The sequence below is a fragment of the Sulfuricella sp. genome (assembly GCA_041651995.1).
GTDB lineage: Bacteria > Pseudomonadota > Gammaproteobacteria > Burkholderiales > Sulfuricellaceae > Sulfurimicrobium.
The window spans coordinates 1-57315 of record JBAZID010000006.1; the positions used below are offsets into that span (position 1 = coordinate 1).

The window sequence follows — 57315 nt, forward strand, 5'->3', positions numbered from 1 at the left end:
TGATACCCAATGCCAGATACACGGCCTTGACCCGCACCGCGCCGCTATCGCGCGCCTTGACGTGAATGCAGTCGAGATAGACGATGGGATAGAGCGCGTCCAGCGCTCTGGACTGCCAAGCCTTGGCATCATCAATGACTGCGTCCGTAACCGAGGAAATCAGCGATGGCGAGACTTCAGTGCCATACATCTCTTCCAGGTGGCCTTGAATCTCGCGCACCGTCATGCCTCGAGCATAGAGCGACAGAATCTTGTCGTCGAAGCCTGTCCAGCGGGTCTGGTGCTTGGGAATCAGTTGAGGCTCGAAACTGCCGTGGCGGTCGCGGGGGATTTCAATCGGCAATTCTCCGAATTCGCCCTTGAGCGTCTTCTTGCTCTTGCCGTTGCGGGTGTTGCCGGCAGGGTTGACGACCGGCTCGTGTTTGGCGTGGCCCAGATGTTCGGCCATCTCGGCCTCAAGTGCCCGCTCCACCAACTTCTTGGTGAGCTGCTTAAGCAGCCCGTCTTCCCCAATCAGGTCTTCGGGTTTCTTGTAATCAGCCAGTAGGCTGTCCAGCAGTTCGTTGCTTACGGTCATTACAGCTCCTTTCTCCAGGACGGCAGTTTCCTGCCAAATGACCGTTTACACAAAAATTCTTACACCCCTGCATGAACGAGATTTTTGCTGCCAACGGGTTGACCTGAAGGCGGCAACTGCTTAGAATGCTGGCTTGTCAATTCCCTGATAGCTCAGTCGGTAGAGCGACGGACTGTTAATCCGCAGGTCCCTGGTTCGAGTCCAGGTCGGGGAGCCAGATACATAAGGCCTCGCAGCGATGCGGGGCTTTTTTATTTCTAGAGCTAGTAGGCTTAGCTACTAAAGCAATGTCAGCCTTAGGATTACGGTTAGCGCCATTTCGCTATTTCTCGCATGAAGGTACGCATTAAGGCAGCTAAACTCCGCAGACAACTAGAACCATCGTGCCAATCCAACATTGAAGTTAGGTATTCCGGGTAGCCAGAGCGGCCTTGACTCGTGATAAAAGCAGGGGCGTCACCTTGTCTTGGCGCTCGACCTTGCTGATATAGGCTTGGGTAACACCAAGTCGTTCAGCTAGTTCTTTTTGTGTCATGTGCGCCGACATTCGAGCCAAGGCAACCGGATTATCAATGTAGTCTTCCAGCACGAAAGGCACGTATTCTTCACCCTTCTTCGCCGCAGCTTCCAATCCGGACACTTCGTCCTCGATTTCATCTTTCAGCGCCTTGTAGACGGCGACGGGCAACAAGACGTATTCATCTTTTCCGTCGATAGATTTAATGGTTTGCAGTCTCATTTGTAAGCGTCTCCGCGTGGCTTGACTTTTTCAATTGCGATCACCTTAACCGCGTCTTGCCGGTCGAAGATCACACGCCAGTTGCCTACCCGCATGCGGTAGAAAGTCTCTCCTTCCAGCTTTTTAATATCCAGTTCGGTATTGTCTGGGTTATCACCGAGCAATTCAATTTTTTCGGCAAGCCTGAATCGCTCCGGCCTTGACAGGCTTTGCAGTTTTTTCCGGGCCTGCTGCTTGATTATGAGCATATAAGGCATGGTTATATTCTATGGTTGTATTTGGTTATGTTCAAGCGGTTTTATAGATAATCCGTGATCTTTTGAATTGGCTCGCGCAGCCGTTCCGCGTCCTTGATGATATAACTAGCCGTGACATCGTTGCTTATTTTGTGGTTGAGTAGTCGCTTGAGGGCGTAGGCGGAAATATCCAGGCTTTCTGCCGCTGTGATGCGCGATATTTGGAAGACCTATGGATAAGTTTATTCCTGAATTCAGCTTGAACTAAACTAAGAGGGCCTCCGCTGTGGCCAGGGAAACGAGCTAAAACCTGAAAGACCAGGTCTCCGATGTGATATCACGTTGCCAGACGACCAAATCGGGCGGTTCAATCAGCAGCGTCCAGGTTTGCTGGCTGTTCCAGTATGGTTCTTCAACACGCCTGAATACCTGCGGTGTCATTAAGGCCAGACAGTAGCCGCCGGGATTGCGCACGGAAGCATAACGAATCACTTCGACCCCGGCTTCCCTGGCATTGTCTGCCAGCAATTGAGTGCCGGAATAGTTATCAGCGGCAATCCAGGTTTCCCGTTCGGCCGATAGAGGTGGCATGGTTAGGTCTATGGATTTATCTCCTGCCGCACGAAACTCAAACAGCGTAATTGGTACTGCTTTCTGCCTCTTTGATAATCCCTCGCTGTCCATCCACATGCGCAAACGCCAATATCCGCTCTCCGCAGAGGCAGTCTCCCTGTCTTCGGCTCCATAAAATACGCCGGGATCATTTCTGCGGCGAAACCGCGATCCGCCAGGAAGAGGGTAGTAACGAAAAGGTGTGGAAAGTAGCCAATGGAGGCCTTGTGCATCCGCTGGAAGAATCGGCTTAACTTCTTCGAGAATTCCCTCAAGAAGGTTTTGATCAAACAGTGACCCGTGAACCAGGGTCATGGTAGCAACTTTGTGTTGAGCTTCCACAGCCCTCCAGCCGCCACCTTTCCAGGGAAACGCTTCAGATGCGAGCGCGGTAGGCGTCCAGATATTCGCAGGCATGGATTAGTCCTTCAATGCGCTTGATAGCTTCCGCCGGGAGCTGCCCGCCGAAGGAACGGTTAGGAGTGTTTAACCAAACCCTGGCAAGTTCATCATCTCCACCCACCATTGAGGACAAGGAGCGATACATGCGCACAAAAAGCGCTGACAACTCCCATTCCTTGCCGCCTTCATTGAGGCTGTATTTGCCGTTCAGCAGCCGGGAAGCTGTCGGCTGGCTGATGCCGATAATATTCTTCAGATCGGTCGAGCCGAACTCAAAGCGTCGCGCAACTTCGTGCACAGCTTGCGTCAGCACTCTTGAGCGGTCTGTGTTTCTGGCTTGTACGGAATGCACCATGGCTGAACCTCAATATATGCCATCGAATGAATTGTTTATTAATTATTCACCTGAATATAGTTGTGGTCAATAAATATTTTAGATCATGGGGACTTGCGAGCGCCAGTGCCCTGGCTGGCCTGAACGGGCAAGCCAGATAAATAAAGCCTTGCAGCGATGCAGGCCTTAAATATTGGCTGAAGTCACGTTAAATAGTGGCGGGATCTTCTGGAGATCCTGGCGGGGCGGATACTGGCACCATGGTGCATGGTTGTGCAGATGTCAGAGGATCAGGATGAGATAAAGAGAGCTGCCCCTTAAAATAAAATGGGCCTACATTTCTGTAGGCCCATTTTATTTACTGGTGCGCCGGAAGGGATTCGAACCCCTGACCCCTTGGTTCGTAGCCAAGTACTCTATCCAGCTGAGCTACCGGCGCATTTTGAAGACGCGAATTATATGTAAAACTTTTGGCTGATGCAAGGAAAAACTAAGCTGAAAAAACCAGGCCAGCAGATCTGCCGTGGCTTGTTGTGGTGCGTGATTTTTATGAATGCACTTTTATGGTGCGTACAGCGCTTATTATTTTAGGGTCAACTTAAAAAACCCTCATTAAATCAATCGTAAATAAATATGGAATGATTTGTGCTTTATTTGCTCGGATAAAATTCTGGAGAAATTCTGATGGGAAATCTGAATACGGGTGGCGATGTGTTGTTCATTCTGCTTGGTGCAATCATGGTGCTGGCCATGCACGCCGGGTTTGCCTTTCTTGAACTGGGCACGGTGCGTAAAAAGAACCAGGTGAATGCGCTGGTAAAGATACTGACGGATTTTGCCATTTCCACTATTGCTTATTTCTTTATCGGCTACAGCATTGCCTATGGTGTGAATTTCTTTTCTGGTGCGGAAGAGCTTATACAGAAGAGCGGCTATGAGCTGGTCAAGTTCTTCTTCCTGCTGACTTTCGCTGCGGCCATTCCGGCCATTATCTCTGGTGGTATTGCAGAGCGCGCCCGGTTTAACCCCCAGCTGGCAGCGACTTTCATTCTGGTGGGTTTTATCTACCCTTTCTTCGAGGGCATTGTATGGAACCATCATTTTGGCGTGCAGGATTGGCTGAAGGCTGCTTTTGGCGCTGAATTCCATGATTTTGCCGGTTCCGTGGTGGTGCATGCGATGGGTGGGTGGCTCGCCCTGCCTGCGGTGTTGCTGCTGGGCGCCCGGCGTGGCCGTTACAACAAGGATGGCATGATGGCGGCGCATCCGCCCTCGAATATTCCTTTTCTCGCCCTCGGTGCATGGATTCTGACCGTGGGCTGGTTTGGCTTCAATGTCATGTCGGCGCAAACCCTTTCCGCCATTAGCGGCCTGGTTGCGGTGAACTCGCTGATGGCCATGGTGGGCGGAACCCTTGCAGCACTGGTTGTGGGCAAGAACGACCCCGGCTTCGTGCACAACGGCCCCTTGGCGGGTTTGGTTGCGGTATGCGCGGGCTCTGACTTGATGCATCCGCTGGGCGCCTTGGTGACGGGTCTGGTGGCTGGTGCGCTGTTTGTGTGGATGTTCATGCAAACCCAGAACAAATGGAAAATTGACGATGTGCTGGGCGTGTGGCCGCTGCACGGTCTGTGCGGGGCATGGGGTGGCATTGCCGCCGGAATTTTTGGCCTCCAGGCACTGGGCGGCATCGGCGGCGTGAGCTTCGCATCCCAGCTGATCGGCACCTTGCTCGGTATCACGATTGCGCTGGCAGGTGGCTTTGCGGTGTATGGCCTGCTCAAGAAAACTATCGGCATCCGTCTTGATCCAGAAGATGAATTCAATGGTGCCGACCTTTCCATCCACAAGATTTCGGCAACGCCCGAGGGCGAAGTCTGAAAGTGCGCAGGCATGGGATAGGAGAAGTCCCTGTCCTGAATTAAAAAACGTCAATAATCATCAAGGCAGGGTTGCATCGCGACCCTGCCTTTTTCTTTTCCTCACGGAACTCAGCGGGCTTTTCTTTCCGCTATAAAAAAGAGTAATATGTCATTTGACTAGCGTTTATGGCTGTTGCTGGTTTCTACTCTAGTCAAAGCCTTCATCGTCCATGCTGAACTGATCAAACCCCCGCTTGATGCTACCGGTCTGGACGTTTCACGCTGATGAGGAACAACAGGCTGGCGACACCTGGGTACAACTGAAATGACCAAGGATCCCGATTTTCGCCCCGAAAACGTCGAGGCCGGCCCGCCGGCTTTCGACCACGCCCGGCACCTGCCAGCCCAGCCCGATGAGCGCTGGCAGCCGCGCCAGGTATTCCTGTTCAGCGGTCACATGATCGACACGCCGGATCGCCCCACGCCACGCTTCCCGCCGGAGAAGGAATCCATCGCTGCGCAGAAGATCGCCGAAGCGCTAGACCAGCTCGGCGCCGGGCCGGATGATCTTGCACTCACCCAGGGCGCCTGCGGTGGCGATCTCCTGTTTACCGAGGCCTGCCAGCAGCGCGGCGTGAAGGTGCACTGGCTGCAACCGTTTCCCGAGCCGGATTTTATCCAGAAATCAGTGATGCCTGGCGGCGAGGCATGGCGCAAGCGCTATCTGGGCGCAAAGGCCAGGCTCGCCGCTCCCATACGCTCCATAGCGGAAAATTTGGAAGAACCTCCGCTACATACCGGCCCTTACGAGCGCTGCAATCTCTGGCTGCTCCATACCGCGCTCGCCTGCGGCGTGGACAAGGTGCGCTTTATCTGCCTGTGGAACGGAGGTGGCGGAGATGGGCCGGGCGGGACGGCGCATATGTACAAGGAAGTGAAGCGCAGGACGGGCCAGGTGACGTGGCTCGATACCCGGACGCTCTGGTAAGGCACAAACCTTGATAGGGGTGAGGCAGGCTCGGTGGCGCTGATTCGATAGGCCAAAGGAGTGAGAAATGCCAGGCATTTTCATAAGTTACCGCCGGGAAGATACGGCAGGCCATGCCGGTAGAATTTTTGACCGGCTGAGGGAAAAGTTCGGCGGGGACAAGGTTTTCATGGATGTGGCCGGCATCGAGCCGGGCGTCGATTTCGTGGAGGCTATCGATCAGGCCGTGGGTTCGTGCGATGTGCTGCTGGTCATCATCGGGAAGCAATGGCTCACCTGCGACGATGCTTCAGGTAAAAGGCGCCTGGACGATCCCAAGGATTTTATCCGGCTGGAGACCGCCACGGCGCTGCGGCGGGACATCAGGGTCATTCCGGTGCTGGTGCAGGACGCGGCCATGCCGGGTGATGGCGATTTGCCCGATGACCTGAAAAAGCTGGCCCGGCGGCAGGCGACCGAGATCAGTGATACCCACTGGGATACGGATACCGGACAACTGGTTGAAACCCTGACGAAGCTTCTGCATGAAGAGCTGAAGCCAGCGCAGAGCGGGGCCGTGGCCATGGCCCATGCCCCGCTCATGGCCGGGGAAAAACCGGCTATTCACACGCCCGTTCCTTCCGGGATGGGCAAGAACAAATTTACCTGGATCATCTCGGCCATCATGGCGCTGGCCGTGGTGCTGGGGGGGCTGCTTTATTTTATGCCATCGTACAGGGATGAGGCGGTGGTCATAAGCCCACCGGCGCCTCAGAAAGCCCCGGAGCCGGAAACCGTGATGGTGAGAATCCCCGATTTTACCGGTTGGCCTGTCCGGAGGGTGGAAGATTACCTCAAGGAGAAAGGGCTCATTCTTGGCCCGGTGAAAGAAAAGGAAACCAGCGAACACCGGGCGGGAACGGTGATTGCCCAGCGTCCCCCCGCAAAGACCCACATGAAGAAAGGAGATAAGGTGCTCCTGCTGGTGGCGGTGAGTGCTGGCGAAGCGGCGGTTCTCCGGGCACCGGAGCCGACATGGCCAGAAGAAGGGCGTTCCTTCGACAACATTCCCCGCACCACGGCCCTGCGCTGGGAGGCGGTGTCCGGAGCGGCGAGCTATACCGTGGAGCTGGATTGCTTGCACTGCTGTGAGTCAGGCAAGTGGTGCTCTGATCTGGGCAGGCCATGGAAGCTGGCCCGCGGCATTCCTGCCGCAAGGTCTCCCGGCCACAAATTCGAGTTCACGGGTGCCCAGCAGGGGCGCTGGCGGGTATGGGCGGTCGACAAGAACGGGCGGGAAGGGGAGAAAAGTCCGTGGCGGACTTTCAGGTACACAAGGTAGGAGACGCAGCGGCTATGGGCTGAACCCTATTCACGGGTAGCGGCGCCCTCGCCGCGATTGGCCGGTTGAATCGGCCCGGGGCGGGCCTCCTACATCCCCGAGTATTTAGGGGCCGGTTTAATAACTGGGCTAACGGGCATGGCAAATTGCCACCCGGAATCATTAACCAAGTGAAATGTGAAACCGCTTGGGCTACGCGCATGGTGTGAAGCGTAGCGAGTGACGTCACGCTTCACAAAACTGTTTCACGTTAAAAGGAATTTATCATGACAAGCAAGGCACTCTGCATCGGCATCAACAATTACCCCGGCACGGCTAACGACCTGTCAGGCTGCGTCAACGACGCCAACGACTGGGCTGAGGAACTTGCCCGGCGTGGTTTTGCCGTCGCGCAACTGATCGACAGCCAGGCCACGCGCGCCGCCATGATCAAGGCCATCGGCGGCCTGATAGAGGGGGCGGAGAAAGGCGACAGCCTGGTGATCACCTATTCCGGCCACGGCACCTGGGTGCCAGACAGCGACGGCGACGAGCCGGACGGCCGCGATGAGGCGCTCTGTCCCTACGATCTGGCGAGCAAGGGCGCGTTGATCGACGACGACATCCATGACCTGTTTGCGCGTCGTGCTGCTGGTGTGCGCATCATCCTGATCTCGGACAGCTGCCACTCCGGTTCAGTGACGCGGGGTGACGAGGCGGACCTTGATCCCGGCATGCCGAGAGTGCGCTTCATGCCGCCCCAGGCCTGGATGAAGGGTCCCCTCCCGCCTCTCGCCCTGAGTGCAGTGGCGCCACGCGGAGGTTTCACCCGTGCCGGTGGCGATCTGCTGCTGGCCGGCTGCCAGGATCACGAATACAGCTGGGATACCAGCTTTCACGGCAGGCCCAACGGCGCCTTCACCTACTATGCCCTGAAGACGCTGCGCGAGCTCAAGCCGGTGACCTATCAGAAATGGTTCGACGCCATCCGGACTTACCTGCCATCCACGCGCCTGCCGCAGTCGCCGCAAATCCTCGGCACCAGGAAGCCGCGCAGCTTCAAGGTTTTCAAATGATCCCCCAAAAGCATTTCACCGCAAAGGAAGCGGGTTAGGCAGGGATGGGCGGCAATGCGCCTTGATCGTGATCTCGGCGGCCACCGTGCGGATATCCGCGGCCATGCAGGCATGAGCCGTGCCATGAATGGATTCGAAAGGAGCTGGAAATGAACAAAGACCCTGGCAACATCAAACTGCGTATCGACGGCATGCTCAAGGAGGAAGATACCTCCATCGCCGAATGGCCCGCCGAGGTGTATGAGCTGGATGGCCTGTCACGTGGCGAGGCGCAGCGCGTTTTGCCCGAGGCCCTTGAACCCGATGCGGTTCTTGAGCTGGAACTGGCCAACGGCGCCCGCATCCTGGTGGCCGCCGAAGATGCCGGGCGCTACCTGGGCGCAGCGGGGCGCGGTGCAACCGGCCCGGGGCAGATCGAGGTCGGCCAGCTCCTGCATCTCTCCGGGGTGCGCCTGCCCACAGGCACCGCGCGCGACAGCCTGGGCGCCTGGATACTCAAGGGCCTGCGGGTCTACCGGCAAGGCCCCGCCGGGGTGACCGCGCTGATCGCGGCGGGCACTTTCCAGGATGCGCAGCTGGACGACCACAACGGCCTGTACCGTTGCAGCACCGATGCCTTCGGGCTGAGCAAGGTGGATGCGCTGCCCAGGTCCGCCGAGCCGGCCCTGATTTTCATCCACGGCACGGCCTCCTCGACGGAAGGCAGCTTCAAGGACCTGTGGGCCAACGAAAAGTACCGCGAACAACTGGTCAAGACCTATGGCTCGCGCCTCTATGCCTTCGAACACCGCAGCCTGACTGATAGCCCCATCGCCAACGCGCTGGACCTGGTCAAGACCCTGCCCAAGGGGGCGCGCCTGCACCTGGTCAGCCATTCACGCGGGGGCATGGTGGGCGAGTTGCTGGCACGCGCCAACCGTATCGGCCTGGAACCGTTCACCGATGCCGAGATCGAGCGTTTTCTCGCCCATGCCGAACGCCTTGGGCGTGAGGGCTTCGAGGCCGATGCCAGGCGGCTGCGCGAACTCAACCGGGAACTCTGCAAGCGCGCCATCCAGGTCGAGCGTTTCGTGCGCGTTGCCTGTCCGGCACGCGGCACCACCCTGGCCTCGGGCCGGCTGGACCGCTGGGCCAGCGTCATGCTCAACCTGATGGGCAAGGGCTTTGACGCGACGGGCAAGATCATTCCCGGCATGATGCCGGTGGCCAAGGGCTATGTCTTGCTGAAAGCTTTCCTGCTCGCGGTGGTCAAGCAGCGCGCCGACGCGCGCATCCTTCCCGGCCTGGAGGCAATGATGCCCGATTCGCCGCTGGTGGGCCTGCTCAATACCCCGGACGTGAAGATCGAGCACCCCCTGCACGTGCTGGCCGGCGACTTCCAGGGCGACGGCCTGTTGCCCTGGCTGGGCGATTGCCTGTCAGAGGTTTTCTACGGCGGCGAAACCGACCTGGTGGTGAACACCCCTTCCATGAGCGGCGGCGCGATGCGTGTTCAAGGCATTCGCCAGAAGCCGGTCAGCGGCCCGCAGGTCACCCACTTCAGCTATTTCGAACGCGACGAAAGCGCGCTGGCGCTGCTGGGCGCGCTCAAGGGCGACGACAGCCAGTACCAGTTGCTCGAAGGTCCGTCCAGGGCCGAGATCAGCCGGGGAGGCAGGGAGACCAAGCGCAAGGACGACGCCCCCATCGTCTTCCTCCTGCCCGGCATCATGGGCAGCCATATCCAGCTCGGCAAGGACCGCGTCTGGTTCGAGCCCTTCAGCATGTGGTCTGGCGAAATGGCCAGGCTGAAGGTAGATGCCAAGGGGGTGACGCCGGATGGCTGGATGGACCGCAATTACGAGATGCTGGCGCGTCATCTGGCCGATAGCCATGAAGTGCGGCCCTTTTCCTACGACTGGCGCCTGTCGGTCACCGATGCGGCGGAGCGCTTCGGCAAGGAGCTCGACCAGGCCATGCTCGACGCCCAGAAACGCGGCCAACCTCTGCGCATCGTCGCCCACTCCATGGGCGGCCTGGTTGCCCGTCTGGCGCTGAAAGGGCGCTGGGACAAGTTCAAGGCCATCCCCGGCAGCCGCCTGCTGCAACTGGGCACGCCCAACCAGGGCTCGCACTCCATTGCCGCCGTGCTCATGGCGCGCGACGATTTTGTCCAGACCATCGAGCGCTGGTTCGACTGGAAGCACGACATGCGCGAATTCCTCGAGATCGTCCGCGATTTTCCGGGCGTGCTGGAACTTCTGCCCTGGCCAGAGGATGACGGCAAGGCCAGCGATGGTGTTGACTACTTCGATGCCAATGTCTGGCAGACCTGGTACGGCGAGGATCAGGATTCCAAAAAAGGCAAGTCCTGGCTTCCACCGCAAAAAAATCCTCTGGAAAAGGCGCGCGCCGCCATTGCTGCCCTGCGCAGCGCGGAACTTGACCCGGAATGCACCCTCTACGTCGCGGGCCGCGCACCCACGCCCATCGCCGTGCGCATCGTCGAGGGGCAGGTTGAGATCGGCTGGGTCGACGAGGGCGACGGCCGGGTGCCCTGGAAGACGGGCATTCCACCCGGCGTGCCGGTGTGGTACACCGATGCCGTGCATGGCGATCTGGCCAATCATGAAAAGGCCTTCGAGGCCTACCGGGAGCTGATCGAGAGCGGCGACACGCGTGAACCCGCGCTGACCCGCATTCCTGCCGGCGCACGCGGCGAGTCCGCACCGGTCTTCCGCCCACGCGGCCTGGAAAGCCATGCCCTGTACCCGAGCGTCGATGAAGTCCTTGCCGCCGCCACCGGCTGCGCCCGCCCGGGCCAGCGCGTTGCGGAGAAAAAGGCAGTGCCGGCCATTCTTGAGGTCATCCACGGCAGCCTGGCCAGCGCCGAATCGCCGGTGCTGATTGGCGCATACGCCAACGACAGCCTGCGCGGCAGCGCCAGTTTCCTGAATGGCCTCCTGGACGGACAATTGGCGCGCACCTTCATGCTGGGCCGCTATCCAGCCCAGCCGGACGACGCCATGGTCTTCCTCAACGCGGCCCCGGCTGGAAAGCCCGGCGGCGCCATCGTGGTCGGCCTGGGGCCAGTGGGTGAACTGTTGCCTGGCAAGCTCACCCAGGCGCTGGCCAATGGCCTGCTGGAATATGCGCGCAGCCACGAACAGCGCCTGTGTGCCGATGCCGCCGGCGCGGAGCGGCTGGCTGTCTCCGCCTTGCTGGTCGGCACCGGCTTTACCGGCCTCACCATCGAGGTCGGCGCGCGCTGCCTGCTCGACGCCCTGCGGCGCGCCAACGAATCGCTGAGCCGCGCCGGGATGAAGGCCCGCATCGGCCGCCTGACCCTGTATGAAGAGGCCGAGGACCGCGCCATCGCGACGGCGCAGGTCCTGCGTGACCTGGCCGGTGAGGCGCAATTCGCGGATGCCGTGCGCTTTGACGGCCGCCTGCGCTCCGGTGCTGGCGGTTATCGTGGGCGTTGTGTCAGCGGCGGCGGCCAGCCGGGGGCGTATCGCGTGCTCATCGTCGCCGATGACAAAGGTGGCCTGCGTTTCACCGTCATTACCGACCGGGCGCGCAACGAGGTTGCCGCCGAGGCGGATCAGCGCCAGGCGGTGGACGGCCTGATCGCATCGATCACCCGCGCCACCCAGGATCAGCCCGGACTGTCGCGTGCCGTATTCGAACTCATGGTGCCGAACGGGATGAAAGAGGCCGTGGCCGAAGTGCGCACCCTGATGATGTCCGTCGATCCTGAAGCCGCCGCCTATCCATGGGAACTGATGCGCGACAGCGATCAACCCGGCGAAAAGCCGCTGGCCACGCGCGTCGAACTGGTGCGCCAGCTCGCCACGACCCACGGCCGGGGCAGGGTGCCGGCCGCAACCGGGAACGGCGTCTTCATCGTGGGCGATACCCAGTCCGGCATGATCGAGCTGCCCGGTGCGCAAGCCGAAGCGAAAGCCGTCGCCACGGTTTTCTCTGGCCAGGGCCATGAGGTCAACGACCTTTACCGCGCTAATGCCCAGCAGGTATTCGAGGCCCTGTTCAACGGCCGCTACCGCTTCATGCACCTGGCCGGTCATGGCGTCGTCAGGGACAAGGAAACCGGGCTCACCGGCATGGTGCTCGGCCCGAAGACCTGCCTGACGGCGGCGCAGGTCAACAAGCTCCGGCACGTGCCGGAATTCGTCTTCATCAACTGCTGCCACCTCGGCGCCATGAAAGAGGATGCCCAGCCGCGCTGGGGCGAACTCGCCGCTAATCTGGCCACGCAATTCATCGAGATGGGCTGCAAGGCCGTCATTGCGGCCGGCTGGGCCGTGGACGACAGCGCCGCCAGCACCTTTGCGCAAACCTTCTACACGGCCATGTTCTCCGGCAAGCGCTTTGGCCAGGCGGTGCTCATGGCGCGCGCCGCCACCTACGAGCAGCATCGTCTCAGCAACACCTGGGGCGCCTTCCAGGCCTATGGCGACGAACGCTATTGCTTCCCGGTCGAACCGGCGGAACAGTCAGGCTTGGGCGGGTACGTTCACGCCAGTGACCTCGTTGCCGACCTCGATATGCACTGTGCTCGTCTTCAGGGCGCCAGCGATGCCGAGAAGAAGGACTACTACAGCAAGCAGATCAAGGCGATCGAACAGGCTGCGCGCGGCCCCGATTTCCAGAACGCCCGCGTCCGGGAAAAACTTGCCAGTGCCTGGGCCGAACTCGGCGATACCGATCGCGCCATTGGCCTTTACCGCGCCGCACTGGCACTGGAAGACGCCGGCATCAGCCTGAAAGCCCTGGAACAGCTTGCCAACCTGGAGATTCGTTACGGCGCCAGAATGCTCGTGGCGAAGGACGCCAGGAAGCGTGAAGCGGGTGCCAGCTACATGGATCAAGGCCTGAAACGGCTCAAGCAGCTGGTGGAAATCGGAGCGACCACCGAGCGCCTGTCGCTTATCGGTTCGCACTGGAAGCGCCTCGCCCAGGCGCGCCATGCCAGCGGCAGCAAGGGAATAAAGGATTGCCTGGCCGAGATGCGGACGGCCTACTGGCGTGCCGCAGAGCATGCGCAGCAACGCAGCGGCGAATGGGATTACTACCCGCTGTTCAATGCCCTGGAGGGAGAATTCCTGATTGCAGCCAGGGGTGAGCGTGCCGGGTTCGACACTCGCGCCGGTCAACTTTCCAGCCTGCTGCAAGCCGGCGCTGAAAATGGCAGGCGGCGCTTCGCGGAAAACCGGGACTTCTTCCATGCCCTGGCCGAAGTCGAGGCGGCAAGGATAGATGCGCTCTGGGCATGCTTGGACGGCCGTTCCAGCGCCTGCATCACCAATCCGGATGTGTTGAACGGGTTGATCGCCCGTTACCGCGATGTTCTCAAGCGCCTGGGCAGTGCGCGCGAGCAGGATTCAGCCGCCAATCAATTGAATTTCATGATTGACATGCTGCCTTCCGGTGACAAACCCAACAAGGTGAAGGATGCATTGAAAAGGCTCATCGCAGGTATGGCAGGTTGACGCGGATGCAGGACGGTGTGCCGCATTGAAGGAGACACGGTAATGAGCAGCTTGATGATTGCAGCCCGCCAGGGCGACAGGATATGGGCCGAGCGTGTTGCCGCGCAGTTCCGGGCGCTGCTGGGCGACGGGAATGTCCTCATTGTGTCCGCTGCCGCTGATCGCCACGGGTGGTCCTTTGCCGATGCGCATGCGGCAGAAAGCGAGAAGGGCGCCTGCCGCGCTCTTCTCCTGCTCATGGGGCCCGGGTGGGATGAGTCAGTGGCATTGCTTGACGATTCCGGCGACCCGCTGCGCACGCTGGTAGAGGAGGCCCTTGCAAGGCATGCCATGGTGGTGCCTGTCCTGGTGCAGGGTGTGCAACTGCCGTCATGGGAACAATTGCCGGAGTCGCTACATCCGCTGGCCAGGCTTTCTGCCGTCGAGCTTGCTGAGGATGGCTGGCAAGAGAAGCTGGCCGATTTTGCAGAGCAGTTTGTCCCACACATCAGGGGGGAAGTGCGCATGGCCATGGCGGGGCTGCCGGAAACAATCCCAAAAATGAAGGGCGGCAGTGAATCATCTTCATCCGCGCCAGAAGAATCCGGACCCGTTATCTTGGGTAGTAGCGCGAAGGACGATTCCCTTCTGCTTGGGGACAGGATTGCCGGGATGAAATCCGGGCCGCCGCCTGCCGGGGTCTTCGTGGGGATCAAGGCAAAGCTCGGTGATCTGGCGGATAAAATACACCATCGCCAGGAGGCGCGGCCGCTCGCAACGAAGAGCGCAGAGCCAGCTCCATCGGGAAGCGAGCGCCCGGCTGAAGCCGAATCCGAACCCGTGTGGCTGGGAGCGTCGGCACCGAAAGCGGTGAATCCGGGCGACGAGTTCACAGCCCGGTTCGTGGCCTATGAGAGGCAATTCGAGAAAGAAGTGCGCCAGTTGCTCGAACAGCTCTCCCCCAGGGTCGAGCCGGTCCTCGGGGTGCAGGAATGCCGCTGGAAGCGCGGTACCCAGGTGACTGTCAAGCTTTCCGGGCGCGGCCTGGCGATTGACCCGGTCGAGCAGCTATTCATCTGGAATGGCGGCCGTTCGCTGCTGGAATTCGATGTGGAAGTACCGCAGGCGGCGCCCGAGGGCAAGGTAGTGCTCAAGTTCGATGTGTTCATCGAAGGCATCATGGTGGCGCGCTTGCGGCTTGACCTGGAAATATCGCTGCATCCGGTAGCCGGAGAGAATGTGGCGGCAAAGGGCGAACCGGCAAAGAGCGCTTTCGTCTCCTACTCGTCCAAGGACCGCCTGCGGGTGCTGGACCGGGTGGCGTCAATCCAGATCAGCGCCGGGATCGACCCATTTCTCGACTGTCTCGACCTCCACCCCGGCGAGGCATGGAAGGCACGGCTCGATGATGAAATCAGGCGGTGCGATCTGTTCCTCCTCTTCTGGTCGAAGAATGCCAGCGAATCGGAATGGGTGGTGTGGGAGCTGGATACGGCACTCAAGGAAAAGGGTGAAAACGGCCTGCAACTCCACCCCCTGGACCCCGACGTGAAGCCGCCGGATGGCCTGGAAGAACTGCACGTTGGCGACGTCATCATGTGGGTGCGCAAGGGGTACGAGGCTGCGCTGGCAGGGCGGGGTTAAGGTGAAACAGTTTGTGAAGCGTGAAAAGTAAAGCGTAAGAAGTTGACGGCCATTTTGACCTGATCACTAAGCACATAAGGAGACAACAAATCATGAATACCCTGCGCCCCGGATCATCCGGTGATGAAGTCAAGCTCTTGCAATCCCGCCTCGCCGAGTTGGGCTTCCCTCCCGGCAAGATCGATGGCGATTTCGGCCCCGGCACCGAGGCGGCGGTACGCGCTTTCCAGCACAGCCGGATGCTGCTGGCCGATGGCATTGCGGGGCCACGCACGCTGGCTGCTTTGGGTCTGGTGAGCGATGCCGCCTTGCCCAGCGCCATTCCGCAAGTCACGGTGGAGAAAACCTGCGTCATGTTTCCCTACACGCCGCGCAAGAACATCGAGAAGTACTTGCCTGCCGTGTTGCAAGGGCTGGTTGAAGCCGAACTGCAGGAGAAACCCATGGTGCTGATGGCACTGGCCAGCATCCGGGCAGAGACGGAAGGTTTCGTGCCCATCTCCGAAGGAAAGTCGCGATTTAATACTTCGCCCGGCGGAAAACCCTTCGATCTTTACGATAATCGCGCCGATATCGGCAACAGCCAGCCGGGGGACGGCGCACGTTATTGTGGTCGCGGCTTCATCCAGCTCACCGGCAAAGCCAATTACCGGCAACACGGCCGTGCCATCGGGCTGGGCGACGACCTTATCAATAATCCCGAACTGGCCAATGACCCGCTCATCGCCGCACGCCTGTTGTGCAGCTTCATCAAGGCCAAGGAACGCGCCATCAAGGAGGCACTGATGGAACATGACCTGCGCCATGCCCGCAGACTGGTCAACGGCGGCTCCCATGGTCTGGACCGCTTCACGGATTGTTATCAGCGCGGGCAGGCATTGCTGAAGGATGTTTGATTCCAGAGGAGGGATAAGGGGTGACAATATGGCTTAGGATGTATTTCTGGAAATCGGTGACATGATTGCACTCATTAACGATGGCCTGATGTTCTGCGGAGCCTGAATGAAGATATTCATATCCTATGCGAGTGAAGAGCGGCCAATCGCGGATGAATTGGCTGTCCGGCTGCGCACGGAGGGCCATACTGTTTTTCTCGACAAGGATAATCTGCCGGAGGGAGAGGGGTACGATGCCCAGATACGCGCAGCGATCGCTGCGTGCGACTTGTTCCTGTTCCTGGTATCTCCGCTGTCGGTCCAGCCCGGCCGCTACACGATGACCGAGCTGAAGTTCGCGCGCGAGCAATTTCCCAACCCGCGGGGCCGCGTCCTGCCGGTGATGACCAGGCCTACGCCATTCAGCGACATTCCACCCTATTTGAGTGCGATTACCCTCCTGCAGCCGCAGGGCAATCTGGTGGCTGAGACGGTAGCGGAGGTCGATGGCCTGTTCAGCCGATGGTCCCGGAACCGCTGGTTGCGGATAGGGGGCGGTGTCATTGCCGTTGCGCTGGTCCTGGCTGGCATCGGCTGGTGGGGAATGGAGCGCACGCCGCCTCCGTGCCGCCTGTCAGCCATGCTGATTGCCCAAGATGCCAGCGGACTGGCACTGGATGTCACCACGCCGGCAGGCACCACGGCGCTCAGCCTGGGGAGTGCGCCTGTTCCGTTTGAAGTCGGCCCGTTCACCCGGAAGGATGCCGAATGGAGTGCAATGCTGCGCGGGCGGGATGGCAGCCCCCTTGGCACGCATGCCATCAAGGGTTGTCCGCGGTCACGCGTCAACGTGGATTTTGGAGGTGGGTATGGATTGGTCATTGATACGCTTTAATCCAGCCAGGTCGGGGTGTTGCAGAGCGTGGCTCTGTGCTGCTCGCAAACTGCCGGGCCTAGTAGCGGTCCTCGCGGTGATACCGGGAATCATGGTTTTGGGCTTGTCATTGGCAGCCCAGGCGGCTACCAATATCTCCGGAATGGTCACTGACTCGATCACCGGGCTGGCGGTGGCGGGTGCGCGGGTTACTTTGAGCAGCGGGCAAACATCCCTCAGTGTGGGAACCACCGCATCCGACGGCGTGTTCCAGATGTTTGTGAATTTACCAGTCAAACCAGTGCCGCAAACCTATACCCTGGAGGTCTCGCAGCAGGGGTATGCCACCCAGCCACGCAATGTGGTCGTGACTTCGGGCCAGGCCGACCAGTTGAGCTACAAGGTGGCCTTGCCGCGCAACGAGGCCATCGGATGTGTTCCAGATCCTGGACGAACGGTGGTGATCGGCCATGTACGGCCACCTGCCTCGGCAACCCATGATCTCGATCTTTCCCGTCGGGTCAGGACGGTACTTGAGTATGACCTTCTGACGGAAATCCAGAAAACGCATTTGCCCCCCGCCCAGCAGCCAGCAGTGTTTTCCTGCCCCAATGCATTGCCCAGAACCATGAAGGAGCATTCGGATTGGGCACGGGCGCTGAAGGCCGATGCTTTCGTGGTGGGCGAAGCGGCACCCGTGAACGGGAACTTCAAGGTCGATATGCAGGTATCGGCGCGTTACGCAGAAAGCGCCAGCCTGCCGACGCTGGCAACCACGCCGGAGATGAATCTCGACCTGCCGTCTTCTGCCGATCTTGGCCGTGCAGCACTGGAACCCATCATGATCGCGCTGCTCAGAGCCTATCTGAAGGAAGGGCGTTACGCCGAGTGCGTGGAATTTTCCATGGCAGCAGAATCTGCCCTGGGCCAGTCAACGGTATTGGGCGAACTGCGCAAATCCTGCCAGCTCAAGTTGCCCAATAAAGGATTGCTGTCAGGAGGTGGGCAATGATGCTGACGCACAAAAACCCAGGTTTCCTGATGTGGCTCGTGGTGTTGGCCACGCTGCTTTTTGCCGGATCTGCTTCAGCTGGCATGCAGCTGGATATTGAAAAGGAGCTGCAACTGCTGCGCGATGGACAGGCGCAGAAGCATATCGGCATGGCGCGCTACCGCTTTGCGGTGTTCACCTTCGAAGACCCTGACAACACTGGCCTCGGCAACGCGGTGGCGAGCATCCTGAGCCACGATCTGTTAATGAACAGCAAAGTCAGTTCAATCGGTGTGCTGCGCTATGTGGGCGATCTGAGCAAGGCCAGCGGTGATCAGCAACTGCGTTATTTCGACAAGGTCGAACCGCTGATCGAGTCGCAGGGCGTGCAGGTGGCCATATGGGGCAGTATCCGGCGCAGTGGCGAGGGCGTGCGCATCGACAGTTTCATGCAACTCTCGCCTTCGGTGATGCGCTCGGCCTTCAGTTTCTCCTTCAGCATGCCGCCGGAAATAGGGCGTGGCAGGCTGGTGCATCGTATCGGTCCGGACAGAATGTTGACCCAACGCATTGCGTTGTCCCCGGAACAGGCCGGCAAGCTGGTGCCAGTCGCGGTTGATCTGGACCGCTTGCGTGCAGCGCCGAATGATCATGCGCCTTATGTGGCGCAGTTGCCCCTGGGCAGTGTCTATTATGTTCAACGGCGTCAGGGCGAATGGATCCAGGTAGGCCTGCAGTCCGGGCAGAGCGGCTGGTTGCGCTCCACTGGGTTTTGCACGGGAAGTTGTGCTTCCCTGTTGTCGGTCTCGCGCTTCGCTTCCGGGTTGATGGCCTATGACGACCGGGCCAGCCTTCCGGAACTGAGCGAAAAACTTGCGCCTGACGCCAAGGCATTCATCGACCAGCTATGGGCCGTCGAGGTTCTTAACGGCGCACCCGCCAAGTACGCTGAACAGGAAGCCTTGTACCGGCTTGATCCCTGGTGCCCGGCAAAGAGCGGCGAGCAGGCGATTCCTCCAGGAGGCGCCGCCATATGCAATCTGCATGCGATTGCCAGGCTGATCGGTTTGAGCAGGAAAGCGGCCTGGCAGCAGTTGCAGGGCGGGCAGATGAAGGAGGATACGATGCGCTCGGTGGCTGATGAACTGGCCAGAATTTCCATGTCCGATCCGCGCCATGTGCCGACCCTGAAGAACCTCGCCACCCTGTTCGATTTCCTTGGTGACGTGGAGCGCGCCAGGCTTGCCACCCGCCTTGCCGATGAGGCTGCTTCAACCGGCCATATTCCTGTACATGAGCTTGCGCCAAGTCCAGAGCCACAGCCGTCAAAACCATAGCGCCTGAGTTTGTTCGGGATGCATTTATAACGCCCTGGTTAAGCCGGACCGGGATATCCGCTATAATTCGCGGGTTCAAATTTACGATTATGGATTTCCATGCGAAATTATCAGCCAGCCAAAAATCTGCTCCAGGACCGCGTGATCCTGGTAACGGGCGCAGGCCAGAGCATTGGCCGTACGGCGGCCCTGACTTTTGCTTCCCACGGGGCGACGGTTATCCTGCACGGGCGCAAGGTGGAGAAGCTCGAGGCGGTCTATGATGAAATCGAGGCGGCAGGCTGGCCTCAGGCGGCTATTTTCCCGCTTGACTTGTTCAGTGCCGGGGACAAGGATTTCGATGCGCTGGCGACGGGTATCCGGCGTCAGTTTGCCCGCCTTGACGGTATTCTGCACAATGCGTCCCACCTCGATGGTTTGCGCAGTCTGGAGGAGCACACCCTTGAGCAGTGGCAGGTTTCGCTGCGCGTCAATCTCATGGCGCCCTTTGCCCTGACTCGTGCCTGCCTGCCCTTGCTGAAAGCGTCACCGGATGCTTCAATCATCCTGACTTCGGAAACTCACGGCCATGTGCCGGCGGCGTACTGGGGCAGTTTTGCCATATCCAAAGCGGCAGGCGAGACGCTGGTGAAGCTGTGGGCGCAGGAGCTTGAGTTGCATCCCAATCTGCGCATTAATGGCATTGTTCCCGGCCCGGTGCAATCGACTCAGCGCGTCAGGACGCATCCCGGCGAGGTGCTGGAATCAATGCCCTTGCAGGAAACCCTGATGCCTCGGTATTTGTATCTGATGGGAAGCGACAGTCGCGGCGTGAGCGGCCAGATTGTCGAGTGTTAACCTTGTTTCTTCAGAAAAAAACGCAGCATTTCTCCGCCCACTTCGATTTGATCTCCGTCCTGCAGTAGTTGTGCTTCCGCGCTGATTGCCTGGCCATTGACCAGCGGCTGCTTCTTGCCTTCCACCCTTGTGATGGAATAACCGTGCGGACGGCGGTTAATGACGGCTACCTGAACACCGGCCTTTCCAAAAGTCGCAAGAGGGCGATTCAATTCCAGGGTTTGACCGGCATGCGGCCCTTCCAGACCCTGGATGCCCCCCAGGGGGAAATTATCGTTGGCCGCACGCGCCACTGAAACCGCGGTGTCTAGCTGATCGGCTGTCTGAGCTGGAGTTTCTGATTGCTCTTTCCTGTGCCGCATGTTCATCACCGGCATCATCATGATGGTGCGGTCAGCATCCACGCCGGGCTTGGCCTTCTGGTTGATATATCTGAGTTGATAGCGGCCAATATCGATTACATCGTTGTTCTGCAGAATGTGTTTCTGGATCTTGACCCCATTCACCAGGGTGCCGTTGGTGCTGCCCAGGTCTTCCAGTATCTGGTCATTGCCAACAGTGAGAATGGTGGCGTGTTCCTTGCTGACCGATGAGTGGTCAAGGTGCATTTCGTTATGCGGTTTACGGCCAATGCCAAAGCGGGCCTTTTCGAGAAAATGATATCCGAGTATGTCGCCATCCAGGCTTAAAACCAGTTTTGCCATCGTTTTCTCCTGTTATTTCAGCCAGCCGAAGAGCCGGCCCATCAGGCCCCTGGATTGCTCGCTGGCAGGGAAGGGTTCCAGCACTTTAATCAGGACCGCAGAAATGTTGTCGTGACCGCCGTTGTCATTGGCCATCATGACCAGTTGTTGCGCCGCAAGCGGCAAATTGGCTTGTAGCGCATTGAGGGCGAGTTCTATGTTGGCATCGTCCACCATGTCATTCAGGCCATCCGAGCACATCAGGTAGATGTCGCCCACCGAAACGGCCTGATCCTGCACCTCGCACTGGCATACGCTCTCGACACCCAGGGCGCGGGTCACCAGATTGCGGTTATGGGAGATTTTTGCGTCATCATTTGAAATCAGGCCAAGAACCACCTGCTCGTGAAGAATGGAATGGTCCTGCGTGAGCGCGTGGAGTTTGCCGCGGCGCAGACGGTAGAGGCGCGAATCGCCGACATGAGCATAATGCAGATGGTTGTCATGAAAAATGCTTGCAACCAGCGTGGTGCCCATTCCCTGGTGCTGAGGATTTGCCTGGGCAGCCTGGTAGATTGCCCGGTTGGCTCTGCTCACTGTGAATTCAAGAATTTCCGCTATGTTGTTTTTCGAGGAAGGGGCGTCGCGCAGTTGGCGTTTTAGTTCTGTCACCATGATCGAGGCAGCCATGCTGCTGGCCACGTCTCCTGCCTTGTATCCGCCCATGCCGTCTGCTACCAGGGCGAGGCCCAGGTCAAGCTCGGTTGCAATGGTGTCTTCATTGAATGAACGGACTACACCGGTATCGGTTATGGTTGCGACTTCTAGAGCACTGCGAACTGTCATTATTGATTTATCCCCCGATTGGCGGCTGCATGTTATTGTTTTTCTGCAAGGCGCATTCTCGCATTCCATTCCATTGCCATGCAAGGCGGGATTTATCTCCGAGCGATTAATTATTTGCCTGAACATCATCCACAACTTGTCAGCCGCTTATAATCCTGTCCCATGATCAAGCAGAATATCGGTCGTTACGAAATCATTTCCGAAATCGGGCAGGGCGCGATGGGTGTGGTATATCGCGCCCTGGACCCGCTGCTGGAACGGACCGTGGCAATCAAGACTATCAGCCTGGACCTGTCCAAGGATGAATTCGAGGAATTCGAGCAGCGTTTCTATCGCGAGGCGAGATCGGCCGGGCGCCTTAATCACCCGAATATCGTCACTATTCATGATGTAGGCAATACCGAGAATGTCGCCTACATGGCGATGGAGTTTCTGGAAGGCATGGAATTGCGCGATATCATGGACGCCGACATGCTACTTGATCTCGACAGAATCGTCGAAATCGTGAGTCAGGTTGCCGATGGGTTGGCGTTTGCGCATGAGCATGGCGTGGTCCACCGCGATATCAAGCCTTCCAATATCATGATCCTGAAAAATGGCGTGGCGAAAATTACCGATTTCGGCATCGCCTTGATTCCTTCTTCCTCACGTACCGTGGCGGGGATGGTGCTGGGCTCGCCAAAATACATGTCGCCGGAGCAAGTGGTCGGGCAGGATGTGGACCGTCGCTCCGACATTTTTTCGCTGGGCGTGTTGCTGTACGAAATGCTGACCGGGAAAGCGCCATTCAGAGGCGAAAACATCAGCGCCATCATGTATCGCATTCTCAATGAAATGCCAATGGCTCCGGCGACGCTCAAGCCGGCGTTGCCGGAGGTGTTCGATTATATCGTCGCCAGGGCCTTGGCCAAACACCCGGACGATCGTTATCAGCGTGCCGATGAAATGGCAGCAGATTTGCGCAATTACCGGACTTTGCAGACTCCGTTGAATTTCCACTCCGGGGCCGATGGGAGCACACGCACTCTGGAACGCCGCAAGACACCGCGACCGCTTGATGAGCAGACGCTGCTGATGGCTTCCGCCGCCCCGCTCAGCGCCGGAAACCCATGGTGGAAACGGCCTTTTACCCTGTGGGGTGGAGCTATTTTTCTGATGCTGGGGATTTTTCTCCTGAACTGGGAAAAGCCGGGCTTGAAGGAACAGCCTCAAATTACGAATGTAAAACCTGCGGCCATGCCTGAAAAACCTGAACTTCCCTTGCCGCCGATTCCGCCGCAAGTGCAAGGGACGCTCGCTCTGGCGGTGACTCCCTGGGGAGAGGTTTTTGTGGACGGGAAGCGCGAAGGCGTTTCTCCGCCGCTGAACGAGTTGCAGCTGCCAGCCGGCAAGCACATGATCGAAATCAGAAATCCGGGTTTTTTGTCTTATTCTCAAACGCTTGTTATCGAACCCGAATCAACTCATAAAATTAAACACAAATTCAAATAAGAACATGCTGAAATTTAATCTGTCTCTTTTTTCTCTGTTGGCTTTGCTGCTGTTCGTCAGCGGATGCAGCAATACCAGCTTAAAAAAACTTCCCTTCATTCAGGATGAGGCGCCAGTCCAGAAAAAAGCCGAAGATCCCGCTGACAAACCTTCTCCACCCGCTGTACGCAAGGCCGAGAGGGAATTGAGTCTGGGCATCAGGAATTATGAGAATGGAAACTACAACATGGCAGCCGGTTTCTTTCAGAACGCCTTGGGCGATGACCAGCTTTCGGTTGGCGATCAGGTAACCGCACACAAGTTTCTCGCTTTTATTTACTGCGTTTCGGGCGAGAAACTGGCGTGCCGCGGGGCGTTCAAGAAAGTGCTGGCGCTCAACCCGAAATTCGGCCTGAGCGCCAGTGAGGCCGGTCACCCTACCTGGGGACCGGTATTCCGCGAGGTGCAGGCTGAAGTGGCAGCCAGGAAAACCCGCTAACAATTAGCTGTGTTGTAGCGGGCGCTTAAATTTTGCCGCGAAATTGCTGGTGGCAGGACTTGCAGCTTTCCTCGACGCCATTGAGTGCTGGCCGGATGAGCGCCATGTTGCCGCTTTCCGCTGCCTTGAGAAGTTTTTCCGTGGATTCTTCCAGTTTTTGCCGGGCATGGCTGAAGTCGGCCGGCTTCTGCCATACCTCGGGCTTGGCTCGCGTGGGAGGGTAATTGCTGTCTGGTGTGAAATGCACCCAAGGTTCTGATGCCAGTTGTTTCAGCTTTTTGGCGTCGGCGAGAAAGGCCTGGCTGTTGTAGTCCTCCCGTTCGCGTACCACCATTCCCATCGGCTCCAGGGTGCGGAGCATCTGTTTGAAAACCGCCTTGCGTTTGGTGACGGGCTGATCCGGATGCGTATCCTGTGGTTCACTGCTACAGGCTGTGAGCGTCAAGCTTGCTGCAATTAGAGTTAACAATAAAAATCTCGACATGCGCTTAGTCTCTTTTCGTTCGAACATTCCAGGTGTAAAAGATCAGGTGGATTTGCCAGGTGCGTTTGTCTGCCCGGCAAAGCACTACGATGATGCATTTTTATCTCAGTGAAAACTCCAGTTCGACATCTGCGATGGTGATGATGTCGCGGTGATGGAGCTGGCAGGGCAGCGACTTGATTTCGCCGCCGTTGATCAGGGGCAGGTCAGTGCCTTCGACAAGCCCAAGAAAATACTGGCCATCGCGCAAGGTGATGGCGGTGACCTGAATGCCGGGTTTTCCCAGTGTGGTGACGGGCCTGGAGAGTTCCAGTGTTTGTCCGGCACCTGGGCCGGAGTTTATTTTTAGCAAGCCGAGCGTGCCGCTGGGGGGTGGGGCTTCTTCAATGGTTTCAAATGTGCTGCTTTGGGGGGCTTTGCCGATATTGGCCGCAGCTTCGAATGAAGCCGGTCCTGGCATTGTAGTGGCGGCATCCAGCGCGGAGGTGTGAGCGCGCGGTGCAAACTCTGTCCTTGGGGTCGCGGAGATGGTTTTCCCCGGGGCGCTGGGTTTCAGCACTTCGCTAATAAAGGTAAAGGTGAAGTGGGCGATGCTGATTTCATCGCCATCCTGCAGCACACATTTATGGATATTGTTCTGATTGACCTTGGTGCCATTCGTGCTTTCAAGGTCTTCGAGAAAAGAGTCGCTGCCCAGGGTAATGATGACAGCGTGGTTTCCGCTTACCCCAGAGTCCTCAAGATGGATGTCGCTACTCGCCTTGCGTCCAATCGTGATGCGTTCGCGGTCAAGGGGGAATTCCATGCTGGAACCGTGATCACCCTGTAACACCAGTTTAGACATGCTCCTCCCTACCCAACACGCACAACAACAGCCGAGATGTTGTCATAACCGCCATTATCGTTTGCCTGGCGCACCAGTTGCCGTGCCAGTTGCTGCGGGTCTTCCTGACAGGCGCTCATGATGGCGGTCATTTCACTGTAAGCGAGCATATCGTAACATCCGTCGGAACAGAGCAGAAAAATATCCCCGGCTTGAGTGGTGACCTGGCGCATATCTACTTCTACCACAGGGTCCACGCCAAGGGCGCGCGTCAGTACCCCCCGGTAAGCGTCTGATGCGGCGTCCTGCGCCGTGATTTCGCCGCTTTCGATGCGTTCCTGAATCATGGTGTGATCCACGGTGAGCTGTTTCAACGCGAGATTTCGCCACAGATAGATGCGTGAATCGCCAATATGCGCCAGCGTGGCCCGGTTTTCGTGAAAATAGGCTGCGAGAAAAGTGGTGCCCATGCCTTCGTAGCGGGTCTGCTTGCGTGCGGTATCGTTTACGCGCTGATTTGCCTCGCTGACCGCTGCATAGAGCTTCAATACCGGTTCGCTGACCTTCTGCGCCCACTCGGCTTCGCGCCAGTGCGGTGCGAGGGGCTTTCTGAAGGATTCAAGCGCTGTTTTGATGGCCAGGTTGCTGGCGATTTCCCCGCCCTCATATCCGCCCATGCCATCGGCCAGCAAGGCCAGTCCAAAAGCAGCATCCCAGGCGATAGCATCTTCATTGCCCGGCCTGGTGCGTCCGGTGTCGCTGGTCCCGGCAAATTCCCAGGTAAATGCGCTGGCAGTCATTTATTTAGCCCCGGCAATAATCAACGGCCTGTTCCAGCCGTTCCACTGCGGTAATCTCCATGCCGGAGATCGCCTGTTTGGGTTTGTTGCCTTTGGGCACGACCGCGTGAGTGAAACCCAGCTTGGCGGCTTCCTTGAGGCGCTCCTGCCCGCGCTGTACCGGGCGGATTTCACCAGCCAGGCCGATTTCTCCGAACACCACCAGCTTGCCCGGCAGCGGCCGGTTTTTGAGCGAAGAAACAATGGCCAGCAACACCGCCAGATCCGCCGCCGGCTCTGTGATCTTGACACCGCCCACGGCGTTGACGAATACATCCTGATCAAAGCAGGCAATCCCGGCATGGCGGTGCAGCACTGCGAGCAGCATGGCCAGGCGGTTCTGCTCCAGACCCACCGAAAGGCGGCGCGGGTTGGGCGCATGGGCCTCATCCACCAGCGCCTGGATTTCTACCAGCAAGGGCCGGGTGCCTTCCTGCGTGACCATGACGCACGAGCCGGCGACATCCTGCCCGTGGTGTGAGAGGAACAAGGCCGACGGGTTGCTGACTTCGCGCAGTCCTTTTTCGGTCATCGCAAAGACGCCCAGTTCATTGACCGCGCCAAAGCGGTTCTTGAAAGCGCGCACCAGGCGAAAACTGGAATTGTTGTCGCCTTCGAAATAGAGCACGGTGTCGACAATGTGTTCCAGCACGCGGGGGCCTGCCAGCGCTCCTTCCTTGGTGACATGGCCGACCAGGATTACGGCAGTGCCCGATTGCTTGGCGAAGCGCGTCAGTTGGGCCGCGCACTCGCGCACCTGAGCCACACTGCCGGGGGCGGATTGCAGCGCCTCTGAGTACACGGTCTGGATTGAGTCAATTACGGCTACTACAGGTTTATGTGTCGCCAGAGTGGCGAGTATCTTCTCCAGGCTGATTTCCGCCAGCAATTGGACGGATTTGGCTTCCAGTGCGAGGCGCTTGGCGCGCGATGCGATCTGCTGCGCGGATTCCTCGCCGCTGACGTAGAGCACCTTGTTGCGCTTGCTCAGATGGCATAGCGCCTGCAATAACAAGGTGGATTTGCCGATACCCGGGTCGCCGCCGATCAGGACCACGGCGCCCTGAACCAGTCCGCCGCCCAGCACCCGATCGAATTCTGCGATGCCGGTTGGTTCGCGCGGGACTTCCTGGGCCTCGACCTCGCTCAGGCTTTGCACCTTGCTGGTTACGGAAAGGGCGTTATAGCGGTTGCCCGCGGCGCTTTCGGCGACAGTTTCCAGCAGCGTGTTCCATGCCGTGCAGTGCGGGCACTGCCCCTGCCACTTGGGCGACTGGCCGCCACATTCGGTGCAGGTGTAGATGGACTTGGCCTTGGCCATGGCTATTCGATCCCGGTCATGGGGACGCGCGCTGCGACTGCGCATAGCAACTCGTAGCCGATCGTGCCCGCGGCTGTGGCAATTTCATCCACCGGCAGGTCGTCACCCCACAGAGTAACGGGCATGCCGATTCGGGCATCAGGAATGCCGCTCAAGTCCACCGTGAGCATATCCATCGAAACCCGTCCGATGATGCGGCTTTGCTGCCCATCGACCAGAACCGGCGTACCGCTGGGTGCGTGGCGTGGATAACCGTCGGCATAACCGCAGGCCACCGTGCCGATGCGCATGGCGCTTGGCGCACAGAAGGTGCCTCCATAGCCCACTCTGGTGCCAGCTGGAATGTCACGCATGGCGATGACTTCGCTGGAAAGCGTCATGGCGGGTTTGAGGCCAAGTTCTGAAGATGTCTGGTGGCTCATGGGAGAAGCGCCGTAAAGCATGATGCCGGGACGGACCCAGTCATCATGGGCTTCCGGGTAGCTTAGCAGCGCAGCGGAATTGGACAGGCTGCGGGGCAGATGCAGGCCATGTGTGATGGCATTGAATAGCGTGAGTTGATCTGTAATGCCATTTTTTTCATCAGCGCGGGCAAAATGGGTCATCAGCGTCACTTTGGCACCCATCTGTTGCAGGTTTTGCAGTGCCGCAGGCAATTCGTCTGGCTGGAAGCCAAGGCGGTTCATGCCCGTGTTGATTTTAAGCCAAGCCTGAATCGGTGTGGCGATGGATGCCTGCAGCAAGGCCTCAATCTGCCACTGCGCATGAATTACCGTGGATAGCCCATGCTGAACCAGCAGGGGTATTTCGTTTGCGCTGAAAAATCCTTCCAGCAGCAATATGTCCTGCCCGAATCCTGCGTCGCGCAGGGCGATAGCCTCTGCCAGGTTAAGCACTGCAAATCCGTCTGCCGCCTCCAGTGCCTTCGCCACCCGCAGCATGCCGTGGCCGTAGCCATTGGCCTTGATCACGGCCATGAGGCGTGCGCGCGGCGCATGCCTGCGGGCAATGCCCAGATTGTGACGCAGCGCGGAAAGATTCACGGTGGCACGAATCGGGCGCGGCATGGGCTTAGTAGTCTCCACCGCCGTGGGCGTAGTTCTCGAAGCGGGTATATTCACCGATGAAAGTCATTCTTACGGTGCCGATGGGGCCGTTACGCTGTTTGCCGATAATGATTTCAGCACTTCCTTTCTCGGGGGAGTCCGGGTTGTAGACTTCGTCGCGGTAGATGAACAGAATTACGTCGGCATCTTGCTCGATAGCGCCGGATTCGCGCAGATCGGACATGACCGGACGCTTGTTGGGGCGCTGTTCGAGGCTGCGGTTAAGCTGGGAAAGCGCGATGACCGGCACTTCCAGTTCCTTCGCCAGCGCCTTGAGTGAGCGGGATATCTCGGAAATTTCCGTGGCGCGGTTCTCGCCACCGCCACTGCCGCTCATGAGTTGCAGGTAATCGATAATAATCAAGCCCAGCTTGCCGCACTGGCGGTGCAAGCGGCGCGCACGCGCTCTAAGTTCAAGCGCGGTGAGCGCGCCGCTCTCGTCGATGTGAATCGGCGCGTCGTTGAGCTTGCCCACGGCATTGGTCAGGCGCAACCAGTCCTCATCCTGCAGCCGGCCGGTGCGAATTTTTTGCTGATCCAGTTTGCCCACCGAGCCGATCATACGCATGGCCAGTTGAGAGCCGCCCATTTCCATGCTGAAAATGGCAACCGGCAAGCCGGTGTTCAGTGCAACATTTTCGCCAATATTGATGGAAAAGGCTGTTTTTCCCATACTGGGGCGGCCTGCCACGATGATCAGGTCGCCGGGCTGCAGGCCGGATGTTTTCTGGTCAAGATCGTGAAATCCGGTGGGGATACCGGTAACTTCATTGGGGTTGTCGCGCTGGAACAGTTCGTCGATACGTTCAACAACCTGGATTAACAAAGGTTGGATTTCAACGAAACCCTGCTTGCCGCGCGCATTGGCTTCGGCAATTTCAAATACCTTGGCTTCTGCTTCGTCCAGCAATTGTCCGGCGCTTCGGCCCACCGGGTTGTAAGCGCTGTCAGAGATGGCTGTGCCGACTTCTGAGAGTTTGCGCATAACCCCGCGGTCACGCACGATTTCAGCATAGCGCTTGATGTTGGACGCACTCGGGGTGTTTTGCGCCAGTGCGGCGAGGTAGGCAAGTCCGCCCGCGTTATTCAGTTCAGCGCTATTTTCCAGCGCTTCGGATACCGTGATGACGTCTGCAGGCCTGCCGCCTTCAAGCAATCTGAAAATGTGGCGGAAAATCAGGCGGTGGTCGTGGCGGTAGAAATCGCTTTCAGCCACAACATCGGCAATCCGGTCCCAGGCGCTGTTGTCCAGCAGCAGGCCGCCGAGCACGGACTGTTCCGCTTCAATGGAATGCGGCGGGAGTTTGATGGCGTCGAGTTGTGCATCGCTCATGGAATGATATTACTCAGACTAAAACCGGAAGTTTCCGGGTTCGCGGGTGAATTGGCAAGGCTTGGGGGGCAATAAAAAAAGGGCTGTTGCCAGCCCTTTTTTTGTTTTTTTCTGAACGATCAGGCTGCAGCGACAACAGATACCGTAATGCTTGCGGTTATATCGGCATGCAGGGACAGATCAACAGGGAAATCACCAACTTGTTTCAGGGGGCCGTCAGGCAGACGCACTTCGGATTTCGCAACTTCAAGACCCTGGGCCTTGAGTGCTTCCGAAATGTCGCTGGTGGTGACGGAGCCGAACAAACGACCATCCACGCCCGCTTTCTGGGCAATTTGCACGGTCACGCCGTTGATCTTTTCGCCACGCGCTTGTGCCTGGGCATGAATTTCAGCCTGAATTTTTTCGAGTTCGGCGCGCCTGGTTTCGAATTCGGCCAGGTTGGCTGGCGTTGCGCGCTTGGCTTTCTTTTGCGGGATCAGAAAATTGCGGCCATAGCCATCCTTGACTTTGACAACATCACCCAGTTGGCCCAGGTTGGCCAGTTTTTCCAGAAGAATAACTTGCATGATTTCTCCTTAGTGCTGGTCTGTATAGGGCATCAGGGCCAGGAAGCGGGCGCGCTTGATGGCGGTGCCCAGCTGGCGCTGGTAGCGGGCTTTGGTCCCGGTGATACGGGCCGGAATGATCTTGCCGTTTTCGGACACGAAATCCTTGAGCAGATCCACATCCTTGTAATCGATTTCCTTGATGCCTTCAACCGTGAAGCGGCAGAAGCGCTTGCGGCGGAACATTTGACGTGCCATTTTATTTACCTCTTTAAATTTCTATCAGTTCAATTCTGTTTGCATGCAATACCAGTTGCGTACTGTTGCGGCTTTTCCTGGCCAGGAACCCCTGAATCCTGATTCCATCTTCCACTTTGCAGCGGACGGTCTGTTGTGCCAGTTCACCCAGCGCTACGACCTGCACTTCACATTCGACATCGCGTTCCATCCCCGCTTCGACTTGCCTGGAGCTGTGCCCCAGCGTCAGATTCAGTGCCGGAATGCCTGCTGGTGTATAACGCAGCGGGTCGATTGTAAGGATTTTGCCACTCAGTACGATCCGGTTGCCAGACACTTAGGCCGCGGCAACTGCAGGAGCAGCCTGACCCTCGCCCTGGGATTGCAGTGAGCGCGATTTCTCTTCCTTCATCATCGGGGAGGCGGTGGTCATCGCTTCCTTCATGCTGACCATGAGGTAACGCAGAACTGCATCGTTGAAGCGGAAGGCGTGCTCCAGTTCGTCCAGGGTTTCCTGGTCGCATTCGATATTCATAAGGACGTAGTGTGCCTTGTGAATTTTCTGGATCGGGTAAGCCAGCTGGCGGCGGCCCCAGTCTTCAAGGCGGTGGATGTTGCCGCTCTTGGCCGTAACCAGGCCGCGGTAACGTTCGACCATGCCCGGAACCTGTTCACTCTGGTCGGGATGGACGATAAAAACGATTTCGTAATGGCGCATGCATACTCCTTGTGGGTTAAAGCCTTTCGCCATGCGGGACGATAAGGCAAGGTGGAAAAACAGGCAATTGTACCAAATTCCCAAGAACAATCAAGTTTCCATTGTGTATTCTGTATCTGGGTGTCCGGTGCGGCCATGGCCGTTTTGGTTGCTTATGCTATACTGGAAAATTATTTGTTTTGTGTGGTTTGGCGGTGCGCCTAGCCTGAATTAAAGCCATGAATTTGAACCCCGAATTTTAAGTGATATTAAGGAATGTTGAAGATGCAAACGGAAAATGTGAACCCGCTGGAAAAAACTCTGAATCTTGCCGTTTCCTTGGTGCAATTCGAAGCTGATGTGGCAAAGCGCCTGAAACAGGTGGCGCGCACAGTCAAAATGCAGGGATTCCGTCCCGGCAAGGTTCCCATGAAAATGGTAGAACAGCAGCACGGCGGGCAAGTGCGTCAGGAAGTGCTGGGCGAATCGGTACAGAAGAGCTTTTCTGATGCAGTACAGCAGAGCCAGTTGAGGGTTGCCGGCTATCCGCGCATCGAACCCAAGGCTGATCAGGGTGCGGGCGAGTCCATGGAGTTCACGGCGACCTTCGAGGTTTATCCGGAAGTTGTGCTGGGTGATATCAGTGCAAGCCTGATTGAGCGTCCATCCGTCACCATTGGCGACGAGGAAGTGAACAAAACTCTCGAAATTCTGCGCAAGCAGCGGGTTGCTTATCAAGCCGTTGATCGGGCCGCAGCAACTGACGATCGCGTGAACGTGGATTATCGCGGTACGCTGGATGATGTCGAATTTCCAGGCGGTCAGGCCAAGGGGTTCAACCTGGTTCTGGGCGAAGGGCGTACGCTCCCCGATTTTGAAGGCCAGTTTGTGGGCATGAAAGCTGGTGAAACCAAAAAATTTGATCTGACCTTCCCTGAGGAATATCACTCAAAGGAACTGGCCGGCAAGGGTGTGACCTTCGAGGTGACGCTGAACGTAGTGGAAGAAGCAAAATTGCCGGAAATTGATGCTGATTTTGCCAGGAGCATGGGTGTGGCGGATGGCGATGTGACAAAGATGCGCGATGAAATTCGTGCCAGTCTGGAACGCGAAGGCAAGAAACGGGTTCAGGAGAAGGTTAAAACGCAGGTGATGGAGTCTCTGCTTGAGGCCACGAAATTGGCTTTGCCAACCGCCCTGGTCGAAATGGAAATCGAGCGTCTGATGGAGCAAATGCGCCAAAGCATGTCTTCTCACGGCGTTAAGGTGATGGATGGCATGCAGTCGCCCGAATTGCACCGCGATCAGGCCAAGCGCCGTGTTGCCTTGGGCTTGATTTTGGCGGAAGTGGTCAAATCTAATAAGCTCAATGCAAAGCCTGAGCAGATTCAGGCGCAGATTGTTGAAGTGGCTCAAAGCTACGAAGATCCGGAGTCGGTGATTAAGTATTTTTACTCCAATCCGCAGCAATTGGCAGAGATAGAGTCCCTGGTGCTGGAAGGTAATGTGGTCGAATGGGCCCTGACACAGGCGCAAGTTGTGGACAAGTCGATCGTTTTTGATGAATTGATGGGAAAAAAATAAATGAATGAAATGAGCAACTGGGATCCGCAAAGCCTCGGTTACATTCCGATGGTGATCGAGCAGAGTGGTCGTGGCGAGCGCGCCTACGATATTTACTCGCGCCTGCTGAAGGAACGGGTGGTTTTTCTGGTTGGCCCTGTCAATGAAATGAGTGCCAATCTTGTCGTAGCCCAGTTGCTGTTCCTTGAATCAGAAAATCCTGATAAAGACATTTATCTTTATATCAATTCTCCCGGTGGTTCGGTTACAGCAGGCATGGCGATCTACGACACCATGCAGTTCATCAAGCCCGACGTTTCAACCCTGTGCATTGGCCAGGCTGCCAGCATGGGCGCTTTGCTGCTGACGGCGGGAGCGCCGGGCAAGCGCTACAGTCTGCCCAGTTCGCGCATGATGATTCACCAGCCGTTGGGTGGGTTTCAGGGACAGGCTTCAGATATCGAGATCCATGCCAGGGAAATTCTCTATCTGCGTCAGAAGCTTAACGAGATACTCGCGAAACATACCGGTCAGACAGTCAAGGCCATTGAAAAAGATACTGACCGGGATAACTTCATGAGTGCGGAGCAGTCGGTGAAGTATGGCCTGGTGGATAAAGTACTTGTCAATCGCACAGAAGTTGCGGCTTAATAAAGCCGTGAAACGCTTGACTATTGGGGATTAGGAAACAATGGCAAAAGACTCAGGCAGTGAAAAGTTGCTCTATTGTTCATTTTGCGGCAAGAGCCAGCACGAGGTGCGCAAGCTGATTGCAGGGCCTTCGGTTTTTATCTGCGATGAATGCGTGGATCTCTGCAACGACATCATCCGCGAGGAAATCCGCGGCGAACAGTCCACCAAGGGTGGGGCAGATGACTTGCCGGTACCGCAGGAAATCAATCAGATCCTGGATGAATATGTGATCGGCCAGGCGCAGGCCAAGCGCATTTTGTCGGTGGCGGTGTACAACCATTACAAGCGTTTGAAAAACCAGAACAAGAATGACGAGGTTGAGCTGGCCAAGAGCAATATCCTGTTGATCGGTCCGACGGGCTCGGGCAAGACTTTGCTGGCCCAAACCCTGGCACGCCTGCTCAATGTCCCGTTTGTCATGGCGGATGCCACCACACTGACCGAAGCCGGTTATGTCGGTGAGGACGTCGAAAACATTATTCAGAAATTGCTGCAAAAATGTGATTACGACATCGAGAAGGCGCAGCGCGGTATTGTCTACATTGATGAAATCGACAAGATTTCGCGCAAGTCCGACAATCCGTCCATTACCCGTGATGTATCGGGCGAAGGCGTGCAGCAGGCCCTGCTGAAGCTGATCGAGGGGACCGTTGCTTCGATACCGCCGCAAGGTGGCCGCAAACATCCCAATCAGGAATTTGTGCAGGTGGACACCACCAACATCCTGTTTGTCTGTGGCGGGGCTTTCAGCGGACTGGAAAAGGTGATCAGTAACCGTTCCGAAAAAGGCGGTATTGGTTTTGGCGCCGAAGTGAAGAGCAAGGATAACAGCAAGGATATCGGTGAAGTGTTGCGCGAAGTGGAGCCTGAGGATCTGATCAAGTTTGGCTTGATTCCGGAGTTCGTTGGCCGTTTGCCTGTAGTCGCAACGCTTGAGGAGCTGGATGAATCTGCCATGATTCGTATCCTGACCGAACCCAAAAACGCGCTTACCAAGCAATATCAGAAATTGTTTGACATGGAAGGCGTGGAGCTCGAGTTCCGTGACGGCGCGCTGGATGCCATTGCCAAAAAGGCATTGGCCCGCAAAACGGGTGCACGTGGATTGCGCTCCATTCTGGAGCACGCACTGCTTGACACCATGTATGATTTGCCATCCATGTCCAACGTCAGCAAGGTTGTAGTGGATGATGGTGTGGTCAATGGCGCAAGCAAACCACTCATGATTTACGCAGATCAACCTCAGGCTGCCTGATTGATGTTGTCCGGAAGCGCGCTTGTGCTTCCGGAATTTCCCTTTGCCATACCCCCGGCTTGCTGTGGTTTATTTTCCTGTTCAGCTTGAAATTTCCGGACCTCTCCTTAATTATTAAACAATCTGGCATTTATTAAGGCGCATATTCCATGTCGTTACAAACGCACGAACCGCTCTCCAGCACCGTAAAACTACCCTTGTTGCCTCTGCGCGACGTGGTAGTGTTTCCGCACATGGTGATTCCCCTCTTCGTGGGCCGGCCAAAATCCATCAAGGCGCTTGAGGCAGCCATGGAATCGGGCAAGCATATCCTGCTGGTGGCGCAGAAATCAGCAGCCAAGGATGAGCCGACCCTGGACGATCTGTACAGCATCGGTAGTGTTGCCAGCATATTGCAGATGCTGAAACTGCCCGATGGCACAGTCAAGGTGCTGGTGGAAGGCAATCAGCGCGCCGAAGTGACCGAGTTTTTCGACGATGACGCCTATTTTTCTGCCCAGGCTGACGTGGTTCCGGCTCCTCCTGAAAACGATAATGAAACCGAAGCGATGATGCGCAGTGTTTTTGCCCAGTTTGATCAATACGTCAAGCTGAACAAGAAAATCCCGCCCGAGATCCTGACTTCCCTGGCCAGCATTGATGAGGCCGGTCGCCTGGCTGACACCATTGCCGCACATCTGCCCCTGAAGCTGGAACAGAAGCAGCATGTGCTGGAAATGTTCCCGGTGCGCGAGCGTCTGGAGCACCTGCTGGGCCAGCTGGATTCCGAAATCGATATCCTTCAGGTCGAAAAGCGCATCCGTGGCCGGGTCAAACGCCAGATGGAAAAGAGCCAGCGCGAGTATTACCTCAACGAACAGGTCAAGGCGATCCAGAAAGAACTGGGTGATCTGGATGAGGGCGCTGACCTGGACGAGCTGGAGAAAAAAATCAAGGCTGCGCAGATGCCAAAGGAAGCCAAGGCCAAGGCGGATGCGGAACTCAAAAAACTCAAGCTGATGTCGCCGATGTCGGCCGAGGCAACGGTAGTACGCAATTACATTGATGTTCTGGTCGGATTGCCGTGGAAGAAGAAAACCAAGATCAGCAAGGATCTGGCCGCTGCCGAAGCAGTTCTGGAAGAAGATCATTACGGCCTGGAGAAGGTGAAGGAACGGATTGTCGAGTATCTTGCCGTGCAGCAGCGCGTGGACAAGCTCAAGGCGCCGATTCTGTGCCTGGTCGGGCCTCCTGGCGTGGGCAAGACCTCGCTCGGTCAGTCCATCGCCCGCGCGACCAACCGCAAGTTTGTGCGCATGGCTCTGGGTGGCGTACGCGACGAGTCCGAGATTCGCGGCCACCGTCGCACCTATATCGGCTCCATGCCGGGCAAGATATTGCAAAGCATGAGCAAGGTGGCGGTGCGCAATCCGCTGTTCCTGCTGGATGAAGTCGACAAGATGGGCATGGATTTCCGGGGCGATCCCTCGTCTGCGCTGCTGGAAGTGCTCGACCCGGAGCAGAACCATACGTTTGTCGACCATTACGTCGAAGTGGAGTACGACCTCTCCGATGTGATGTTTGTCGCTACTTCCAATACCATGAACATTCCGGCACCTTTGCTGGATCGCATGGAAGTGATCCGTCTTTCCGGCTATACCGAAGACGAGAAGGTCAATATCGCCATGCGCTATCTGCTGACCAAGCAGCTCAAGACGCATGGGCTGAAGGACACGGAAATCAGCGTTCCGGAAAGCGCGGTCCGGGACATCGTGCGCTACTACACGCGTGAGGCTGGTGTGCGCAGTCTGGAACGGGAGATTGCCAAAATCTGCCGCAAGGTGGTGAAGGAGTTGCTGCTCAAGAATGGTGGCAAGAAAGTATCCATTACCACGCGCAACCTCGACAAATATCTTGGTGTGCAGCGCTTTACCTTTGGCGTGGCGGAGCAGCATAACCAGATTGGGCAAGTGACCGGGCTGGCGTGGACCGAAGTGGGCGGTGAACTGCTGACCATCGAAGGGGTGGCCCTGCCTGGAAAAGGCAAGATGACAACCACCGGCAAGCTGGGCGAGGTGATGCAGGAATCCATTCAGGCGGCTCTTTCCGTGGTGCGCAGCCGCGCCCGTTCCTTGGGCATCGCGGAAGATTTCTACCAGAAAAACGATATCCATATCCACCTGCCGGAAGGCGCGACGCCCAAGGACGGGCCGAGCGCAGGTATAGCGCTGACTACGGCGATGGTTTCCATTCTGACCGGTATTCCAGTGAGGGCGGATGTGGCGATGACCGGTGAAATTACTCTGCGTGGCGAGGTTTTGCCTATCGGGGGGCTGAAAGAGAAGTTGCTGGCGGCACACCGTGGCGGCATTAAGACTGTCCTGATCCCGCAGGAGAACGTCAAGGATCTGGTGGAAATCCCTGACAACATCAAGGGTAAGCTGGAAATTCATCCGGTCAAATGGATAGATCAAGTCCTTGATATTGCACTGGAAAGAAAGCCAGAGGCGCTGCCGGAGAAGATGGAGGAGGTTACGCCGCTTCCGGCTGTTGCAGAGGAAGCGTCGGTCTCCGCTGCAATCAAACATTAAATTATTTGACATGAAACTTCGTAGAACCGCTTGACACAAGGTTTTGCGGCTTGATATAAAGCGGTTGCTGGACTGTTTGTAACATCAACCAAACTGAAAGGGGACTACACGTGAACAAATCTGAGCTGATTGACGCGATCGCTAAAGATGCTGACATGTCCAAGGCTGCTGCTGGCCGCGCTCTGGATGCTGCTGTTGCTGCTGTAAAGGGTGCCATGAAAAAAGGCGATATGGTGACCCTGGTTGGTTTCGGTACCTTCTACGTAGGTAAGCGTGCTGCGCGTAACGGACGCAATCCGCGCACCGGCGCCACCATCAAGATCAAGGCTGCCAAGACTCCTAAATTTAGGGCTGGTAAAGCGCTCAAGGATGCTGTAAACTAGCGGCTCTTTGATTTTGAGAGGTTTCAAAACCTCAAGTTGAAAATCATAGGGTGCTTAGCTCAGTTGGTAGAGCGTCGCCCTTACAAGGCGAATGTCGGCGGTTCGACCCCGTCAGCACCCACCAGTTGTATTTAAGGTTTATGGAGTGGTAGTTCAGTTGGTTAGAATACCGGCCTGTCACGCCGGGGGTCGCGGGTTCGAGTCCCGTCCACTCCGCCAAACAAGGGTGAACTTCGGTTCACCCTTTTTTCTTTCTTGCAGCCAAATCAAACCGGCTTCGTCCAATCGGGAAGCCGTTTACGGGTTAAAACTATGCTAGAAGTCATTCGCGAACATGCTCAAGGCAAAATTGCCAAAGCCATTCTGGTCCTGATTACCATTCCCTTCGCTTTATGGGGTGTTGATTCCTATATGACGGGCGGCGGTGGCGGCCAGGTGGTCGCCAAGGTGGGCGGGCAGGAAATTTCGCAAAATGAATTTTCCCAGGCGCTGAGGGACCAGCAAGAGCAGATGCGCACTGCGCTGGGCAAGAGCTTTGACCCTGCGATGATGGATAATCCGGAGATACGCAAATCGGTCCTGGATGGATTGGTCAATCAGCGTGTCATGCTGGCTGATGCAACACAGGATGGTCTGGCTGTTACCGATGCCCAGCTTGCCAGATTTATCGCCGGGATTGAGGCTTTCCAGGAAAACGGAACCTTTTCCAATGCGCGTTACGAGTCGGTGTTGCGTCAGCAAAACATGACTGTCGGCATGTTCGAACATCGCCTGCGTCAGGATCTACTGTTGCAGACGGCTCAGGCAGGCGTGATTCGCAATGCGTTTATTCCAAAAACGGTTGCGGAGAATCTGGTGCGTATCAACGAGCAACAACGTGAAACGAGTCAGGCGCTAATCCAGATCGAGCAGTTCATGCCTCAAGCCAGAATCGAAGCGACTGCAATCAAGGATTATTATGAAAAAAATCGGGATGAATTCAAGCTCCCTGAACAGGCTCGCCTCGAATATGTTGTGCTGTCGGCAGAAAATCTGGTAGCGCAGCTTACTGTGAGTGAAGAAGAAATTGCAGCCTATTACAAGGAGCATGCAAGCCAATTTGGGCAGATGGAAGAGCGTCAGGCCAGCCATATACTGATTGGTATGGCTGCAACAGCCAGCGCCGCTGAAAAAACCGCTGCGCTGGAAAAGGCGCGCAAGGTTTTGCAGGAAGCCAAACAGAATCCGGATAATTTTGCGCAGCTGGCCAAACAGTATTCGCAGGATACCGGCTCTGCGGCCCAAGGCGGTGACCTGGGTTATTTTGGCCGTGGTGCGATGGTCAAGCCTTTCGACGACGCAACTTTCAATATGAAGGCGGGTGAAATCAGCGATCTGGTGCAATCGGATTTCGGCTATCACATTATCAAGCTGGCTGCGATCAAGCCCGCCCAATTGCGCTCGCTGCAAGATGTGCATGATGAAATCACCCAGGAATTAAAAAAACAGAAAGCCGGCAAGAAATTTGCCGAGAATGCCGAGAATTTCAGCAACCTGGTCTATGAGCAAGGGGATAGCCTCACACCGGTAGCTCAGCAACTCGGACTCAAGATCGGGCAGAGCGACTGGGTTACCCGGATGGCGAGCGAAACCCCGCTGCTCAACAATCCCAAGCTGTTGCAGGCTGTGTTTGCTGAGGAAGTGCTGAAGAACAAACGCAACACCGAAGCGATCGAGGTTGTGCCCAATACGCTGGTGGCAGCCCGCCTGCTGGAATATAAAGCCGCCAGCGTGAAACCACTGGAAGAAGTTGCTGCTGCGCTGGGCCAGCGCTTGCAGCGCCAGCAGGCTTCTGCATTGGCTGTGAAATGGGGCAAGGATGCTTTGGCCAAGTTGCAGCAGGGTAATACGCCAGATGGTTTGAACTGGAGCCCTGCGCAGCTTGTTAGCCGTTCCAGACCGGCTGATCTGGGGCCGGAGGTACTGAAGGAATCTTTCCGGGCAAAAGCTGACAAGCTGCCTGCTTACGCCGGTGTCGAAAACAAGCAGGGGGGCTACACCCTGATCAAGGTATCAAAGCTGATTGAGGCTGGCACACTGGAAGAAGGCCGCAGGCAGGCTTATGCGCAACGTTTTTCCAGCATGCTGGAGCGTGAATATGCTGCGGCTTACCTTGCTGGTCTTAAGCAAAAAACCAAAGTCGAGATCAGGAAGGACGCTCTGGAGAAGACTGAACGTTGATCTTCCGGGGTAACTCGAACAGGTTGAGAACCCCGGCCAGACCAACGAAGTTCAACGCGCAAGTGGCCTGCTCGCGGACTAGCGCTTTGGCATGGTAGGCAATACCCATGCCCGCCATGCCCAGCATAGGGAGATCATTGGCGCCGTCACCAATGGCGATGACTTGCTCGCGCCGCAGGCCCAGGGCAATTCTATACTCATCGAGAGCGCTCGCTTTCCCCGCCGCATCGATCAGTTTGCCGCTGATTTCCCCTGTAAAATGCCCGTCATAAATCCCGATCCGGTTGCAAACTACATTATCAAGCCCTAGCCTGGATTTAAGCCGCTCGGCAAAATATTCAAAACCGCTGGTGATAAGCACCGTTTTCAAGCCAAGCCGTTGCAATTCCTTTATCAAACATTCCGCTCCAGGATTAAGCCGAAGTTTCTGCTGGTAAACAGTTTCCAGCGCTGTCACAGGCAGGTTTTTTAGCAATGCAACGCGCTGGCGGAAGCTGGTTTCGAAGTCGATTTCGCCGCGCATGGCGCGTTCGGTGAGCGGGATGATCTGTTCACTGACGCCAGCAATAACTGCGAGTTCGTCGATAGTCTCAATATCGATGAGAGTGGAGTCCATGTCAAAAGCCACCAGCCCGAAGTGCGCAAGTTGACGGGCGTCAGGGACCAATGCGCAATCGAGTTGATGTTCGAGACAGAATTCATGCAGGGCAAGGCTTAGGCTTCCGCCATGAAAACGGAAGACTGGCTGATTCTCAATGCGGCTATGGCTGGTGCAGCAGGTGAGACGGGTCAGTTGATCGAGGAATGGAGTGGGGCCGGACACACCCTGAATGACGATGCTTTCACTCATGGCGTGTCCGTTGATCCCTAATTCAGGGCATGTGAAACCAGGCCATCCGCCAGCTTGGGCTCGAACCAGGTGGACTTGGGCGGCATGACTTCGTTGGCGTCGGCCACCGCCATCAGGTCTTCCATGCGCGTGGCAAACAGGGCGAACGCTACCGCCATTTCACCGCTATCGACGCGCTTTTCCAGTTCCGCCAGGCCGCGGATGCCGCCGACAAAGTCGATGCGCTTGTCGCGGCGCGGGTCGGCAATGCCCAGCACCGGCGCGATCAGGTTGTTCTGCAGCAGGCTGACATCGAGCCGCGCCACCGGGTCCTGCGCGGGGATCAGCTCCGGCTTGATGGCGAGGCGGTACCACTGGCCATCCAGATACATGCCGAACTCATTGGGTTGCGCCGGTTTCATCTGCCTGGCAGAGGTTGCAACGGAAAAGCGCTCGCCGATGCGCTGGAGAAAAGCCGCTTTGTCCAGGCCGTTCAGATCCTTGATCACACGGTTGTAGTCCATGATTTTCATCTGGTGGTGCGGGAAGATCACCGACAGGAAGTAGTTGTAGCTTTCCTCTCCGTTGTGGCCGGGATTGGCGGCCTTGCGTGCAGCGCATATGCGTGAGGCCGAGGCGGAGCGGTGATGGCCATCGGCGATGTAGATGGCGTGCATGGCGTCGAAAGCCTGGGTCAGTTTCGCGTTGATGCCGGCATCGTGCATCACCCAGATGGTGTGGCGGATGCCGTCGTCAGCGGTGACGTCGGCATCGGGCTGCCCCGCACTGGCCTGGGCGAGAATGGCGTCCACTTCGGGCGCAGCGGGGTAGGCCAGCAGCACCGGCCCGGTCTGGGCGTTGAGGGCGTCGATCTGGCGTACCCGGTCGTCTTCCTTGTCGGGGCGCGTGAACTCGTGCTTGCGGATGCGGTTGGTGTCGTAGTCCGCCACCGCTGCCGCCGCCACCAGCCCGGTCTGGCTGTGTTCCCCCATGACCAGGCGGTAGGCGTAGTAGCAGGCGCTTTCATCGCGCTTCAGCACCCCTTCATCGATCATGCGCTGAAGGTTTTCCGCTGCCTTGGCATAGACTTCCGCGGCATAGGGATCGGTTTCAGGCGGCAGGTCGATTTCCGGTTTCGAGATATGCAGGAAGCTCCAGGGGCGGCCATCTGCGCGCACCCGTGCTTCCGCGGTGGAAAGCACGTCATAGGGCGGGGCGGCAACGTCGCTGGCACGTCCGGGTGCGGGGCGCAGGCCGGCAAAGGGGCGGATCAGATGAGTCATGTCGGGGTCCTTATTGCAGTTTCTTGAATAAAAATTTGATCACGGTGATGCGCTGTTCAACTTCGGGCAGCGGAACGCCGATGCGGATCTTGTCCGGGCCGGCCAGCTTGCAGCCGGGCTGTTTCTGGATGAATTCGATGATTTTAGCAGGGTCGATCGGCGGGCTGGGGACGAATTGCACCACCACGGCATCGCTGCTGGCGTCAATTTTCCTGATCCCCAGCGGCCTGGCCAGGACGCGCAGGCGATGTGATTCAAGCAAGGCGCTGGCAGCTGGCGGCAGCAGGCCGAAACGGTCGATCAGTTCTTCGTGCAGCACATCCAGTTCTTCCATGCTGTCGCAATTGGCCAGCCGCTTGTAGAGCGTCAGGCGCTGGTTGATGTCGCCGCAGTAGTCCCTGGGCAGCAGCGCCGGAGTGTGCAGGTTGATTTCCGTGGTGACCCCCAAGGGCTCGGCCACATCCGGCTCCTTGCCGTCCTTGAGCGCCTTCACGGCCTGGCTGAGCATGTCGGCATAGAGGCTGAAACCGATCTCCTGCATTTCGCCGCTCTGCGATTCGCCCAGGATCTCGCCCGCGCCGCGGATTTCCAGATCGTGCATCGACAGGTAGAAGCCGGCGCCCAGGTCTTCCATCATCTGGATCGCTTCCAGACGTTTCCTGGCTTGCGGGGTGAGCGCCGCCACCTCGCCCGGCGTGAGCAGGTAGGCGTAGGCCTGGTGGTGCGAACGTCCGACCCGGCCGCGCAACTGGTGCAGCTGCGCCAGGCCGAACTTGTCGGCGCGGTTCATCAGGATGGTGTTGGCGGTGGGGATGTCGATACCGGTTTCAATGATGGTCGTACAAAGCAGGACGTTGAAGCGCTGCTGGTAGAAATCGCGCATCACGTGTTCCAGGTCGCGCTCGTGCAACTGGCCGTGGGCCACGGCAATGCGTGCCTCGGGCAGCAGTTTCGTCAGCTTTTCCTGCACGTTGAGGATGGTTTCCACCTCGTTGTGCAGGAAATACACCTGGCCGCCGCGCTTGAGCTCGCGCAGCACCGCTTCGCGGATGATGCCTTCGGAATAGGGGGCGACGAAGGTCTTGATGGAGAGGCGCTTTTGCGGCGCGGTGGCGATGACGGAAAAGTCGCGCAGGCCTTCCAGCGACATCGACAGCGAGCGCGGAATCGGCGTGGCGGTCAGGGTCAGCACGTCCACTTCGGCGCGCATGGCTTTGAGCTGCTCCTTCTGGCGCACGCCGAAACGGTGTTCCTCGTCCACGATGACCAGGCCCAGGTTTTTGAATTTGACGTCCTTCTGGATCAGCTTGTGGGTGCCGATCACAATGTCGATCTCGCCCGAGGCCAGCCCTTTGAGCGCCAGGGTCTGTTCCTTGGCGGTGCGGAAGCGCGACAGCTCGGCCACTTTCACCGGCCAGTCGGAAAAGCGGTCGGAAAAATTGTTGAAATGCTGTTCCGCCAGCAGCGTGGTGGGGACCAGGATCGCCACCTGCTTGCCGTCGGCAACCGCCACAAAGGCAGCGCGCAGGGCCACCTCGGTCTTGCCGAAGCCGACATCGCCGCACACCAGCCGGTCCATCGGCTGGCCGGAGGTCATGTCCCCGATCACGGCCTGGATCGCGGCTGCCTGGTCTGGCGTTTCCTCGAAGTCAAAAGTGGAGGAGAAAGCCTCGTAATCGTGATGGTTGAGCTTGAATGCGTAGCCGGTGCGCGCGGCCCGCTGCGCGTAGAGGTTGAGCAGTTCCGCGGCGGTGTCGCGCGCCTGCTGCAGCGCCTTCTTTTTCGCCTTTTCCCACTGTCCGCTGCCGAGCCGGTGCAGGGGCGCGGAATCCGGGCTGGCGCCGCTGTAGCGGCTGATGACATGCAGGTCGGAAACCGGCACGTAGAGCTTGTCGCCACCGGCGTATTCGAGGTGCAGAAACTCGGTTTCGCCTTCGCCCAGATCCATGTTCACCAGGCCCAGATAGCGGCCGATGCCATGCTGCTCATGCACCACCGGGTCGCCGGCCCGGAGCTCGGACAGGTCGCGCAGCATGTTCTCGACATTGCTCCGGCGCGTGGTATCGCGGCGCCGCGACTGGCGGACCTGGCTGGCGTAAAGCTCGGTTTCGGTGATGATAGCCAGTGAGGGGTGAGGCGTGAGGGGTGAGGCGTTAGCAGTGAGTACGAAGCCGGTGCTCACCAGCCCCGCTGCAAGCATGAGCCGTTCAGGGCTGGTTTCGAATTGGGCGAAATTTTCGCAGATGGCTGGTTTCAGGCCGTATTCGGCCAGGTATTGCGCCATGGTTTCGCGCCGTCCCATGCTTTCTGCCAGGATCAGGGCGCGGCCAGCGAAGTGCTCGATGAAGCCTTTCAGATTTTCCAGCGGGTCTTCGGCGCGGCGCTCGACCTGTACCGGGGGCACGGGCCGGGTGATGGGTTGCTCGCCGGGTTCGGCGGAAATTTCGATGCGGCCAAACAGTTTGATTTCACCGAAAAACACATCCACCGGCAGGAACAGTTCTTCCGGCGAGAGCAGGGGGCGGTTGCGGTCGCCGCGCAGCAGCATGTAGCGCGAGCGGGTATCCTGCCAGAACTGCTGCGCGGCGCCTTCCAGATCGTGGTGCAGGCACAGCAGCGCATGCTCCGGCAGGTAATCGAACAGCGTGGCCGTGTGCTCGAAGAACAGCGGTAGATAGTATTCGATGCCCAGCGGCGCCAGGCCGTTGCTGACATCCTTGTAAAGCTGGCTCTTGGAGGGATCGCCTTCGAATTTTTCACGGAAACTCTGGCGGAAGTGGCTGATGCCGGCCTCATCGAGCGGGAATTCGCGCGCCGGCAGCAGGCGCACGTCCTTCACCGGGTAGATGCTGCGCTGTGTATCCACGTCGAAGGTGCGGATGGACTCGATTTCCTGATCGAACAGATCGAGCCGGTAAGGCACCGCGCTGCCCATGGGGAACAGGTCCACCAGCCCGCCGCGGACCGAATATTCGCCCGGCGTCAGCACCTGGGTGACGTGAGTGTAGCCAGCCTGGGTGAGCTGTTCGCGCAGCGCATCGAGATCCAGCTTGGTGCCCTGCTTGAGGAAAAAGGCATGGGCAGCCAGAAACTCGCGTGGCGGCAGGCGGCACAGCGCCGTGGTCGCCGGAACGATGATGACGTCGCAGGCATTGTGGGAAATCTGGTACAGCGTCGCGAGGCGCTCGGAGACCAGATCCTGGTGTGGAGAGAAATGATCGTAGGGCAGCGTTTCCCAGTCGGGCAACAGGTGGACGGCCAGCTGGGGCGCGAAAAAGGCGATTTCGTCACGCAGGCGCTGGGCGTGCCAGGCGGTTTCCGTCAGGATCACCAGCGGCCGCGCTTCCTGCGCCAGCCGGGCCAGCGCCAGCGCATCGCTGGAGCCATGCAGGCCTGTATGGCGCGTGCGTTGGCCGGGTAAGGGGAGGGGCGACGGAAGTAACATCATGAGCGGGGTTAAAAGGCTTTGATTATACCAGCAAGCCAATCAGGCTCTGCTGGCATTGCCGCATTTCCAGCGCAGCAGAACGCGCATTTTTCTTCGTGATTCCGCATCCGCCGAGTCCGGAAAAATGACGATGTGACGAGTCAGGCGGCTGTTCTCTGGCGAGAGATTGAGCACGCTGAGCCATGGCGTGACCATGCTGGAGCCCAGCAGCCTGGCTTCCCGCCATACGCCAGCGCGGGTCTGGTAAGTGCAATTGCACTCAGGATCAAGGCGCAGCTGAAGAATTGAATGGTTTGCCGCGAGCAGGCCGTCGCGCCGCAGGTGAAAGAGGAAACTGGCCATGATCAGCAGGCTGGTGGCGATCTGTATTGCCGGCATTGGCGGCAGGAGCCAGACCACAAGCAGGGATAGCAGGTGTGCCATGGCGAGCAGGAAAACCAGCGTGCGCGAGGGGTGAAGTTTCAGGTCGAGCATGGCAACGGGCTTGTAAAAAAGGCCAAAGACCCTTATTTTACCCCTTAATTAAATCACGACTAATTTGATCGGAAATAAAAATGAATTCCAACTGGCAAGATTTTTTGCTCGCGGCGGGCGCCCGGATCGAAAACCAGCAGCTGGTTCACTTCGATTCGCCGCAACAGGAAATCCTGGCGGCGCAGAACGGCAGCATTCTCACCGATCTTTCGCATTTTAGCGTCGTCCAGTTTGCCGGTGAAGACAGTGAAGCCTTCCTGCAGGGCCAGGTGAGCTGCGACGTGCGGCAGGCGACGCTGGCGCAGGCCCGGCTCGGCAGCTACTGCACACCCAAGGGGCGAATGCTGGCGACTTTCCTGCTGTGGCGCAGTGCGGAAGGGTTTTTCATGCAACTCCCGGCGCCACTGCGCGAGGCCATCCAGAAACGTCTCACCATGTATGTCATGCGCTCCAAGGTGAAAGTGAGCGACGCCAGCGAACAGACGATCCGCCTCGGCATCGCCGGGCAGGCGGCTTTTGCCGCGCTGGCCGAATTGGGTGGAACTGCGCCGGAAGATGATTATGCCGTTGCCAGGTGCGGCGCGGTAACGGCCATCCGCCTGCCGGGGCAGCGCTTTGAGCTGCTGGTTGCGCCTGATAATGCGGCAGCAGTGTGGCAAATCCTGAGCAGGCATTGCACCCCCGTTGGCAGCGGCTGCTGGGAATGGCTGGAAATCCAGGCCGGCATTCCCATGGTGACGGCCGCAACCCAGGAGCAATTCGTGCCGCAGATGGCGAATATGGAGCTGATCGGCGGCGTCAGCTTCACCAAGGGCTGTTATCCCGGGCAGGAAATCGTGGCGCGCTCGCAGTACCTGGGCAAGGTCAAGCGCCGCATGTACCGCGCCCGCCTGCAATCCGATGCCGCGCCCCAGCCGGGTGATGTGCTGTTTGGCCAGGGACCGTCGGAACAGTCCGGCGGCATGGTGGTAAATGCACAGCCCGCGCCCGATGGCGGATTTGACCTTTTGGCCGTGATTTTGAACTCCAGCATCGAGTCCGGCGCCGTGCACTGGAAAACCCCGGATGGACCGGTTCTGAAACTGTTGAGCTTGCCCTATGCGGTTGAATAAGGGTGGTTGTTTGGTTGTGGCGTTGAAATGCCTGAATTAACAGGTGCTATGGGCCAACATGGAAGCCCGGCAGATTTTTCATGCGCCCGTTCGGCTGATGGCATTCCTTGCAGTCGAGTGCATTTTCCTTGGGCGCGACCATGTGGTTGAGTGGCCAGGTCATTTCTGTCCGGATAAAATCAACCTTGCCTGAGAACGGTGCACCGGCGTAATTCATCCCTGTGGCGATGGCTTTTTCCCAATTGAAGTTTTTCCAGTAGGACGTCTCGTCGGTGCCCGTGGTGTGCGGAATTACCAGCGATTTGGCAACCGGATCATAAGGCTGAACGCCACGGACAATCTTGACCGGCCAGATCCTTGATTTTCCATCTTTTGGGCTGCCTTCGAAGTGGTTGATCTTTGTCACGCCTGCTGTCTTGTCGATTTTGTCAGTAAGGAGGGTGTATCTTACCTTCCCGTTGAACCAGATGTAGTCCGGGATGACGTTCTCACCCAGGGTGAAATCGCCTTTTTTTGAACTGTAAATTGCACGCCCCCTGGAATCGGTCTTCACCATTGGCATCCCGTCCGGGCCCATTTTTCCGGCGGTGGACCAGTCCCAGAACATGGTGGTTGGAATACCGCCACGCGCCATGGCTGGAATATGACAGGTCTGGCACGCTACCTTGTCGCTATGTTTGTTAAGCACCCCAACTTCTGCCGCGTGCGGCTGATCTCCGTGGCAGGATTGGCATGTCCCGGGGTTGGATTTGTCCAGCTTGCCGCGCATGTGGCGGCCACCCTTGTCCATGGCAGTCGGAGCATAACGGCTTCCTGGCACCTGGTGGCCCGTGGTCATGTGGCAGGTGGCGCATGTGAAGTCCGCCCCTGTGGCGTCCATGTGCACGTCGAGTGCCCTGTCAGGCGCCGCCAGCGAACTATCCATGTCTCCGTGTTTGACGCCGTCGCCGCCTCCACCATGGAAATGGCATGCGCCGCAGGTATCGCGACTGGTTTTGCCTACTTGTTGCGCCACCCTTTGTAAATCAACTGCCCTGATAATCTTGCCTGAGCCCGGCGGAAATTCCATGTCCTGGTAGGCTGGGTGGCCCGCCATGCCGGAAGCCTTGATGTAGCTGCCAGTGGTGTCGTGGCACACCAGGCAATCCACGTTGGCTTCGGAGCTGAAATCGAAATTCTTGTCTTTCCGGCCATAGCCCACATGGCAGGTATTGCAAAAGGCGTAATTGGACGGGATGGCGACACAGTAATTGTTGAGCACGTTCTTTTTGCCCAGACGCTGCATGTTGTCAGGGTTTACATATTCCCAGGTCCAGTGCTTGGTCCGATGGATCTGCCTTGCCGCCTCGGTATGGCAGCTCAGGCAGGCCCTGGTGACCTCCGGCCCTGACTTGAAGTCTTTGTGCAAAATCTCGAATTTGGTGTGATTGGCAGTGGTGTTGAGCTTCAGTGGTGGTTCAGGCGGTGTGGCGGGTGTTTGGCTGTTGTCTGCGATGACGTTTGCCGAAGCAATCCAGGCAGAGATCAGCAGAACGGTGTTCCAGAGAGTATGACGGGTTTTCATGATAGCTCTCCATTTCATATGGCGGTTCCGGAATCAAGCAGGAATCCTTTTATCACTATATTCCTGACGTGCCCGAAGAGCTCATAAAATTCCTTTTTGTGCCAGTTTCTTTATCCCTGCGTGCTTTTTTTGCTTCAAGTGTCTGTCATCATCTGCTGGTAATATAGTGGCATTATCTTGAAACGTTTATCGGGTGGGAGGGCCGTACATGGAGCCTTGCGAGTATCCTCATATCGAAGACCAGCTGGCTCCCGTGCTTGGCCGTCATGGCGGTGATCCCACGCGTTTGCTGCAAATCCTGCGCGACGTGCAGGACTGCTTTCATTTCATTCCGCCAGAGGCCATTGATTGCATTGCCAGTCACCTGAATCTGTCGCGCGCCGAGGTGGAAGGTGTCGCCGGTTTTTATTCCTTTCTTTCGCTCATCCCTCAGGGTGAATATCGTCTCCTCTTTTCGGACAACATCACTGACAACATGCTTGGCAAGCCGGAGCTGATGCAGTATTTCTGCAACAAGCTGTGGGTCGAGCCCGGCAAGGTGTCGGAAGACAATCTGGTGAGCGTGGACAGCACTTCCTGCACCGGCATGTGCGACCAGGGTCCCGCGGCGCTGGTGAATGGCTGGCCTTTGACCAATCTGGATAACAACCGGCTGGACCTGATTGCCGAGCTGATCCGCATCCGCAAGCCGGTGGCGGAGTGGCCGGAAATGCTGTTCGAGGTCAGGGACAATATCCGGCGCCCCGGCATGCTGCTAGGTGACCTCTTTGTGCCCGGGGCAGGCCTGCGCGCCATGCTGGCACGCGGTGCCGAGGCGACTCTCAGGGAAGTGGATGCCGCCAATCTGCGCGGTCGAGGAGGAGCGGGTTTCAAGACCGCTTCGAAGTGGTCATTCTGTCACGCGGCGATTGCCGAGGAAGAGGGCAGCATGATCTGCGACGTGGGTGGAAACCCCGAGCGTTTCATTGTCTGCAATGCCGACGAGGGCGAGCCGGGTACTTTCAAGGATCGCGTGTTGCTCAGCAGCCATGCCGATATGGTATTCGAGGGAATGACCGTGGGGGCGCGGGTGATCGGAGCGCGCAAGGGTTTTCTCTACCTGCGTGGCGAATACCGCTATCTGCTGAAACCACTGGAAGCGGTGCTGGCCAGGCGCCGGGCCGATGGGCTGCTGGGTGAAAATATCCTCGATGAAACAGGGTTCGCATTTGATATCGAGATCCATCTCGGTGCCGGCGCTTATATCTGCGGCGAGGAATCCGCCCTGATCGAATCGCTCGAGGGCAAACGCGGGCGCCCCCGTAACCGCCCGCCGTTTCCGGTGACCAAAGGCTATCTGGGCCGGCCAACCGTGGTGGACAATGTGGAGACTTTTGCCTGTGCTGCCCGTATAGCGGAAAAGGGCGGCGCCTGGTTTGCCGCCATGGGAACAGCGCAATCGACCGGTACCAAGATTCTTAGTATTTCCGGCGACTGCGCGCGGCCCGGCATCTACGAATATCCCTTTGGCGTGACGGTGGAGGAAGTCCTGCGCGATTGCGGCGCGGAGGACGCCCACGCCGTTCAGGTCAGCGGGCCTTCCGGGACACTGGTTTCATGGCAGGAATTTGGCCGCCGCATCGCCTTTGAGGATTTGCCCACGGCTGGGGCATTCATGGTATTTCATCGCAAGCGCGAAATGTTTGCCGCCGCCCATAATTTTACCCATTTTTTTGCCCATGAAAGCTGTGGTTTCTGTACGCCCTGCCGGGTCGGCACGCAACTGCAGAAGCGGATCATGGACAAGATCGCGGGTGGACATGGCACCCCGGCAGACCTCGAAGAATTGAAACATGTCGGCCATATCCTCGGTACCATGAGCCATTGCGGGCTGGGCCACACTGCGGCCAACCCGGTGCTCGATACGCTGAAAAAATTCCCCGGCACCTTCGAGCGCAAGCTGAAGGCGCTTTCTTTCGAACCGGCATTCGATCTGGATGGGGCGCTGCAAACGGCGCGCAATATTACCGGACGGGACGATGAATGGGCGCACCTGATATGAGCAAAACCATTTCCATCGACGGCGTGAATATTCCCTTTGCAGATGGGCAGACCATTATGGACGCCGCGTTGGTGGCGAAGGTTTACATTCCCCATCTGTGCCATAACCCGGAATTCAAGCCGCATGGCAGCTGCAAGCTGTGCACGGTCAATGTCAACGGCCGTCCGGTTTCTTCCTGCACCCTGCCTGCCAGCGAAGGCATGGAGGTCGAGAACATGACCGAGGCGCTCAACAATGAGCGGCGTGCCATTGTGCAGATGCTGTTCGTCGAAGGCAATCACCTGTGCCCGACCTGCGAAAAAAGCGGCAATTGCCAGTTGCAGGCGGTAGCCTATTGCCTCGGCATGATGTCGCCCCGTTACAACCATTTTTACCCGCCGCGTGAAGTGGACGCTTCACATCCGGACGTGTTTCTCGACCGCAATCGTTGCATCCTGTGCGAGCTGTGCTTGCGTGCCAGCCGCGATGTGGATGGAAAAAACGTGTTCGCCCTTTCCGGGCGTGGCATCGGGTCGCGGCTGGTGGTGAATTCCGCCAGCGGTCGCCTCGGTGACAGCACTTTTGCCGTTACCGACAGAGCGGCGCAGGTATGTCCGACCGGCGCCATCCTGATCAAGCGTCAGGGTTTCAGCGTGCCGATTGGCCGCCGTATTTACGACCATAAGCCCATCTGCCAGGTAGAGAGCGAAGGGAAAGAGGGGGAGCATGAGTGAGATGAAAAAAGTGCGCATTGCCACCTGTTCCCTGGCGGGCTGTTTTGGCTGCCACATGTCCCTGCTGGATATCGATGAGCGCCTGTTCGATCTGCTCGAAGTGGTGGAATTCGACCGCACGCCGCTGACCGACATCAAGCATTGCAGCCCTTGTGACGTGGGCATTGTGGAAGGCGGCGTGTGCAACGCGGAGAACGTGCATGTCCTGAAGGAATTCCGCAAGAACTGCAAGGTTCTGGTGGCGATGGGCGCCTGTGCCATTACCGGCGGCTTGCCGGCGCTGCGCAACAATATCGACCTGTGGGATTGCTTCCAGGAGGTGTACCAGTACGAAGGCGGGCTTGAAGGCGGGCAGATTCCCAATGATCCGGAATTGCCGCTGCCCTTTGACAAGGTGCACCCGATCTACGAAGTGGTGAAGGTGGATTATTTCCTGCCCGGCTGTCCACCGCCGGCGGATGCAATCTGGAAATTCCTTACCGACCTGCTGGCGGGCCGGGAGCCGAAACTGGATTATGAGCAGCTGCATTATGACTAATTTTTTTACCGCAAGGGACGCAAAGGATCGCAAGGTAAACCGTTTTTTTTCCTTCGCGTACCTTTGCGTCCTTCGCGGTTAATGGATCTACCATGACTTTTGAACTGGAAACCGCCGCCCATCCGGAAAACCTCAAGCGCGTGGTGATCGAGCCGGTGACCCGCGTCGAGGGGCACGGCAAGGTCACGCTGCTGCTGGACGAAGACAACCGCATCCACCAGGCGCGCTTTCACATCGTCGAATTCCGTGGCTTCGAGAAATTCATTCAGGGGCGGCCCTATACCGAGGTGCCGGTGCTGGTACAGCGCCTGTGCGGCATCTGTCCGGTGAGCCACCACCTTGCCGCCTCCAAGGCGATGGACATGATCATTGGCGCCACCTTGACGCCCAGTGCCGATAAGTTGCGCCGCCTGATGCATTTTGGCCAGATCCTGCAATCCCATGCCCTGCATTTCTTTTATCTGGCCTCACCCGACCTGCTGTTCGGCTTTGATTCCGGCCTCGCCACGCGCAACATTGTCGGCGTGGCTGCGGCCTACCCCGAGATTGCCAGGCAGGGCGTTGCCTTGCGCAAATATGGGCAGGAAGTCATCCGCCTGACCGCCGGCAAGCGCATCCATGGCACCGGTGCCATTCCCGGCGGCGTGAACAAGAATCTCAGCGTGGCCGAGCGTGATTTCCTGCTGAAGGACATCGATCAGATCATTGCCTGGAGCCAGGGAGCCGTCGATTTGATCAGGAAGGTCTATTGCGAGCGGCCGGAATTCCACAACGGCTTCGGTTATTACCGTTCCAGCTTCATGAGCCTGGCGCGCGAAGATGGCGCGCTGGATTTTTACCACGGCGGTCTGCGCGCGCGGGATGAGCACGGCCAGGACATTTTTGACCATTTGGATTACAGCCATTACTGGGATTATGTGCATGAGGAAGTGAAGCCCTGGTCCTACATGAAATTCCCCTTCATTCGCTCGCGCGGCAGGGAGGAGGGCTGGTACCGGGTCGGACCGCTGGCGCGGGTGAATAACTGCGACTTCATCCCTACCCCGCTGGCCGAGGCCGAGCGCAGGATTTTCAAGGCATTTGACGGCGGCAGCGCCACCCAGGCCACGCTCGCCTACCACTGGACGCGCATGATCGAGATGCTGCATTGCGCCGAGGGCATCCAGGAACTGCTGCACGACGACGATCTGCTCGGCGACGATCTGCTCAGCCAGGGTGAACGCTCCCTGCGCGGGGTGGGTGTGATCGAAGCGCCGCGCGGCACGCTGATTCATCACTACCGCATCAACGAGGACGAGCAGATCGTGCGCGCCAACCTGATCGTCTCCACCACCCACAACAATCAGGCCATGAACGAAGCGGTGCGCCAGGTGGCGCTGCAATACCTGGATGGCAAGGAGCTCACCGAAGGCTTGCTCAACCATATCGAAGTGGCCATTCGCGCCTTTGATCCCTGCCTCTCCTGCGCCACCCACGCCCTGGGGAAAATGCCGCTGGAAGTGGAACTGATCGACGCGGAAGGCAAACAGATCGACCGGCTGGCGCGCAACAGCCCGGGCACGTGCGGCGCGTGACGGCGCCGCTGCTGGTCTTCGCCTATGGCAACCCGAGCCGGGGCGACGATGCTCTCGGGCCGCTGCTGCTGGAACGGCTGGAAGCGCTGCACCTCCCCCAGGTCGAACTGCTCACCGATTTTCAGCTCCAGGTGGAGCATGCCATCGATTTGCAAGGCCGCGAACGGGTGCTGTTCATCGATGCCAGCGTTTCCTGTCCGCCGCCATTTGCTTTTTCCCGCCTGGCCCCGGCCAAAGATCGCAGTTTTACTTCCCACGCCATGAGCCCCAATGCGGTGCTCCAGGCTTATCAGGAACTTTATGGCGAAGCGCCTCCAGCCTGGCTGCTGGCCGTGCGCGGGGAGACCTTCGAACTCGGTGAACCTCTGAGTCCGGCGGCAGCCGCCAATCTTGAGGCGGCGTTTGGATCGCTGCAAAATTTTGTTTCAGGCTGGAAATAACCGTTGCCCCTGATGTGCCATATCAATATGATATAATTTATATCGTGCACATTATCTCTTTCAAAATGCTTCGTGAGTTCTGGCAGAAACATCCCGCTGCGGAATCAGTGTTGCGCCAGTGGCATTCGATAGTCGAGCAAACCGACTTCAGGGATTTTGGCCATATCCGGGAGTTTTACAACTCCGCAGACTATGTGCCGCCCTATGTGGTGTTCGACGTGGCCGGGAACAATTATCGCGTCGTTGCCGTTGTGCAGTACAGGGCGAAACGTGTTTACATACGGGAAGTTATGACGCATCGTGAGTATGATGATTGGTGTAAGCGTTACCGAAAAGGAAAGGTCTGAATCATGCAAGCAGCACAAACCCAATTCGATATTCGAGCCATCCAGTCCTCTTGGGCGGCATTCGAGTCTATGGCGCATCTCCGTCCGGTTCACGACGAGGCCAGCTATGACCAGATGGTGGCTCTGATGAACTCGCTGCTGGACGTGGTGGGTGACGATGAGGACCATGCACTCTCTGGCCTTCTGGAGCTAATTGGCGACGTGGTTTCCAAGTATGAGCGCGAACACTACGCCATCGAAGCTGCGGCTCCCAAAGATTCTCTGCGCTTCCTGATCGAAGCACGCGGGTTGAATCAAGAGGACTTGAGCTCCATCGTGCCGCAAGGCAACCTGTCGGCAATCCTGGCCGGAAAGCGCAAAATCAGCGCGACATTAGCTGGAAAACTTGGCAAGTTCTTTGGGGTTAGTCCCGCGCTCTTTGTGCCGAGTTAGCCAACCAGATTTTGCACAAAACAAAAATTCCTCTGTGGCGATGTTTTTGGCCATTTCCAGCCATGTATTGCATATGGCCAATATTTTGAAGCGAGCGTCATGAGAATCGGCACACCCTTAAGCCCCCTGGCCACTCGGGTCATGCTGCTTGGCAGCGGCGAGCTGGGCAAGGAAGTCATCATCGCCCTGCAGCGCCTGGGGGTGGAAGTCATTGCGGTTGACCGCTACCCCAATGCACCCGGCCACCAGGTAGCCCATCGCGCTCACGTCATCAACATGGCCGACGGGCCGGCGTTGCGCGCGCTGGTCGAGCTGGAGAAACCGGATCTCGTGGTGCCCGAAATCGAGGCTATCGCTACCGATATGCTGGCGCTGATCGAACAGGATGGGCTGGCAGAAGTCATTCCAACCGCCCGTGCCGCACAGTTGACCATGAACCGCGAAGGCATCCGTCGCCTGGCGGCGGAAAAACTGGGCCTGCCTACCTCGCGTTACGCATTTGCCGGCTCGCTGGACGAGATGCGGGATGCCATTGAAAATTCCATCGGTTTTCCCTGTATCGTCAAGCCGGTGATGTCTTCATCCGGCAAGGGGCAGTCCACCGTGAACGGCCCTGAAGACGTTGAAAAATCCTGGGATTACGCCATGAGCGGAGGCCGGGTCAGCCATGGGCGAGTGATCGTGGAGGAGATGATCCGTTTCGATTATGAAATCACCCTGCTGACCGTGCGCGCGGTGGGTGCCAGCGGTGCAGTTGAAACTTGTTTCTGCGAGCCCATCGGGCATGTCCAGGTCAAGGGTGATTATGTCGAGAGCTGGCAGCCGCAGGCCATGAGACCCGCAGCCCTGAAAAGTGCGCAGGATGCCGCCCGGGCCGTGACAGACGACCTGGGCGGGCGCGGAATTTTCGGCGTCGAGTTTTTCGTCAAGGGAGATCAGGTGTGGTTTTCAGAAGTTAGTCCCCGTCCTCACGATACCGGCCTGGTGACGCTGTGCAGCCAGCGTTTGTCGGAGTTCGAGCTTCACGCCCGCGCCATCCTCGGCTTGCCGGTGGACGTATCCCCGCGCAGGCCGGGCGCTTCGGCAGTCATTTATGGCGGCATGGAGGAAAAAGGCATTGCGTTCGAAGGAATCGAGCAGGCGCTGGCGGTGCCAGAGAGCGATCTCCGCCTGTTTGGCAAACCGGAAAGCTTTATCCGCCGCCGCATGGGTGTGGCATTGGCAAATGGCGCTGATGTGGAAGAGGCGCGCAGCCGCGCCAGGCTGGCCGCGAGCCTGGTCAAGCCGGTAAAGGAATAGGCAATGGAAACGCATTATCAAAGGATGGGCGGGGAAGATCCCATCCGTCTCCTGGTTGACCGCTTTTACGATCTGATGGACGAAGATCCTGATTACTACGGTATCCGCAAGCTGCACCCCAGGGATCTCGGCGAAGCACGCAATAAACTGTTCATGTTTCTCTCCGGCTGGACCGGCGGGCCGCAGCTTTACATGGAAAAATTTGGCCATCCCCGCTTGCGCCAGCGGCATATGCCGTTCGCCATCGGCGAGAGCGAGCGCGATCAGTGGATGGCCTGCATGCAGCGCGCGATGAATGAAGCCGGGGTGGACGAGAATCTGCGTCAGGAACTCACGGGGGCATTCTGGAAAACAGCCGATTTCATGCGCAACAAGGCGGATGAATGATGACAATTCTGTAATCAACCGGGGCATCTGTCTTGCTATGATGCCAAGGTTAAGCGTTTTATTATTTTGTAACGAAAGGAAAATCATGAAATTGTTTGCTGGCGTGACCGGTTTGGCTCTGCTTGTGGTGTTCGCGTCTTCTGCCCAGGCGGGCAGCATTGACGGGAATGCGGTGCTTGGCGGCGCTCTGGGCGGTGGTGCGGGTGCCGCAGTCGGTTCAGCCATTGGCGGGCGTGAAGGCGCGATTATCGGTGGCGCCATTGGAGGTGCCGCCGGCACTGCGGCCATGACTTCCGATCGGAGAGAGCCCCGTGTGAGGCAGAGCGAGGTGTATTACGATGATGATCGGCATGACAATGGCCGTCACCGTGGGCAGCACAAGCAAAAAAATAGACACCGGCATGGAAACGACTGATCTCCAGCAGATTTGAAAAAGGGAGAGATCCGCAGCCAACAAGGCCTTGCCGGATCAGTCAATACGGCGACCGGAAGGCTTCTTTAACCGAGTCCCATAATCACTGGAAAGTGATTCCCTCTTCGCCGAGGGTAAAACTGCCGCCGCTGCCTTGAGTATCGACAAGATGAATTTTTCCGCCGATCTCGACCTGAACGCCACCGAATACGGTTTTTTCCACAACTACCCTGGCATCCACGGAAAGCTCAATCTCGAACTCGAGCTGCTCTTTTTCTTCCTGCAGGGTTTCTATATCCAGCATCAGGGCCATTTGCGTGTTTTCAGCCTTGCTGAGTATCCCCGCCGGCATGCGCTCTGGATGGCTTTTTACAAAGTCCAGCAGTTTGACGGTTTCAATCATTGCCGTGGCTTTTGTGTCCAGATGTTGTGTCGTGCGTTTCAGTTTGTCATTCAGATAGGGATTGGTGCCAACCATCACCCGGGTCTTGACTCCAGACGCCGAGCCGATCGAAGCGGCCTGCACCAGAAGGGTGGCTTCGGTCAGGCCGCCAATGATGCGGCCAGTGGCTGATCCCGGTTTGCCGACCATGATCTGGTTGATGGCCGCCAGTTCACTTTGCATCACCAGATTGGCCACCAGAATGCTGTCGCCGGTTTCGACGCTGGCATTTTCGATGAAGTGGGCCGAGCAGGA

At 57.8% G+C, this 57315-nt stretch carries 53 protein-coding genes and 4 tRNA genes (1 of these 57 only partly in view); 33 read left to right on the top strand and 24 right to left on the bottom strand.

From position 1 onward, the window contains the following. A partial coding sequence (locus WC392_09445; protein ID MFA5242582.1) for a transposase occupies positions 1 to 577 on the bottom strand: 577 nt, incomplete at its 3' end. A 141-nt stretch (positions 578 to 718) separates the two neighbouring features. On the opposite strand from WC392_09445, the gene WC392_09450 reads away from it, so the two are divergent. Next, positions 719 to 794 (top strand) — tRNA-Asn (locus tag WC392_09450). A 186-nt stretch (positions 795 to 980) separates the two neighbouring features. Here WC392_09450 and WC392_09455 read toward each other — a convergent pair. From WC392_09455 to WC392_09475, 5 genes are all read right to left on the bottom strand, one after another. Continuing rightward, a complete protein-coding gene (locus WC392_09455; GenBank protein ID MFA5242583.1) occupies positions 981 to 1316 on the bottom strand; it encodes a helix-turn-helix transcriptional regulator in 336 nt (111 codons plus the stop codon). Further along, positions 1313 to 1573 (bottom strand): type II toxin-antitoxin system RelE/ParE family toxin, encoded by a 261-nt coding sequence (locus tag WC392_09460; protein MFA5242584.1) that lies wholly within the window; start codon positions 1571 to 1573, stop codon positions 1313 to 1315. Before WC392_09460 ends, WC392_09455 begins: the two co-directional genes overlap by 4 nt. Before the next feature lie 282 nt (positions 1574 to 1855). Further along, positions 1856 to 2581 carry an RES family NAD+ phosphorylase gene (locus WC392_09465; protein ID MFA5242585.1) on the bottom strand — a complete coding sequence of 242 codons (726 nt, stop codon included), beginning with the start codon at positions 2579 to 2581 and terminating at the stop codon, positions 1856 to 1858. After that, positions 2541 to 2921: an MbcA/ParS/Xre antitoxin family protein gene (locus tag WC392_09470; GenBank protein MFA5242586.1), complete on the bottom strand. Its 381-nt coding sequence runs from the start codon at positions 2919 to 2921 to the stop codon at positions 2541 to 2543. Before WC392_09470 ends, WC392_09465 begins: the two co-directional genes overlap by 41 nt. Before the next feature lie 341 nt (positions 2922 to 3262). Continuing rightward, positions 3263 to 3339: transfer RNA gene (locus tag WC392_09475), tRNA-Arg, on the bottom strand. A 245-nt stretch (positions 3340 to 3584) separates the two neighbouring features. On the opposite strand from WC392_09475, the gene WC392_09480 reads away from it, so the two are divergent. The 11 genes from WC392_09480 (at position 3585) to WC392_09530 (ending at position 20155) form a co-directional block, all read left to right on the top strand. After that, entirely contained in the window at positions 3585 to 4781 is a 1197-nt protein-coding gene (locus WC392_09480; GenBank protein ID MFA5242587.1) for an ammonium transporter, read from the top strand. A 306-nt stretch (positions 4782 to 5087) separates the two neighbouring features. After that, entirely contained in the window at positions 5088 to 5750 is a 663-nt protein-coding gene (locus tag WC392_09485) for a hypothetical protein (GenBank protein ID MFA5242588.1), read from the top strand. 67 nt (positions 5751 to 5817) lie between these two features. Next, positions 5818 to 7071, top strand: coding sequence for a TIR domain-containing protein (locus WC392_09490; protein ID MFA5242589.1), 1254 nt, complete (start codon positions 5818 to 5820; stop codon positions 7069 to 7071). A gap of 266 nt (positions 7072 to 7337) precedes the next feature. Continuing rightward, positions 7338 to 8126, top strand: a complete 789-nt coding sequence (locus tag WC392_09495; GenBank protein ID MFA5242590.1) for a caspase family protein — start codon at positions 7338 to 7340, stop codon at positions 8124 to 8126. A 149-nt stretch (positions 8127 to 8275) separates the two neighbouring features. Continuing rightward, positions 8276 to 13618 (top strand): CHAT domain-containing protein, encoded by a 5343-nt coding sequence (locus tag WC392_09500; protein ID MFA5242591.1) that lies wholly within the window; start codon positions 8276 to 8278, stop codon positions 13616 to 13618. A gap of 42 nt (positions 13619 to 13660) precedes the next feature. Beyond that, a complete protein-coding gene (locus tag WC392_09505) occupies positions 13661 to 15241 on the top strand; it encodes a toll/interleukin-1 receptor domain-containing protein (GenBank protein ID MFA5242592.1) in 1581 nt (526 codons plus the stop codon). A 92-nt stretch (positions 15242 to 15333) separates the two neighbouring features. Beyond that, positions 15334 to 16137, top strand: coding sequence for a peptidoglycan-binding protein (locus WC392_09510; GenBank protein MFA5242593.1), 804 nt, complete (start codon positions 15334 to 15336; stop codon positions 16135 to 16137). A gap of 106 nt (positions 16138 to 16243) precedes the next feature. Further along, positions 16244 to 17011 (top strand): toll/interleukin-1 receptor domain-containing protein, encoded by a 768-nt coding sequence (locus WC392_09515; protein ID MFA5242594.1) that lies wholly within the window; start codon positions 16244 to 16246, stop codon positions 17009 to 17011. A gap of 103 nt (positions 17012 to 17114) precedes the next feature. Next, positions 17115 to 18002 (top strand): carboxypeptidase-like regulatory domain-containing protein, encoded by an 888-nt coding sequence (locus WC392_09520; GenBank protein ID MFA5242595.1) that lies wholly within the window; start codon positions 17115 to 17117, stop codon positions 18000 to 18002. After that, a complete protein-coding gene (locus WC392_09525; protein ID MFA5242596.1) occupies positions 17999 to 19318 on the top strand; it encodes a hypothetical protein in 1320 nt (439 codons plus the stop codon). The genes WC392_09520 and WC392_09525 overlap by 4 nt, the downstream gene beginning before the upstream one ends. Before the next feature lie 99 nt (positions 19319 to 19417). Continuing rightward, positions 19418 to 20155 (top strand): YciK family oxidoreductase, encoded by a 738-nt coding sequence (locus WC392_09530; GenBank protein ID MFA5242597.1) that lies wholly within the window; start codon positions 19418 to 19420, stop codon positions 20153 to 20155. On the opposite strand, the gene WC392_09535 is transcribed toward WC392_09530, so the two are convergent. Both WC392_09535 and WC392_09540 read right to left on the bottom strand, forming a co-directional pair. After that, complete coding sequence (locus WC392_09535; protein ID MFA5242598.1) at positions 20152 to 20859, bottom strand: FHA domain-containing protein; 708 nt, start codon at positions 20857 to 20859, stop codon at positions 20152 to 20154. The two genes, WC392_09530 and WC392_09535, sit on opposite strands and share 4 nt — an antisense overlap. A 12-nt stretch (positions 20860 to 20871) precedes the next feature. Beyond that, entirely contained in the window at positions 20872 to 21684 is an 813-nt protein-coding gene (locus WC392_09540) for a Stp1/IreP family PP2C-type Ser/Thr phosphatase (protein MFA5242599.1), read from the bottom strand. Between the two features lie 162 nt (positions 21685 to 21846). On the opposite strand from WC392_09540, the gene WC392_09545 reads away from it, so the two are divergent. Next, entirely contained in the window at positions 21847 to 23175 is a 1329-nt protein-coding gene (locus WC392_09545; protein ID MFA5242600.1) for a serine/threonine-protein kinase, read from the top strand. A 4-nt stretch (positions 23176 to 23179) separates the two neighbouring features. After that, positions 23180 to 23653, top strand: coding sequence for a TssQ family T6SS-associated lipoprotein (locus WC392_09550; GenBank protein ID MFA5242601.1), 474 nt, complete (start codon positions 23180 to 23182; stop codon positions 23651 to 23653). Between the two features lie 25 nt (positions 23654 to 23678). Here WC392_09550 and WC392_09555 read toward each other — a convergent pair whose 3' ends face one another. The 10 genes from WC392_09555 to rpsF form a co-directional block, all read right to left on the bottom strand. Further along, positions 23679 to 24098: a cytochrome c gene (locus WC392_09555; protein ID MFA5242602.1), complete on the bottom strand. Its 420-nt coding sequence runs from the start codon at positions 24096 to 24098 to the stop codon at positions 23679 to 23681. 139 nt (positions 24099 to 24237) lie between these two features. Beyond that, on the bottom strand, positions 24238 to 24981 hold the full coding sequence (locus WC392_09560) for an FHA domain-containing protein (GenBank protein ID MFA5242603.1): 744 nt from the start codon (positions 24979 to 24981) through the stop codon (positions 24238 to 24240). Between the two features lie 8 nt (positions 24982 to 24989). Further along, a complete protein-coding gene (locus WC392_09565; GenBank protein ID MFA5242604.1) occupies positions 24990 to 25760 on the bottom strand; it encodes a protein phosphatase 2C domain-containing protein in 771 nt (256 codons plus the stop codon). Positions 25761 to 25764: 4 nt separating this feature from the next. After that, on the bottom strand, positions 25765 to 27120 hold the full coding sequence (gene radA, locus WC392_09570) for a DNA repair protein RadA (GenBank protein MFA5242605.1): 1356 nt from the start codon (positions 27118 to 27120) through the stop codon (positions 25765 to 25767). 2 nt (positions 27121 to 27122) lie between these two features. Then, a complete protein-coding gene (gene alr, locus WC392_09575) occupies positions 27123 to 28187 on the bottom strand; it encodes an alanine racemase (GenBank protein MFA5242606.1) in 1065 nt (354 codons plus the stop codon). 4 nt (positions 28188 to 28191) lie between these two features. Beyond that, positions 28192 to 29559, bottom strand: a complete 1368-nt coding sequence (gene dnaB / locus WC392_09580; protein MFA5242607.1) for a replicative DNA helicase — start codon at positions 29557 to 29559, stop codon at positions 28192 to 28194. A 119-nt stretch (positions 29560 to 29678) separates the two neighbouring features. Next, entirely contained in the window at positions 29679 to 30128 is a 450-nt protein-coding gene (gene rplI / locus WC392_09585; protein ID MFA5242608.1) for a 50S ribosomal protein L9, read from the bottom strand. A 9-nt stretch (positions 30129 to 30137) separates the two neighbouring features. Continuing rightward, complete coding sequence (gene rpsR, locus WC392_09590) at positions 30138 to 30365, bottom strand: 30S ribosomal protein S18 (GenBank protein ID MFA5242609.1); 228 nt, start codon at positions 30363 to 30365, stop codon at positions 30138 to 30140. A 13-nt stretch (positions 30366 to 30378) separates the two neighbouring features. Then, positions 30379 to 30681 (bottom strand): primosomal replication protein N, encoded by a 303-nt coding sequence (gene priB / locus WC392_09595; protein ID MFA5242610.1) that lies wholly within the window; start codon positions 30679 to 30681, stop codon positions 30379 to 30381. Continuing rightward, complete coding sequence (gene rpsF / locus WC392_09600) at positions 30682 to 31062, bottom strand: 30S ribosomal protein S6 (protein ID MFA5242611.1); 381 nt, start codon at positions 31060 to 31062, stop codon at positions 30682 to 30684. Between the two features lie 264 nt (positions 31063 to 31326). Between rpsF and tig the strand changes: the two genes are divergently transcribed. The 8 genes from tig to WC392_09640 all read left to right on the top strand — a co-directional run bounded on the left by tig (position 31327) and on the right by WC392_09640 (position 39725). After that, entirely contained in the window at positions 31327 to 32625 is a 1299-nt protein-coding gene (gene tig / locus WC392_09605) for a trigger factor (GenBank protein ID MFA5242612.1), read from the top strand. Further along, positions 32626 to 33255 (top strand): ATP-dependent Clp endopeptidase proteolytic subunit ClpP, encoded by a 630-nt coding sequence (gene clpP, locus WC392_09610; GenBank protein MFA5242613.1) that lies wholly within the window; start codon positions 32626 to 32628, stop codon positions 33253 to 33255. 40 nt (positions 33256 to 33295) lie between these two features. Then, positions 33296 to 34552, top strand: a complete 1257-nt coding sequence (gene clpX / locus WC392_09615) for an ATP-dependent Clp protease ATP-binding subunit ClpX (protein MFA5242614.1) — start codon at positions 33296 to 33298, stop codon at positions 34550 to 34552. Between the two features lie 149 nt (positions 34553 to 34701). After that, complete coding sequence (lon, locus tag WC392_09620) at positions 34702 to 37122, top strand: endopeptidase La (GenBank protein ID MFA5242615.1); 2421 nt, start codon at positions 34702 to 34704, stop codon at positions 37120 to 37122. Between the two features lie 110 nt (positions 37123 to 37232). After that, on the top strand, positions 37233 to 37505 hold the full coding sequence (locus tag WC392_09625) for an HU family DNA-binding protein (GenBank protein ID MFA5242616.1): 273 nt from the start codon (positions 37233 to 37235) through the stop codon (positions 37503 to 37505). 48 nt (positions 37506 to 37553) lie between these two features. Next, positions 37554 to 37629 (top strand) — tRNA-Val (locus tag WC392_09630). Between the two features lie 18 nt (positions 37630 to 37647). After that, positions 37648 to 37724: transfer RNA gene (locus tag WC392_09635), tRNA-Asp, on the top strand. A 93-nt stretch (positions 37725 to 37817) separates the two neighbouring features. Further along, positions 37818 to 39725, top strand: a complete 1908-nt coding sequence (locus WC392_09640) for a SurA N-terminal domain-containing protein (protein ID MFA5242617.1) — start codon at positions 37818 to 37820, stop codon at positions 39723 to 39725. On the opposite strand, the gene serB is transcribed toward WC392_09640, so the two are convergent. Genes serB through WC392_09660 form a run of 4 tightly spaced genes read right to left on the bottom strand, consistent with a single transcriptional unit; the run spans position 39691 to position 45759 of the window. Further along, entirely contained in the window at positions 39691 to 40575 is an 885-nt protein-coding gene (gene serB / locus WC392_09645; GenBank protein MFA5242618.1) for a phosphoserine phosphatase SerB, read from the bottom strand. The two genes, WC392_09640 and serB, sit on opposite strands and share 35 nt — an antisense overlap. A 17-nt stretch (positions 40576 to 40592) precedes the next feature. Continuing rightward, positions 40593 to 41837: a DUF1015 family protein gene (locus tag WC392_09650; GenBank protein MFA5242619.1), complete on the bottom strand. Its 1245-nt coding sequence runs from the start codon at positions 41835 to 41837 to the stop codon at positions 40593 to 40595. Between the two features lie 10 nt (positions 41838 to 41847). Continuing rightward, entirely contained in the window at positions 41848 to 45282 is a 3435-nt protein-coding gene (gene mfd / locus WC392_09655) for a transcription-repair coupling factor (protein MFA5242620.1), read from the bottom strand. Positions 45283 to 45324: 42 nt separating this feature from the next. Then, the gene (locus tag WC392_09660; GenBank protein MFA5242621.1) at positions 45325 to 45759 is read right to left on the bottom strand and encodes a protein YgfX; all 435 of its coding nucleotides are present in this window, start codon (positions 45757 to 45759) and stop codon (positions 45325 to 45327) included. A gap of 80 nt (positions 45760 to 45839) precedes the next feature. Between WC392_09660 and WC392_09665 the strand changes: the two genes are divergently transcribed. Further along, positions 45840 to 46871 (top strand): folate-binding protein YgfZ, encoded by a 1032-nt coding sequence (locus WC392_09665; GenBank protein ID MFA5242622.1) that lies wholly within the window; start codon positions 45840 to 45842, stop codon positions 46869 to 46871. Positions 46872 to 46917: 46 nt separating this feature from the next. Here the strand turns inward: WC392_09665 and WC392_09670 are convergent, their stop codons facing one another. Continuing rightward, positions 46918 to 48435 (bottom strand): tetrathionate reductase family octaheme c-type cytochrome, encoded by a 1518-nt coding sequence (locus tag WC392_09670; protein ID MFA5242623.1) that lies wholly within the window; start codon positions 48433 to 48435, stop codon positions 46918 to 46920. Positions 48436 to 48643: 208 nt separating this feature from the next. Between WC392_09670 and WC392_09675 the strand changes: the two genes are divergently transcribed. The 10 genes from WC392_09675 (at position 48644) to WC392_09720 (ending at position 56621) form a co-directional block, all read left to right on the top strand. Continuing rightward, positions 48644 to 50476: an NAD(P)H-dependent oxidoreductase subunit E gene (locus WC392_09675; protein ID MFA5242624.1), complete on the top strand. Its 1833-nt coding sequence runs from the start codon at positions 48644 to 48646 to the stop codon at positions 50474 to 50476. After that, a complete protein-coding gene (locus tag WC392_09680; protein MFA5242625.1) occupies positions 50473 to 51189 on the top strand; it encodes a 2Fe-2S iron-sulfur cluster-binding protein in 717 nt (238 codons plus the stop codon). Before WC392_09675 ends, WC392_09680 begins: the two co-directional genes overlap by 4 nt. Further along, positions 51182 to 51727: an NADP oxidoreductase gene (locus tag WC392_09685; protein MFA5242626.1), complete on the top strand. Its 546-nt coding sequence runs from the start codon at positions 51182 to 51184 to the stop codon at positions 51725 to 51727. The genes WC392_09680 and WC392_09685 overlap by 8 nt, the downstream gene beginning before the upstream one ends. Positions 51728 to 51819: 92 nt before the next feature. Further along, a complete protein-coding gene (locus WC392_09690) occupies positions 51820 to 53301 on the top strand; it encodes a Ni/Fe hydrogenase subunit alpha (GenBank protein ID MFA5242627.1) in 1482 nt (493 codons plus the stop codon). Then, entirely contained in the window at positions 53298 to 53741 is a 444-nt protein-coding gene (locus tag WC392_09695) for a hydrogenase maturation protease (protein MFA5242628.1), read from the top strand. Before WC392_09690 ends, WC392_09695 begins: the two co-directional genes overlap by 4 nt. A 44-nt stretch (positions 53742 to 53785) precedes the next feature. After that, positions 53786 to 54088 (top strand): type II toxin-antitoxin system HigB family toxin, encoded by a 303-nt coding sequence (locus tag WC392_09700; protein ID MFA5242629.1) that lies wholly within the window; start codon positions 53786 to 53788, stop codon positions 54086 to 54088. 3 nt (positions 54089 to 54091) lie between these two features. Then, positions 54092 to 54520 carry a helix-turn-helix domain-containing protein gene (locus WC392_09705; GenBank protein ID MFA5242630.1) on the top strand — a complete coding sequence of 143 codons (429 nt, stop codon included), beginning with the start codon at positions 54092 to 54094 and terminating at the stop codon, positions 54518 to 54520. 99 nt (positions 54521 to 54619) lie between these two features. Beyond that, a complete protein-coding gene (gene purT / locus WC392_09710) occupies positions 54620 to 55819 on the top strand; it encodes a formate-dependent phosphoribosylglycinamide formyltransferase (GenBank protein MFA5242631.1) in 1200 nt (399 codons plus the stop codon). Between the two features lie 3 nt (positions 55820 to 55822). Further along, positions 55823 to 56206: a group II truncated hemoglobin gene (locus WC392_09715; protein ID MFA5242632.1), complete on the top strand. Its 384-nt coding sequence runs from the start codon at positions 55823 to 55825 to the stop codon at positions 56204 to 56206. 85 nt (positions 56207 to 56291) lie between these two features. Further along, a complete protein-coding gene (locus WC392_09720; protein MFA5242633.1) occupies positions 56292 to 56621 on the top strand; it encodes a hypothetical protein in 330 nt (109 codons plus the stop codon). Positions 56622 to 56721: 100 nt separating this feature from the next. Here WC392_09720 and WC392_09725 read toward each other — a convergent pair whose 3' ends face one another. After that, on the bottom strand, positions 56722 to 57315 hold the end of the coding sequence (locus tag WC392_09725; GenBank protein ID MFA5242634.1) for a FapA family protein. It continues 1050 nt past the right edge of the window; 594 of the gene's 1644 nt are visible here — the last part of the coding sequence; its start codon lies beyond the right edge, outside the window; its stop codon occupies positions 56722 to 56724.

Coding starts and splice junctions, on each gene's coding strand:
- WC392_09455 (MFA5242583.1), bottom strand. CDS start 1,316: ATGAGACTGCAAACCATTAAATCTATCGACGGAAAAGATGAATACGTC.
- WC392_09460 (MFA5242584.1), bottom strand. CDS start 1,573: ATGCCTTATATGCTCATAATCAAGCAGCAGGCCCGGAAAAAACTGCAA.
- WC392_09465 (MFA5242585.1), bottom strand. CDS start 2,581: ATGCCTGCGAATATCTGGACGCCTACCGCGCTCGCATCTGAAGCGTTT.
- WC392_09470 (MFA5242586.1), bottom strand. CDS start 2,921: ATGGTGCATTCCGTACAAGCCAGAAACACAGACCGCTCAAGAGTGCTG.
- WC392_09480 (MFA5242587.1), top strand. CDS start 3,585: ATGGGAAATCTGAATACGGGTGGCGATGTGTTGTTCATTCTGCTTGGT.
- WC392_09485 (MFA5242588.1), top strand. CDS start 5,088: ATGACCAAGGATCCCGATTTTCGCCCCGAAAACGTCGAGGCCGGCCCG.
- WC392_09490 (MFA5242589.1), top strand. CDS start 5,818: ATGCCAGGCATTTTCATAAGTTACCGCCGGGAAGATACGGCAGGCCAT.
- WC392_09495 (MFA5242590.1), top strand. CDS start 7,338: ATGACAAGCAAGGCACTCTGCATCGGCATCAACAATTACCCCGGCACG.
- WC392_09500 (MFA5242591.1), top strand. CDS start 8,276: ATGAACAAAGACCCTGGCAACATCAAACTGCGTATCGACGGCATGCTC.
- WC392_09505 (MFA5242592.1), top strand. CDS start 13,661: ATGAGCAGCTTGATGATTGCAGCCCGCCAGGGCGACAGGATATGGGCC.
- WC392_09510 (MFA5242593.1), top strand. CDS start 15,334: ATGAATACCCTGCGCCCCGGATCATCCGGTGATGAAGTCAAGCTCTTG.
- WC392_09515 (MFA5242594.1), top strand. CDS start 16,244: ATGAAGATATTCATATCCTATGCGAGTGAAGAGCGGCCAATCGCGGAT.
- WC392_09525 (MFA5242596.1), top strand. CDS start 17,999: ATGATGCTGACGCACAAAAACCCAGGTTTCCTGATGTGGCTCGTGGTG.
- WC392_09530 (MFA5242597.1), top strand. CDS start 19,418: ATGCGAAATTATCAGCCAGCCAAAAATCTGCTCCAGGACCGCGTGATC.
- WC392_09535 (MFA5242598.1), bottom strand. CDS start 20,859: ATGGCAAAACTGGTTTTAAGCCTGGATGGCGACATACTCGGATATCAT.
- WC392_09540 (MFA5242599.1), bottom strand. CDS start 21,684: ATGACAGTTCGCAGTGCTCTAGAAGTCGCAACCATAACCGATACCGGT.
- WC392_09545 (MFA5242600.1), top strand. CDS start 21,847: ATGATCAAGCAGAATATCGGTCGTTACGAAATCATTTCCGAAATCGGG.
- WC392_09550 (MFA5242601.1), top strand. CDS start 23,180: ATGCTGAAATTTAATCTGTCTCTTTTTTCTCTGTTGGCTTTGCTGCTG.
- WC392_09560 (MFA5242603.1), bottom strand. CDS start 24,981: ATGTCTAAACTGGTGTTACAGGGTGATCACGGTTCCAGCATGGAATTC.
- WC392_09565 (MFA5242604.1), bottom strand. CDS start 25,760: ATGACTGCCAGCGCATTTACCTGGGAATTTGCCGGGACCAGCGACACC.
- radA (MFA5242605.1), bottom strand. CDS start 27,120: ATGGCCAAGGCCAAGTCCATCTACACCTGCACCGAATGTGGCGGCCAG.
- alr (MFA5242606.1), bottom strand. CDS start 28,187: ATGCCGCGCCCGATTCGTGCCACCGTGAATCTTTCCGCGCTGCGTCAC.
- dnaB (MFA5242607.1), bottom strand. CDS start 29,559: ATGAGCGATGCACAACTCGACGCCATCAAACTCCCGCCGCATTCCATT.
- rplI (MFA5242608.1), bottom strand. CDS start 30,128: ATGCAAGTTATTCTTCTGGAAAAACTGGCCAACCTGGGCCAACTGGGT.
- rpsR (MFA5242609.1), bottom strand. CDS start 30,365: ATGGCACGTCAAATGTTCCGCCGCAAGCGCTTCTGCCGCTTCACGGTT.
- rpsF (MFA5242611.1), bottom strand. CDS start 31,062: ATGCGCCATTACGAAATCGTTTTTATCGTCCATCCCGACCAGAGTGAA.
- tig (MFA5242612.1), top strand. CDS start 31,327: ATGCAAACGGAAAATGTGAACCCGCTGGAAAAAACTCTGAATCTTGCC.
- clpP (MFA5242613.1), top strand. CDS start 32,626: ATGAATGAAATGAGCAACTGGGATCCGCAAAGCCTCGGTTACATTCCG.
- clpX (MFA5242614.1), top strand. CDS start 33,296: ATGGCAAAAGACTCAGGCAGTGAAAAGTTGCTCTATTGTTCATTTTGC.
- lon (MFA5242615.1), top strand. CDS start 34,702: ATGTCGTTACAAACGCACGAACCGCTCTCCAGCACCGTAAAACTACCC.
- WC392_09640 (MFA5242617.1), top strand. CDS start 37,818: ATGCTAGAAGTCATTCGCGAACATGCTCAAGGCAAAATTGCCAAAGCC.
- serB (MFA5242618.1), bottom strand. CDS start 40,575: ATGAGTGAAAGCATCGTCATTCAGGGTGTGTCCGGCCCCACTCCATTC.
- WC392_09650 (MFA5242619.1), bottom strand. CDS start 41,837: ATGACTCATCTGATCCGCCCCTTTGCCGGCCTGCGCCCCGCACCCGGA.
- mfd (MFA5242620.1), bottom strand. CDS start 45,282: ATGTTACTTCCGTCGCCCCTCCCCTTACCCGGCCAACGCACGCGCCAT.
- WC392_09660 (MFA5242621.1), bottom strand. CDS start 45,759: ATGCTCGACCTGAAACTTCACCCCTCGCGCACGCTGGTTTTCCTGCTC.
- WC392_09665 (MFA5242622.1), top strand. CDS start 45,840: ATGAATTCCAACTGGCAAGATTTTTTGCTCGCGGCGGGCGCCCGGATC.
- WC392_09670 (MFA5242623.1), bottom strand. CDS start 48,435: ATGAAAACCCGTCATACTCTCTGGAACACCGTTCTGCTGATCTCTGCC.
- WC392_09675 (MFA5242624.1), top strand. CDS start 48,644: ATGGAGCCTTGCGAGTATCCTCATATCGAAGACCAGCTGGCTCCCGTG.
- WC392_09680 (MFA5242625.1), top strand. CDS start 50,473: ATGAGCAAAACCATTTCCATCGACGGCGTGAATATTCCCTTTGCAGAT.
- WC392_09685 (MFA5242626.1), top strand. CDS start 51,182: ATGAGTGAGATGAAAAAAGTGCGCATTGCCACCTGTTCCCTGGCGGGC.
- WC392_09690 (MFA5242627.1), top strand. CDS start 51,820: ATGACTTTTGAACTGGAAACCGCCGCCCATCCGGAAAACCTCAAGCGC.
- WC392_09705 (MFA5242630.1), top strand. CDS start 54,092: ATGCAAGCAGCACAAACCCAATTCGATATTCGAGCCATCCAGTCCTCT.
- purT (MFA5242631.1), top strand. CDS start 54,620: ATGAGAATCGGCACACCCTTAAGCCCCCTGGCCACTCGGGTCATGCTG.
- WC392_09715 (MFA5242632.1), top strand. CDS start 55,823: ATGGAAACGCATTATCAAAGGATGGGCGGGGAAGATCCCATCCGTCTC.
- WC392_09720 (MFA5242633.1), top strand. CDS start 56,292: ATGAAATTGTTTGCTGGCGTGACCGGTTTGGCTCTGCTTGTGGTGTTC.